The organism is Microbacterium sp. OR21, assembly GCF_047306785.1.
GTDB classification, from domain to species: Bacteria; Actinomycetota; Actinomycetes; order Actinomycetales; family Microbacteriaceae; genus Microbacterium; species Microbacterium esteraromaticum_E.
Genome location: NZ_JAZEXJ010000001.1, coordinates 784,792 through 841,903, shown reverse-complemented (window position 1 = coordinate 841,903; position 57,112 = coordinate 784,792). Strand labels below are relative to the sequence as shown.

The following is a 57,112-nucleotide window of genomic DNA, read 5'->3' as shown; positions in this document are numbered from 1 at the left end:
TGTCGTCACCCATCCAGCCTACGGCGTGCCGCCGACACCCGGATCAGCGCGACCCGTCCCGCACTCAGTCCTCGTAGGCCTCGATGATCGGGATCGTCGTCGTGGTGACCGGCACCGATGCCGACAGGCGCGTGCCGTCGTCGCGACGGGCATCCGCGATGCCGCGCAGCGTGGGCCTGCCAGGACGCACCGGCCCCTGCCCCGCGAGGCGCACGAGAGCCGGCTCACCCACCGCCGCGCGATGCGCGGCGCCGCGGACCGTGAACTCGACGGCGTCGCCCTCGCTGACCTCGAGGCGCAGCTGATCCCGGGTGATCGTCACCCGGAGGCGGCTGCCCCGCCACTGCAGCGGGTAGGCCAGCTCTGGCCAGTCGGCGGGCAGTCGGGGGTCGAAGCTCAGCTCGCCGTCGTGGTCGCGCATGCCGCCGAATCCGCTGACGAGCGCCGTCCAGATGCCGCCGGTGGAGGCGACGTGCACGCCGTCCGCGGAGTTGTGGTGCAGGTCGCCCAGGTCGACGTACAGAGCCTGCTCGAAGTACTCGCGGGCGAGGTCCTGGTAGCCGACCTCGGCCGCCATGATGGACTGCACGACCGCGGAGAGGGTCGAGTCGCCCGTGGTCAGCGGGTCGTAGTAGTCGAAGTCGGCCAGCTTCTCCTCATCCGTGAAGTGATTGCCCTGCAGGAACAGGGCCAGCACGACGTCGGCCTGCTTGAGCACCTGGAACCGGTATATCACCAGCGGGTGGTAGTGCAGCAGCAGCGGGCGCATCTCGGCGGGCGTGCCCTCGAGGTCCCACACCTCGCGCTCGAGGAAGAACGCATCCTGGGGGTGGATGCCCAGCGCCTCGCTGTAGGGGATGTGGATCGCCTCTGCGGCGCGCATCCAGGCGTCGCGTTCCCCCTCGTCGAGCCCCGTGCGCTCGACCAGAGCCGCGTACGCGGCGGGGGCGTTCACCGCCATCTCGCCCACGATGCGAGCGGCGAAGCGGAGGTTGTACCGCGCCATCACGTTCGTGAACAGGTTGTCGTTGACCACGGTGGTGTACTCGTCGGGCCCGGTCACACCGTGGATGTGGAACGTGGAGTCGCCGTTGGTGCCGCGCCAGAAGCCCAGCGTCGCCCACAGCCGCGCGGTCTCCACGGCGATGTCGGCGCCCTCTCTGCGCAGGAAGTCCAGGTCGCCGGTCGCGCGCACGTACTTGCCGAGCGCGAAGCTGACGTCGGCGTTGATGTGGTACTGCGCGGTGCCCGCGGCGTAGTAGGCCGAAGCCTCCTCGCCGTTGATGGTGCGCCACGGGAACAGCGCCCCTGCCTCGTTCAGCTGCGCTGCGCGACGGCGTGCGGCCGGCAGCATCATCACCCGCGCCCGCAGCGCGTTCTTCGCCCACTGCGGCGAGGTGTAGGTGAGGAACGGCAGCACGTAGATCTCGGTGTCCCAGAAGTAGTGCCCGCTGTACCCCGAGCCGGTCAGCCCCTTCGCCGCGACGCCGTTCCCGTCGGCGCGGGATGCCGCCTGGGCGAGCTGGAACAGGCACCAGCGCGTGGCTTGCTGCAGGTCGTCGTGACCGGCGATGCGCACGTCCGAGCGGTCCCAGAAGGCGGCGAGCCACTCGCGCTGAGCGGCGAACAGGGCATCCACCCCCTCCACGCCGACGCGATCGAGCGAGCGGCGGCACCGGTCGACGAGCTCGCGCGGCGGCACGCCCCGCGAGGTGTGGTAGCTGACGATCTTGCTCACCCGGATGGGCACGCCGGCCTTGGCCTGCACCCGGAAGACGTTCTTCGCGATGTCGGGATCGACGAGCGTGCGGGCGCTGTACTCGTTGTCGGTCTCGATGATGTGATCCGCGACGACCGCGACCGTCATGCCCGAGTCGGAGACGCGGTACGACAGCGCGGAGCGCAGGCCGTCCTGCCAGTACTCCACCGGCTGCAGCACCCGCTCGGTGATCTTGTCGGCCTTGCGCGGGTCGAATCCCGCCTTGCGCTCGGCCTTGCCTGCCATCGGGTCGCCGGCGTAGATGCCCGCGCCGTCCTGCCGGTTCAGCATCTGGCAGCTGATCGTGACCGGCGCGTCGGCGTTCTCGACGGTCAGTTCGAGCCGCAGCACGGCCAGGTGACGCTCCTCGAAGCTCACGATGCGCTCGTCGCGCATCCGCACGCGCTTGCCGGACGGCGTCACCCAGACGACGTTGCGCTCGAGCACGCCGGTGCGCATGTCGAGCGCTCGGGAGTACTCGTGCACCTCCATCTCGTCGAACGACAGCGGCTCGTCGTCGATGTACACGCGCATGACCTTGGCGTCGGGCGCGTTGACGATCGTCTGACCGACCTCGGCGAAGCCGTAGGCCTGCTCGGCGTGGCGGATCGGCCAGGTCTCGTGCAGTCCGTTGATGAACGTGCCGTGCTCGTGCGCGCCGCGCCCTTCGATGTGGTTTCCGCGCAGCCCGAGATAGCCGTTGCCGACCGTGAAGATGGTCTCGGAGACCCCTCCCTCGTCGTAGCGGGTCTCGATGAGACGCCAGGGGTCGACAGGGTGACGGTCGCGATCGATCATGCTCTCTCCGGGTGGACGTTCTGCGCGAGGGGCGAGGGGGCGGGTCAGCGCTTGTCGGCGTCTGTCAGAAGACGCGCAAGATCATCGACGATACCGGTCGCGCCCGCTTCCCGCAGAGCCTCCGGCCCGGCCCCGCGGTCGACTCCGATCACCGAGCCGTATCCGGCGGCCGCCGCCGATGCGACCCCCGACACGGCATCCTCCACCGCGACGGCCTCGGCCGGGTCGACACCGAGCATCCGGGCCCCCTCGAGGAACATGTCGGGCGCGGGCTTGGAGGCCAGGTGATCGCGCTCGGCGACGAGGCCGTCGACGACCGCCGTGAAGAAGTCGCGGATGCCGGCGGTGTCGAGCACCTCTCCGGCGTTCTTCGAGCTCGACACGACCCCCATCGGGACGCCTGCTTCGCGCAGGCTCTCGAGCAGCGCGAGCGAACCGGGGTACGGGGCGATGCCCTCGCTGCGCAGCACGGAGATGAAGGCATCGTTCTTGCGGTTGCCGACGCCGCACACGGTCTCCGCGTCGGGGCTGTCGGTGACCTCTCCCCACGGGATCTCGACATTGCGGCTGTGCAGCAGGCTGGCGACTCCGTCGTAGCGCTTCTTGCCGTCGACGTACGCGAAGTAGTCGGCGTCGGTGTACGCCTCATCGATGCCCCAGCGGGCGAACACCTCGTCGAAGACCTTCTGCCAGGCGCGCATGTGCACCTCGGCGGTCGGCGTCAGCACCCCGTCGAGGTCGAAGAGGACGCCGGGTGCGCGGTGCAGGTCGGGCAGTGCGTCGGACATGGAACCTCCTTGATCGGACGGGGAGCAGCGTCCAGCCTAGTGACGGTGGGTGAGAGCCTCAGATCACCGACAGGGTCTGCCGGGCGATCTCGAGTTCCTCGTCGGTGGGGACGACGAGGACCGCGACGGTGGAGTCGTCGGTCGAGATGCGACGGATGCCACGCCCCCGCGCCGCGTTGCGCTCCGGGTCGACGTGCACGCCGAGGAAACCCAGGGTCGCGAGTGCGTCGGCCCGCACGTCGACGGCGTTCTCGCCGACCCCGGCGGTGAACGCGATGGCATCCACCCCGCCCAGCTGGGCGATGTAGGCACCGACGTAGGCGCGCAGGCGGTGGATGTACACGTCGTACGCCAGCGTCGCCGCCTCCTCCCCCGCGGCGCGACCGGCGAGGATGTCGCGCATGTCGCTGCGGCCGGCGAGTCCGAGCAGCCCGCTGCGCTTGTTGAGCAGTTCGTCGAGCGCATCGATGCCGAGACCGGCCCGCCGGGACAGGTGGAACAGGGCGGCGGGATCGATGTCGCCCGAACGGGTGCCCATCACGAGGCCCTCCAGCGGGGTGAAGCCCATCGAGGTCTCCACCGATCGGCCGCCGTCGATGGCCGTGACGGAGGCGCCGTTGCCGAGGTGCAGCACGATCTGTCGCAGCCCGGCGAGGTCACGCCCGAGGAACGCGGCCGCCGACTCGGAGACGTACTTGTGGCTGGTGCCGTGGAAGCCGTACCGGCGGATGCGGTGCTCGTGCGCGGTGCGCGCATCGAGGGCGTAGGTGTACGCCGCGGGCGAAAGCGTCTGGTGGAACGCGGTGTCGAAGACGGCGACGTGCGGCACCTCGCGGAAAGACGCCTTCGCCGCGCGGATGCCCGCGAGGTTGGCGGGATTGTGCAGCGGGGCGAGCACGCCGAGATCCTCGATGTTGATCTCCACGAGCGGGGTGATCACGGTCGGCTCGAAGAAGCGGGCGCCGCCGTGCACCACACGATGACCCACTGCGACAGGCGGGTGCTCGTCGAGACCCGGCCCGTGCTCGGCGAACTGCGCGAGCATGACGGCGAACGCCTCATCGTGATCGGCGATCGGGCGCTCGTCGGTGTGGTGCACGTCGAGCACCGTCGGCACGGGCTCTCCCGGCTCAGCCGTCGTGCGCGCGGTGTGGGTGACGATACCCGTCTCCTGGCCGATGCGCTCGATGAGCCCGGATGCCAGCTCGAGCTCGCGCTCCGGATCGATGAGGCTGTACTTCAGCGACGACGAGCCGCTGTTGATGACGAGGACGACGCTCACGCCTGCTCTCCCTGTGCCTGGATCGCGGTGATCGCGACGGTGTTCACGATGTCGTCGACGAGAGCGCCCCGCGACAGATCGTTGATCGGCTTGTTGAGCCCCTGCAGCACCGGGCCGATCGCCACGGCGCCGGCCGAGCGCTGCACCGCCTTGTACGTGTTGTTGCCCGTGTTCAGATCGGGGAAGACGAACACGGTCGCGCGTCCCGCGACCGTGGACTCGGGCAGCTTCGCCTTCGCCACCGCCGCATCCGCGGCCGCGTCGTACTGGATCGGGCCCTCGACCGGCAGAAGCGGTTCACGCTCGCGCACCAGCGCCGTCGCCTCGCGCACCTTCTCGACGTCGGCCCCCGAGCCGGACTCCCCCGTCGAGTACGACAGCATGGCCACCCGCGGCTCGATGCCGAAGCGGCGCGCCGTCGCGGCCGAAGAGATGGCGATGTCGGCCAGCTGCGCGCTGGTGGGATCGGGGATCACGGCGCAGTCGCCGTAGACCAGCACGCGGTCGGCCAGCGCCATGAGGAACACGCTCGAGACGACCTCGACGCCCGGCTTCGTCTTGATGATCTCGAACGAGGGGCGGATCGTGTGCGCAGTCGTGTGTGCGGCTCCCGACACCATGCCATCGGCGAGGCCCAGGTGCACCATCATGGTCCCGAAGTACGACACGTCGGTCACCGTGTCGGCGGCCTGCTGCAGGGTGACGCCCTTGTGGGCGCGCAGCCGCGCGTACTCCGCCGCGAAGCGCTCGACCAGCTCGGGATCGGTCGGGCTGAGGATCTGGGCATCGTCGATGTCGAGCCCGAGCGAGACCGCACGGGAGCGGATCTCGTTCTCGTCGCCGAGGATGGTCAGATCCGCCACTCCGCGAGCGAGGAGGATGGCCGCGGCCCGCAGGATGCGGTCGTCGTCGCCCTCCGGGAGCACGATGCGCTTGCGCTGACTGCGCGCGCGCTCGATGAGGCCGTACTGGAACATCAGCGGCGTGACCACCGTCGACTCCGCCAGGCCCATCTCGATGGTCAGCTCCGAGACGTCGACATGCTGCTGGAACAGCGCCAGCGCGCTCTGGTACCGCTGGCCGGACTCGATGCTCATCCGCCCACGCGAGTTCATGATGCGCACGGCCGTGTCGTAGGTGCCCAGGTCGGTCGCGATGATCGGCACCGAGAGCTCGAACCCGTCGATCAGCTGCAGGATCGGGGCGGGCAGCTCGAACGGCCCGTTCAGCACGATGCCGGCGAGGTCGGGGAAGGTGCCGGACCTCGCGGCCAGCACGGTGGCCAGCAGCGTCTCGCTGCGGTCGGCGGCGATGACGACCACCGCGCCCTCCGTGAGGCGGGGCAGCACGTTCACCATCGACATGCCGGCGATCACGATGCTGTAGGCCTCGCGTTCGAGCAGCTCATCCGCGCCGCGCACCAGCCGGCCGCCGACGGCGTTCATGATCCCCCGCATGGACGGCGCGACCAGGGAGCGGTCTTCGGGGATCGCCCAGACGGGGGTGCGGCCGTCGTCGACGAGCTCGATGATCTCGGCGAGAGCATCGGGCTCGGCCCGGTTCACCACGACGGCGAACAGCTCCGCGCGCTCGGCGGCGAGCTCCGCCACCGCGAGCCGGGCGATCTGCTGCACCTGCACGGGCGTGCGAGCCGTGGTCGTGCCGAGCTGCTCGGCCTGGTTCTGACTGTCGCGCCCCGACAGCACGAGCAGCACCGGCACACCGAGGTTCGCCGCGATCCGGGCGTTGTAGCCGAGCTCGGCGGGGCTCGCCACGTCGGTGTAGTCGCTGCCGACGACGATCACGGCGTCGCACTGCGCCTCGACCACCTTGAAGCGGGCGACGATCGCGCCGAGTGCGGCCTCGGGGTCGCGGCGCACGTCGTCGTAGGTGACGCCGATGCAGTCGTCGTAGTCGAGATGCACGCCGTCGTGGGCGAGCAGCAGCTCGAGCACCACATCTCGCTCGTCGGCTGAGCGGGTGATGGGCCGGAAGACGCCCACCCGCGGCGAGACGCGCATCAGCGCGTCCAGCGCGCCGAGCGCGATCGTCGACTTGCCCGTGTGTCCTTCTGCAGACGTGATGTAGATGCTGCGTGCCACGTGACCAGCCTAGTGACCGGCCCCTGGCCCCGTCATCGGGCGGGGCAGGGGCCGGAGAGCGCGTCGACCACGGCTGCCGCGTCGTTCGCGAACCGGGCGTAGTGCTCGCGGTCGGAGTTGATCTGCACGAGGTTGATGGCGTGCGAGGGTTCCAGCTCCTTCCAGTCGGGTACCCGCCGCAGCCGCGTGAAGAACATCGCCGAGGAGGTGGCCGGATCCATCCGCTCGGCGACGGTGCCCCACCACTCCTGCTGCTGGAACAGTCCGATGCTGGTGGTGCGGCTTCCGTCGGGATTCGTGACGCCCGACGTCTCCCAGTCGCCGTGGTCGAGGTTGCGCAGCGAGCTCTCGCCCATCGCCGCCATCACCCCGACGATCTGCCCGTCGCGGGCGAAGCCCAGCTCGCGTGCGGTGCGCACGATGGTCGCGGCGTTCTCGAGCTGCTCGCCGCGCCATCCGCTGATGCCGAACGCCGGGTAGCTCTGCGGCTCATCGAGGCAGTACCCCTCGTCGCGCGGAGCGGTGATCAGCGCGAGGATCGCGAGCAGGCCGGATGCCAGCACCGCCACGCCCACGGTGATCGCCGCGACTCGGAGACCGCGACGACGGCTGCGGCGCCGCCACCCGCGACGACGACGGGAGGCGCTCATGGCCGCACGGGGGTGCCGGAACCGCGTGCCGGTCGCCGCGCGCCCAGCGCGGCGACGCCGCCACCGATGGCTCCGAACAGGTGCGCCTGCCAGGAGACGCCGGCGCCCGCGCCGAAGATGCCGGTGAGCACGGTGGTGCCGTACAGCACGATGACGATGACGGCGATCGCCGCGTAGGCCAGGCGAAGCGAGATCCGGCCGGGTGCGAAGACGCGCATCACGATGCAGCCGAAGTATCCGAACACCAGGACGGATGCGCCGACCGTGAGCGTGCCCGGGGCGTTGAGCAGCCACGTGCCCGCCCCGCCCACCACCGCGACGATGCCGGTGACCGCCCAGAAGCGCTTCGCGCCCTCCACCGCCACCAGGCAGCCGAGCACGAGAAGGGGTATGGAGTTGCTGATCAGGTGCGCCCAGTTCGCGTGCAGCAGCGGACCCAGCACGAGGCCGGGAAGTTTCGTGAGATCCCAGGAGCGCAGTCCCCACCCGGTGAATGATCCGGGCAGCAGGGCGTCGAGCAGCTGGATCGCCCACATCAGGGCGAGCAGCAGCACCGGCGCGAGGAAGCGTCCGGCTGACGAGGTGCGCGGGGCGCGGGCGGCGGGAGCGGTCACGGGGTCGATCCTCGCAGGGCATCCGGTGAGCGGGCCGAGCATCCCGCCCGGAAAGAGAAGACTCTCCGCGCACCCGACAGAGCCCGGTTGCCCTTGCTACGTTTCCGTCCTGGGGGAATTGGCCTGGATGCCGTCACGCGGAGAGCCGTCGACCACTCTACCCGAACGCGGACACCGGATCGAACCGGGCGATCCACCGCGCCGTGCGCGGGTTACGATCAAGACACGCACCGTCGCGCCCGAGGGGACCCGCATGCACGAGAACGCACCGTCGCTCACTGCCGAGCAGTTCGCTCAGCACACGTCCCGCATCGTCGCCTCGGTGTCGTCCGTCATCGACGGCAAGCCGGAGGCCGTGCGCAGCGCGCTCGTCTGCCTGCTGGCCGAGGGGCATCTGCTGATCGAAGACGTTCCCGGCGTCGGAAAGACGATGCTCGCCCGAGCCCTCGCCGCGAGCGTCGACGCCACGGTGCGGCGCATCCAGTTCACCCCCGACCTGCTGCCCGGCGATGTGACCGGGGTCGCGGTGTACGACCCGGTGGAGCGGGAGTTCGAGTTCAAGCGCGGCGCGATCTTCGCGCACATCGTCATCGCCGACGAGATCAACCGCGCTTCTCCGAAGACGCAGTCCGCGCTGCTCGAGGCGATGGAGGAGCATCAGGTCACGGTCGACGGATCCAGCCATCCGCTTCCCGAGCCGTTCCTCGTGGTCGCCACGCAGAACCCGCTGGAGATGGAGGGCACCTACCCGCTGCCCGAGGCGCAGCGCGACCGGTTCATGATGCGCATCTCGATGGGGTATCCGGATGCCGCGGCCGAGACGCTCATGCTGCGCCAGCGCGACACGGCGAATCCGCTGTCGGCGATCACGTCGGTCACGGAAGCGGCGACGGTGCGCGCGCTGATCTCGTGGGCGCGCCGCGTGCACGTCGCCGAGTCGCTGGAGGAGTATGCCGTCGCGCTGGCGCAGGCCACGCGGCAGGACCCCAGCCTGCACCTGGGCGCGAGCCCCCGGGCCACGCTGCAGCTGGTGCGCGCGGCCAAGGTGGTCGCCGCGCTCGACGGCCGCGACTACGTGGTGCCCGATGACCTCGCCGACCTCGTCATCCCCGTCTTCGCGCATCGCCTGCTCGCGGCCCGCGGCGTGCACCGCGCCGGCGCGCAGCCCGTGGAGGCCGCACTGCGTCAGATCGTCGCGCGGGTTCCCGTGCCGTTCGCCGCACGCGTCTGAGCACCATGCGCACGCGACCGCTGACAGCCCGGGGAGCCGCCTGCCTGATTCTCGGCGGGCTGCTGTGCGTGGCGGCCAATGTGCTCGCGGCGCGTCCGCTGTTGTACCTCGGTGTGCTGCTGCTGCTTCTGCCCCTCCTCTCGCTGCTCGTCGTGCGCGCGCCGCGACGTCGCGGCGAGGTGTCCCGGCAGATCTCGACCGACCTCATCTCGGTCGGCGAGACGTCGAAGGTCACGGTGCGATTCGAGCTGTACGCCCCCGGCATCCCGCGCGGACACTGGCGCGACACCCTTCCCGAGGCGGTGCGCGGTGACGCCGCGGGAGAGTATCCGGGCGAGACGAGGCTGCTGCACTACGACCTCGAGGGTGTGCGGCGCGGCACGGCGACGCTCGGCCCGCTGCTGCTGCGCACGGTCGACCCGTTCGGTCTGGCGCAGCGTGTGCAGGCGTTCGGCGAGACGCGCATGATCACCGTCGTGCCGCAGATCATCGCCCTGTCACCGCTGCCCACGAAGGTCGGCGCCGCCGGCGGTGCGGCGCAGACGCGATCGACGCGGCTCGGGCAGGGCGCCGACAACCTCATCCCGCGCGCCTACCTGTCGGGCGACTCACGGCGACGCATCCACTGGCGTGCCACGGCTCACCGCGGATCGCTGATGGTGCGGCAGGAGGAGGAGGAGGCCAGCCCCGACGCCGTCGTCGTGCTCGATCGTGCGGCGTCTCGCTGGGCACGTCCCTCCGACACCCCCGATCCGGCGTTCGAGGCGGCCGTATCGCTCTGCGCGTCGGCTGCGCTGCGCTTCGTGCAGGACGGGTACAGCGTCGACGTCTTCGACAGCGCCGGGTCGCTGCTCGGTGCGCTGCGGGGTCATGAGGACGACCGCGACGGCCTGATGGTCGCGCTGGCGACGGTCGCGCCGCGCGGCGAGCCACGCGATCTGCGCACCATCGTCGGCAGCACGCCCCCGGGCCCGCTGGTGCTGATCACCGGCGCGATCGACGAGGACGACGCGAGCCGTCTGAGCACGGCCGGCGCGTCGGCCCCCATGCTGATCGCCGCCGGCGCGAGCTCCGGCGCTCTCGCGATCGCCGCCGAGCACGGGTGGAGCGTCGCCGGGCTGGATGCGGCATCCGACCCCGCCGAGACCTGGGAGTCGGCGATGCCGCAGGCGAAGGCACCCCGTGGCTGAGCCGGTGAGCACAGCGCCGCGTCCCGGCATCGCCGGGACCGGCGCTCTCGCGCTCGTCGCGGCGCTGGTGGCGATGTGGCCCTACACCGGCGTGATAGCGCCGGGAGCGTGGACGTTCGTCGTCGTCGCGGTCATCGTCGTCGTCGCCTTGTCTGGCATGGCGGGCCGTGCCCTGTTCCGACGGGTGCGCGAGGGCATCCGTTCTCTGCTCACGCTGCTGGTGCAGCTGATCGCGCTGGCACTCACGCTGACCGGCCTGCTGGCGAGCGAGACCGCCGAGTTCGGCGTCATGCCCACGGCCGCCGGCATCGAGCTGACCGGACTTCGCCTGCAGAGGGCGGTGGAGGAGATCTCGAACGGCGTCGCCCCTATCGACGCGACGGTGTCGATGACGACGGCGATGGGGCTGGCCTTCACCCTGGTCGCTCTGCTCGTCGATCATCTGCTGGCGCAGCGCCTGGTCGTGCTCACGGTGCTGTTCACCTCGATCGTCGGCGCGGTGCCCATGCTCGTGACCTTCGGGTCGACGAACCTGGCGTGGTTCGTGCTGCAGGCCGTGCTGATCCTCGTCGTGCTGCGATTCGGCGCCAGGCACGACCGCGACGCGACGCGTCACTCGCCCTACGTCGCCGCGAGCGTGATCGGCGCGTCGGCGATCGCCGTCACTCTGTTCCTCACCCCCGCGCTTCCGCTGACGGCCCCCGGGGGCGGCAGCGGGACGCTGATGACGGTCAGCGCCGACCTCCGCCTGGGCGACGACCTGCGTCGCCCGAATGAGAGGGAGGCGCTGACGCTGGTCACCTCGGCGGCCGCGCCCCCGTACCTGCGCCTCGCCACGCTCTCGCGGTTCGACGGCGAGATCTGGCGCCCGGACCGCTCGGACCGCAACCCCGTGGAGGACGGCTTCGGCGCCCGCCCGTGGCGGGATCCGATCGACACGGTCGAGCAGGAGGTGTCGATCAAGGTGGTGGGCGTGTCGAGCTCACGGCTGCCGGTGCCGTACGCCGCCGAGGAGATCAGCGGGCTGCCGCGCGGCTGGCAGGCGATGCCGCTGAACCGCACCGTCATCAGCTCGACGCAGGATGCGGCCGGCGCCGACTACACCGTGCAGACGGCGACTCCGGCACCGAGCCTGGAGCAGATCCGCGCCACCTCGGCCGGAGGAGCCGAGATCGTCCCCGCGTCGGACGACAGCCTGCCCGACGTGATCGGCGATCTCGCCCGCGAGGTCACCGCCGACGCCCGGACGGACTACGATCGCCTGCTGGCTCTGCAGGACTGGTTCCGCTCGGAGTTCGCGTACTCCCTCGACGCGCCGGTCGAGGACGGCTTCGACGGCACGGGCGCGGATGCGGTGGCGAAGTTCCTCGACGTGCGCAGCGGATACTGCATCCACTTCGCCGGTGCCTTCGCGCTGATGGCCCAGTCGCTCGACATGCCCGTGCGGATCGTCGTCGGCTACCTGCCGGGCACCTCGACCGACCAGAAGCGCGGCGACTCCCGGGTGTACTCGGTCACCAGCGACAAGCTGCACTCCTGGCCCGAGGTGCACTTCCGAGGGATCGGCTGGGTGCCGTTCGAGCCGACCGCGACCCTGGGCACCCCCACCGACTTCGTCTCCGAGGCAGGATCGGGCGGCGGAGACGATCCCGACTCCCCGACGGCGTCACCGTCGCCGACCGCTGCGCCGTCGTCGTCGTCGACGTCCGGGCCGGACCGCAGCGACGAGGACCCAGGCGCGGGAGGAGGCGGAGAACTGCCCCGTCTGGACCCGACACCCGTCGTGCTCGTCGCCGCGGGCATCCTGTTCGTGATGCTGCTGCCGGGGCTGGGGCGCGCGCTGCGTCGGATGATGCGCATATCGCGCTCCCGACGCGGCGACGCCATGGCCGCCTGGCGGGAGGTCGCCGACACGATGGGCGATCTGCGGCTTCCGCTGCGATCGTCCGAGACCGCGCGCACCCGCGCGCAGGCGCTCGTCGCCTCGCGCGGCGTGGATGCCGAGGCCCTTCGGATGCTCGTCGACGCTGTCGAGCGGCGCAGCTATGCCGAGCGTGCGACAGACGGAGCAGACCTGAGCTCGGCGCTGACCCGGGTGATCGCGGATCTCGAGACCAGCGTCAGCCGGGGCCGGCGGGTGCTGGCGTGGCTGCTGCCGGCCTCGCTGCTGCGCCGTTGATCCTCACACCGTCGCCGCGTGGTCGGCGCACGGCACGGTGTCGCATTCGACGCACACGACGAACTGGCGCCGGCACGACGCGTCGGGGCAGTTCGCGGTGCGCCCGGTCGACGTTCCGCATCCGGTACACGTGCCGATCACGGCGGTGTGGTCGCTGAAGTCGACCGACCCGCGCTTGTCGAACACGTAGAGCGAGCCCTCCCACAGGCCGTCGTCGCCGTACTTCTCTCCGTAGCGCACGATGCCGCCGTCGAGCTGGTACACCTCGCCGAACCCGCGGGCCACCATCAGACTCGACAGCACCTCGCAGCGGATGCCGCCGGTGCAGTACGTGACGACGGGCTTGTCCTTCAGATCGTCGTAGACGCCCTCGTCGAGCAGCCGGACGAAGTCGCGGGTGGTGTCGGTGTCGGGCACCACAGCGCCGCGGAAGCGCCCGATCTCGGCCTCGAGCGCGTTGCGACCGTCGAAGAAGACGACCTCGTCGCCGCGCTCGGCGACGAGGCTGTGCAGCTGCTCGGGATCCAGCCGGACGCCTCCGCCGACCACGCCGTTCTCATCGACACGCAGCTCGTCGGGGGCGCCGAACGAGACGATCTCATCGCGCACCTTCACGCTCAGCTTCGGGAAGTCGACGCTGTACCCCTCTGCATCGATCGCGGTGCCCTCGCTCCACTTGACGTCCGCGTCTGCGAACGCGGGGTGGTCGCGGAAGCGGCGCAGCCACTTCTTCACCGCAGGCAGGTCGCCCCCGAGCGTGCCGTTGATGCCGTGCGGGGAGATGATGACGCGTCCGCGCAGCCGCAGCGCCTCGCCGAGGTCGCGCTGCCAGAGGCGGATCGCCTCCGGATCCGCGAGCGGCGCGAACGCATAGAACAGGACGATCTTCGGTGTGGGCACCGTGAGATTCTACGTCTCGCCGTCCGGTCGGCAGCGGTCTGCGGCATCGGATAGGATGGACAGGTTGTTTCCTGGTGACGTGTCCGAGCGGCCGAAGGAGCACGCTTGGAAAGCGTGTGTTGTGCAAGCAACCGCGGGTTCGAATCCCGCCGTCACCGCCAGATCATCGAGGGCCCGCACGAAGTGCGGGCCCTCGATGCGTCTCCGGCGGTTTCGCTCACTCGAAGCGCACGCCGTACATCACGGTCTCGGGGCTGGATTCGAGACGATGCATGCCCAGGCGCTCGTAGAACGCTCCGGCCGCGGCGTTCGTGGGGTTCATCCCGAGGTGCAGCCCGCGCACACCGCGCCTGCGCAGCTCGGCGAAGAGTGTCTCGATCAGACGGCGGCCGAGCCCCTGCCCCTGCGCCTCGGGCAGCAGGTCGATGTGCAGATGCGCCGGGTACGCATCCGCGTGCTTCTCGGTTCCGGGCGCCCGGCGGCTGGCGTATCCGATGGTGCCGTCCTGCCTGGTGGGCTCCGCCGCGCCGGAGAGCGGGTACTCGCCCTGCTTCGACGGCCACCACTCATCGCGGAACCACTGCTCGAAGGCATCCGTGTCGTCGGTCGCGACGATGTACCCGACCGTGCGCCCGTCCGTCGACTCCACCACCCATGAGAGGTCAGGATGGCGCACGACGTAGGGCGCGGCGAAGACGTCGCCGCACAGGCGCGGGTCGGCGAAGAGCGCAGTGGCGTCGCGCCCGGCATCCGCCGTCCTCACGCAGATGTCGTAGAGCGCGTCGCGATCGGCGTCACGATACGGGCGGATCTTCGTCACGGGGGCTCCTCGGTGCCGGCTCTGCGGTCTCGGTCCAGCCTAGTGAGGCCCAGGTCAGCACGAACGCTCCGACGATCAGCGCGGCGGAGGCTCCGACCAGCGCTCCGCCGAGCGTGTCGGTGATCCAGTGCACCGCGAGGATCGTGCGCGACAGAGCCATCGCGAGCACCCAGACGGCGCCGACGATCGCGACCCAGACCCGCGGGAAGACCAGCCACAGCACCATCGCGATGGTCGCCGCGTTGGAGGTGTGGCCCGAGGGGAACGACCCGAAGTCCGACGTCACGAGCATGTCGTCCGGGCGCGCTCTGGCGAAGATCTCCTTGAGCAGCTGCGTGAGTCCCGCGCTGACCGCGAAGGCGATGGCCGCGAAGACCGCCGATCGCCATCGCCGCAGCAGCACGAGCAGCAGAACCACCAGCAGCGGCACGACGAGGATCGCCACCCAGCCCCCGCCGATCCAGTTCAGCATGTAGGCGCCCGAGAGCATCCAGTCCTGACGCACCTGCGACATGAGATCGTTCCAGAACAGATCGAGCCCGTCGGTGGCGCCCTCGGGCAGCATCACCACGAACACCCCCACGAGGACGGCGAGCGTGAGCGTCACGCTTCCCGAGATCAGCAGCGCGCGTCTAGTCATCGTCCCATTCTGCCCGCGCCGTGGATATCCTCTGGCTATGAGCGACGAACAATCTGTGCTTCTCGGCCGCTCGTCAGCCGAGCTCATTCAGACGCATCCCGTCGAATCGGGGCGAGTCCGGCCGCATCGGGTGCTCGACGGCGACGGCTTCAAGATCCGGATGCTGACGATGGACACGGGCACGATCATGCGCGAGCACCGCGCTCCGGTGCCGATCCTCGTTCAGGTCATCGCGGGCGGCATCCGCTTCCGGGTCGCCGGAGCCGAGCACGCGCTCTCCCCCGGCGGCACGATCACCGTCGCCGCGGGGGTGCTGCACGAGCTGGAGGCCGACCACCCGTCGCACGTGCTTCTCGTGCTGCTCGGGTGACGGCCTCCTGCTCGAGTCTCAGCCCTTCGTCGCTCCCGCGAGAAGTCCGCGCACGAAGAACCGCTGCAGGGCGAAGAACACGATCAGCGGGACGATGATCGAGATGAACGTTCCGGCCGACTGCAGGAACCAGCGGTTGCCCCAGGTTCCCGACAGCGAGTTCAGCGCCTGGGTGATCGGCAGCGCCCCGGGCGAGGCGAAGATGGTCGCGACCAGCAGATCGTTCCACACCCAGAGGAACTGGAAGATGCCGAACGACGCGATCGCAGGCATCGCCAGCGGAAGGATGATGCGGAAGAACACCTGACCGTGGCCTGCACCGTCGACACGAGCCGCCTCGACGATGTCACCGGGGATCTCGGCGATGAAGTTGTGCAGCATGAACGTCGCCAGCGGAAGCGCGAAGATCGCGTGCGCGATCCACACCCGAGCGAAGCTGAACTCGACGTCGTTCAGGGTGAGCCCCGGGAAGATCAGCACGTCGTTGATCGTGAGCCCCTCCGAGAACAGGCTCAGCAGAGGCACGAGGGCCATCTGCAGCGGCACGATCTGCAGGGCGAACACGAACACGAACAGCATGTTGCGGCCCTTGAAGTCGATCCACGCGAACGCGTACGCGGCGAGCGCGGCGATCACGATGGGGAACACCGTGGCCGGGATCGTGATGGCGAGCGAGTTCACGAACGCCGTCGCGAGGGTCGTCGACGTGCCGCCGGCAGTGAGGGCCTCCGCGTAGTTCTCGAAGGTGAACTCCGGGTTGGCGAACGCGGTCCACCATCCGGTCGACTGCGTATCGGCGCCCGGACGGAATGACGTGACGAACAGACCGAAGGTGGGGATGGTCCAGAACACCGCGATGATCACGGCGGCGATCGTCGCGCCCTTCGAAGTCAGCTTCTTGTGCGCGATCGCCTCGTTGCGGCGGGTGTCGCGGGCGACCTGCCGCTTGGTGCGGGTGTCGCGGACGATGGCTTCTGTGGCGCTCATCAGCGGATCTCCCTCTGCTTGGTCAGCGATCGGGCGTTGTAGATGATCAGGGGCAGCACGAAGATGAACAGCACCACGGCGAGCGCCGACGAGTGGCCGTAGCTCTGGAAGCGCTGCTGCTGGTTGACCATCTCGAAGCCGAGGACGGTGGTGTTGTCGCGACCGCCGGTCATCACGGCGACGATGTCGTACACCTTGAGCGACATGATGGTGATCGTCGTGAGCACGACGATCAGCGACGAGCGGATGCCGGGGACCGTGACGTTCGTGAACCGCTGCCAGGCGTTGGTGCCATCGAGCTCCGCCGCCTCGAGCTGCTCGGAGGGGACAGCCTTGATCGCGGCCGAGAGGATCACCATCGCGAAGCCCGTCTGCGTCCAGATGAAGACGATGAGCAGCATGAACGTGTTGATCAGCGGCTCGACCGCCAGCCAGTTCACCGGATCGCCGCCGAACATCGTGACGATCGCGTTCAGCAGACCCAGCTGGTCGCCCTGACGGTAGTCGTACATGAACTTCCAGATGATGCCGGCGCCGACGAACGAGATCGCGACGGGCATGAACACCAGCACCTTCAGCACCTTCTCACCGCGGGCGCGGTCGATGAAGACGGCGTAGGCGAGGCCGAAGGCCACCGAGATGGTCGGGGCGAGCAGCGCCCAGATCAGGGTGTTGATCACCGACCAGGTGCCGACCGGGTTGGTGAACACCCAGATGTAGTTCTCCAGCCCGACGAACTGCTCGCCCGTCTTGTCGAAGAACGACTTGGCGAACGTCGCGATGGCCGGGTAGATGAGCCCCATCAGCAGCATGATCGCGGCAGGCGCCATGAAGAGGATCAGCTGGAAGAGATAGCCGGCGCCCTGTCGTGAACGGTAGTCGGCGAAGAAGAGCAGTGCTCCCGACAGCAGGGCGATCGCGACGACGTAGAGCACCGCGTTCGAGTACGGCCGCAGCAGCATCAGCGCGAGCACCGGGATGACCAGGCACGCGACGAGCCGCATGATGAAGTAGCCCCGCCCCGGGCGCGGTGCGAACTCGATCAGCACGAGCACGATGGCCACGACGATGCCGAAGGCGATCAGCACCGCAGGGATCTGCGCGAGCGGCGGCAGTCCCCCCAGCCACAGGAAGAAGTTGTTCAGCGAGACCGGGCCCAGCGCGATGCGCGCGGGGTCTTCGACCGGTGCCGAGATGATGAGCAGGAACAGCATCGCGGCGATGAGGACGAAGCCGGCGACGACCACGATCTGCGTGATCCGGCGCCCCTTGGCATCCACCCCGTGCGTCGTCTTCGGCAGTTCCGCCGTTTCCTTGTCCTCGTCTGTCAGCAATGACATGGGATCCCCTTCTGAGTACGGATGCGGGGTCGGGCATCGCTGCCCGACCCCGCCAACACCGGCGGATTTGCGCTCAGACTAGCGCTGCCGCCTAGTTCTCGTAACCTGCCTGGATGTCCTTCAGGACCTGGTCGGTCGCCTTGCCGTCGACCCAGTCGACCATGCCCTTCCAGAACGAGCCGGAGCCCACCGTGGACGGCATCAGGTCGGAGGCGTCGAATCGGAAGACGGTCGACTCATCCTGCAGGATGCCCATGGCCTCCTGCAGGAACTCGCTGCCGGCCAGGCTCGGGTCGGCGTTCTTGTTCGCCGAGATCACGCCACCCAGCTCGACGCGCGCGTCGGCGAACTCAGGCGATGCCATGAACTCGAGCACCTTGACGGTGGCCGCCTTGTCGTTGAAGCCGGCGACGAACTCGCCACCGCCCTCGACCTGCAGCTCGCCCTCGGTGTAACCCGGCATGATGAACGCGTACACGTCACCGTCGGGGGCGACCTCAGGGGTCTCTCCGTCGGCGTTCTTCACGTCGAGGAAGTTCGCCGAGAGGAACGAGGCCTGGTGGGTCAGCGCGCAGCTGCCGTCGGCGACCTTGGCCGCGACGTCGCCGAACGCGGTCGAGTTGATGCTCTTCACATCGCCGAATCCGGCGTTGACGTAGTCGGGGTTCAGGATGATCGATCCGACGGCGTCGAACGCGTCCTTGATCTCGGGGTCGGTGAACTTCACGTCACCCGACACCCAGTCGTCGTAGACGTCGGGGCCGGACTGGCGCAGGACCAGGTCCTCGATCCAGTCGGTGCCCGGCCAGCCGGACGCGTCACCCGACGCGAAGCCGACGCACCAGGGAGCCTCGCCCGACTTCTCGCGGATGGTGTCGGTGAGCGCGATCATCTCGTCCCAGGTCTTGGGAACCTCGACACCCCACTCCTTGAACTTGGCGGGCGAGTACCAGATGTAGCCCTTCAGGTTCGCGAGCATGGGTGCCGCGTAGAACGTGTCGTCGAACGTGCCGTACGCCTTCCAGTCCTTCGACCAGTTCTCGTCGACGGCCTTCGAGACGCTCTCCGGGGCCTCGGCGACCTTTCCGGTCTCGACGAGGGTCTTGAGAAGGCCCGGCTGCGGCACGATGGCGATGTCGGGGGCGTCGCCACCGGTCACCTTGGTGACGATGTTGCCCTCGAAGCTCTTGTCGCCGGTGTACTCGACCTTGATGCCGGTCTCCTCCTCGAATGCCGCGAAGCTCTCGTTGAGGTCGTCGGCCTCGGTGCCGGTGATGCCTCCGGAGATGCGGACGGTGGCGCCCTTGACGTCGCCGTCGCCGCCTCCCTCTCCGGGTGTGGCCTCCGCGCATCCGGTCAGGGCGATCGCCGTCGCTCCGACCAGGGCGAGGGGAGCAAGCAGGCGGTATCGCTGTGACAGAGCCATGTGTTTTCTCCTCTTCCAGGGTGTTCCGGGCCTCTTCGGGCGGAGGATCTCCGCAACGTTGAGGAACCGATTCCAGGACAACCTACTTGTCCCGGGCGCGCCGACACAATGCCTCGCGAAGACAAATCCACAACCGTTGTGCATACGTGATCACGTGCGTGGGAGCGCTCCCACAGCCTAACCTGTGGAACCGGTTCCCTTCCACGCGCGATCTGGATAATCTGACCGAGCCCGATCCGAGGAGCCCCGATGAGCACGATCGCCGATGTCGCCGCGAGAGCCGGCGTGTCCAAAGCGACGGCGAGCCGCGCACTGAGCGGCGGGGGCTACGTCTCAGTCGATACCAGGGAGCGAGTGCGAACTGCGGCGCGCGAGCTGCACTACGTCGCGCATTCCTCGGCGACCAGCCTCGCCACCGGCCGCTCGCTGTCGGTCGGGGTGATCATGCCCGCCCTCGACCGGTGGTTCTTCGCCGAGCTGCTCGCCGGGATCCAGGAGGGGCTGCTGGACGCCGGACAAGACCTGGTGCTCTACGGCACGCAGGAGGGTTCGGCCGAGCGCGCGCGGCTGTTCGCGGATGTCCTCCCCCGCCGCCGCCTGGACGGGATCATCGCCGTCGGAATCCAGCCCAGCACCGACGAGCTGTCGCGACTGGTGCGGGTGGGGTCGCCGCTGGTGAGCATCGGCGCCTATCGCGAGGACAACAGCTCCGTCTCGTTCGATGACGAGGCGGCCGCGCGCATCGCGACCGAGCATCTGATCGACCTCGGACATCGCGACATCGCGTTCCTCGGCGGGCGGGCGGATGCCGCGGCCCACGCCTACGGCGACGAGCAGCGTCTGCGCGGATACCGGGCGGCCATGACTGCGGCCTCGCTGCACGCGCAGATCCGGCACGCACCAGGCGACTCGACGACACCCGGCGGGTACGAAGCAGGGGTGCGGATGCTCGGCGATCGTCAGAACCGCCCCACCGCTTTCGTCGCAGTGTGCGACGAGGCGGCGATCGGCGGCATCATCGCCGCCAGACGCCTCGGGCTCTCGGTTCCGGCTGAGCTGAGCGTCGTCGGGATCGATGACCACACGCACGCGGAGATGTTCTCGCTGACGACGGTGCGGCAGCACCCGCGCCAGCAGGGGCATGCCGCCGTCGAGCTGCTGCGCCGGCGGATGGAGGCGACCGAGGCGCCGGCCGAGCAGCTGGCCGTCGCGTCCGAGCTGGTCGTCCGCTCATCGACCGCGGTGCCGCGCACCTGATCGCAGCGCTTCGTCCGGACCCGGGGTGACCGCCTGGGACGGCAGAAGGCCCCCGGTCGGAACCGGAGGCCTTCTGTACGCGATGAGGCGTGATTACTTGAGGGTGACCGTGGCGCCGGCGGCCTCCAGGGCCTCCTTCGCCTTCTCGGCGGTCTCCTTGTTGGCGCCCTCGAGGACGGCCTTCGGAGCACCGTCGACGACAGCCTTGGCCTCGCCGAGGCCCAGCGAGGTGAGCTCGCGGACGGTCTTGATGACCTGGATCTTCTTGTCGCCGGCAGCCTCGAGGATGACGTCGAACGAGTCCTTCTCCTCCTCGGCAGCGGCCTCGCCAGCGCCACCGGCAGCGCCGGCGACGGCGACGGGGGCGGCAGCGGTGACGTCGAACTTCTCCTCGAACGCCTTCACGAACTCGCTGAGCTCGACGAGGGTGAGGCCAGCGAACTGCTCCAGCAGCTCCTCAGTGGAAAGCTTCGCCATGATGTTTCTCCTAGATAAAGGTGTGGTTGGTGTGGGGGGATCGCCGGACGCTCACGCGGCCTCGGCGGTCTCCAGCTTTTCGCGAAGCGCGTCGATGGTGGCGGCAGCCTTGCCCATCGTCGCCTTCATCATGCCCGCTGCCTTCGCCAGCAGAACCTCACGGCTCTCGAGCGAGGCGTACTTGTTGACCTCGTCGGCGTCGAGGGCCTTACCCTCGAAAACGCCGCCCTTGATCACGAGAAGCGGGTTGGCCTTGGCGAAGTCACGCATAGCCTTGGCAGTGGCGACGAAGTCACCGTGCACGAACGCCACGGCCGAGGGGCCCTTGAGGTCCTCGTCGAGCGACGTGATCCCCGCGTTGTTCGCGGCGATCTTGGTCAGCGTGTTCTTCACCACGGCGTACTCCGCGTCCTGACGGATGTTGCCGCGCAGCTCCTTGAGCTGGGCAACCGTCAGACCGCGGTACTCGGTCAGCAGGACGGCGTTCGAGTTCTCGAAAGACTTCGTGAGCTCGGCAACCGTTGCATCCTTCTGCGCCATGGTCACTCCTTACGTGTACGGACGCCACGCGGATGCGGGACGTCGACCTCGACCCCCCACGACACGAGAGAAGCTCCGGCGCAAGCGCACGGAGCTTCGAGAAGTATTCGCACACCTGCGCGGGCCCCTGCTGAGCAGTGCTTCGATCGTCACGTTTGCACACGACGATGACCGGCGGTCTTCGGTTACGACAACTCTACGGCATCCGCCCCGCTCCCCCAAATCCCCCTATTTTCTTTCTCTCCCTCTCTCTTCTCCTCCCCTTCCTTTTCGTCGAGAGCACGGGACCTCGGCGAATGCACGGGTTGTGGGCGCGAATATCCCGCGCACTCGACGACGTCCCGTGCTCTCGACGCCGGAGGCCGTGCACTGCGTCTGGACCGAGAATCAGGGTGGGGTTATGTGAAAGTGCGAGAGGCGGGATGCCAGCGTCGCAGGCGTGCGGATGTCGGCCATCCCCCACCGGGCGAAGCGCCGACCGGTCGTGCCTCGGATCCAGTCTTCGCGATGCTTCTCGTCGAGGAGCACCTGCTCCACCGTGCGTCCGGATCGCAGCGCCTCGTCGAGGTACTTGCGCTCCCCGTCGAACTCCCCGAAGCTGTTGCATCCATCGAGACCGAAGTCGACGAAGTACGTGTTTCCCTTCGGCCCGCGAACCGGCACCTGCAGGTCCGGCGGCGGGAAGCCTAGCCGATGAAGCTGCAGCCTGCTCACGCTCTCACCCGGCAGCTGCGCACGTCCGTCCGCGAACTCCGAGACCCAGCGCGCCTGCCGGATCCCCCGCGCGCCCGTGCTGCTGTCGAGCCGATCCGCCAGGCGGGCTCTCCACGACGCAACGGCATCCTGATCCCACTCGCGGATCCGCTCCGCCATCAGACGCTCGGCCGCATCGGCCACGCAGACCGCGGCTTCCGGCGGGAGGGTGCGGATGAGGTCGAACACCGTCCGATCGAGACTCGTGCATCTGATGCCGTCGACCACGACCAGGTCATCAGCGCCGAGTGGCGCCACATGTCGCATCACGTCCGGAGCGCTCGAGATACGGCGCGGCGCATCAGTCGTCATGTGCACCCGCGCGAATCCGACGCGATAGAACGGCAGACCCCAGAGCACGCCGGCTGACGTGTGGGACATCGCTGCCCCGCCGTGACCGTCGCGCGCGACCGCCGTGATCCGAACGCGGTGCTGCTGCTCCGGAGTCAACGACTCATGAGCCTCGGCGTCGATGTACCAGCCGCGCCTGAGATGCAGCAGCACTCCGTCCGCGACGGCGCGAGCCATCTCACGGTCGGTCCAGCCGTCGACGAGCAGGTTGTCGCGAGAGCGGACGAGGTCGGGCAGCAGCACATCGGACTGCGCCCGACGGATGCGGGAGATGAGCGCGTCCTGTTCGAATGCCATGTCCGTCATCCTCAGCGTCGGGGCATCCGCGTCGTCGCACAGATCCCGGGATCTGTGCACAACTCGCCCCTGTGGATATCCCGCACGCTCGCCCGCGCACGTGCATCCTCATCCGGGCGCCCGCGTCGAGAGCACGGCATGTCGGCGAACGCACGGGTCATTCACGCGAACATCTCGTGCGCTCGGCGAGGTCCCGTGCTCTCGACGAGTAGGTGGGGGCGGCGTGGGAACCGGGGATGCGGGAGGTGAGGGTTAGGCTTTTCCGGTGACCCCCGAACTCCAGGCGCGCATCCTCGCGGACTCCCGCGACCGGGTCGCGTGGCTTCGGGCGCGGGCCCGCGGGATCACCGCGACCGACGTGGCAGGCCTCTCCGGCGAGGCGTCGATCACACGCGCGGCGGATGCCAAGCTCGGCGCAGGTCCTCGGTTCGGGGGCAACGCGTACACCGATCACGGGCGCCGGCGCGAACCGGAGATCGCGGCGTGGGTGGCGGCGACGCACGGCATCCTCCCCTCCTCCGCGCTGTTCCACGCCGAGGTCGAGAAACGCCATCTGGCGACACCGGACGGCATCTGCGTCGACGGAGAGGGCCGCGTGCTGCTCGCCGAGATCAAGACGACCAACAAGTCGTGGCGCTCGATCCCGCGCACCTACCTGCGACAGGTGTGGTGGCAGCAGCACGTGCTCGGCGCCGAACGCACGCTGTTCGTGTGGGAGGAGCACGACGACTTCAACCCGATCCACGACGAGCCGCGCTCGGTGTGGATAGACCGCGACGAGAAGGAGATCGGACAGCTGGTCGCTCTCGCGACACGCCTCATCGACGAGCTGTACCGCCGAACCACCGGCCAGGCGCCGCCGACCCGTGCACCGCTCGCGCCGAGTCGCCGCACGGCGCTGCGCGAGCGCGACATGTTCCGGGCGCTCGCGCTCTCCGAGTAGCCGCTCACATCGGCTCGAGCACGCGGGCGGCTTCTGCGGCCACCTCCGCGGCGATGGCGTCGAGCAGCGGCGAGCGCAGGTTCCACTGCTGCCAGTACAGCGGGACCCGGATGCGCGGTTCGCCCAGCTCGATGAGCCCGTCGCTGACATGCGGGGCGGGGATGAGCCCCCAGCCGAGCCCGAGGCGGACGGCCTCGGAGAAGTCATGCGATGCGGGCACGTAGTGCCGCGGCACCTGCCACGGCTCCACTCCCCTGGCGCGAAGCCAGCCCTGCTGCAGGGCATCGCGTCGGTCGAAGTCCACGAAGGGCGCCCGGCTCAGCGCTTCGGCTGTGACACCGTCCGCGAACCAGAGGGCGACGAACTCGGCGGTCGCCATCGCGCGGTACTCGAGCACCCCGAGCGGTGTGACGGCGCTGCCGCCGACCGGCTCGGCCTCGCTGGTCACGGCCGCCATCACCTCGCCCGATTCCAGCATCCGGGCGGTGTAGTCCTGATCGTCGCGGTGCAGGTCGACGTCGATCGGATGCTGTCGCGCGACGCGCGCGAGCGGGGCGAGGAACCACGTGGCCATCGAGTCGGCGTTGACGGCGAGCGGCACACGCACGCGCGGCGCATCGGTCTCGGCCGCGTCGCCGAGACCGAACGCCGCCACGGCGTCGTGCTCGAGCAGAGCGACCTGACGCGCCAGACGCACGAGCGCCTCTCCGGCCTCGGTGGGACGCACCGGACGCGATCGCACCACGACCGCCCGGCCGATCTGCTGCTCGAGAGACTTGATCCGCTGACTGACCGCCGACTGGGTGACGTGCAGCCTTCGTGCCGCGGCCTCGAAGCTTCCCTCGTCGATCACCGCCGCGACGGTGGCTGCCAACTCGGCGTCGATCTTCACATAAGCGATACTAATGCTCGACCAGTTCTGTTCGCTGGCCCTGATGATTGCCGAGCTCTAGCGTTGACGTGTGCTCACCTTCCTCTCCGGTCTCGGCCTCATGTACTCGCTGATCATCGCCGTGGGCGCGCAGAACGTCTTCGTGCTTCGCCAGGGCCTGCGTCGCGAGCATGTCCTTCCGGTTGTGCTGATCTGCGCGGTCTCCGACGCGGTGCTCGTGCTCATCGGCACGGCGGGCCTCGGTTTCCTCATCGCCGAACTGCCGTGGCTGATCATCGCGGCGCGCTGGCTCGGCGGGATCTCCCTGGTCGCGTACGGCATCCTGGCCGCACGCCGCGCGTGGAGAGCGGAGGGCGAGGCGCTCATGGCCGACGCACCCCCGGCATCCGGAGCCGAAACCGCTGTTCAGGGCGGCGCCGCAACCCTTACCCGCACCCGCTTGACGCCGGTGCTCGTCGCCACCCTCGCGTTCACGTTCCTCAACCCGAACGTCTACCTCGACACCGTGCTGCTCATCGGGTCGATCGCCGCGACGCACGGCGACGTCCGCTGGCTCTTCGCCGCCGGCGCGATCCTCGGCAGCATCACATGGTTCTTCGCCCTGGGCTTCGGGGCACGGCACCTCGGTCGCTGGCTGCGCACGCCGCGAGCCTGGCGCGTGCTCGACACGATCATCGCGGCGCTGCTGATCGTCATGGGCGTGCTGCTCGTGCTGCCCGTCTTCACCGGCTGACGTCGCCGCCGCCCACAGGGCTCAGGCGCCGTCGAGCGGGCGGAGGATGCGGGTGAGGAACCGCTGGGTGCGCTCCTCCCGGGGCGTTCCGAAGATCTGGGCGGGATGCCCCTGCTCGACCACCACTCCGCCGTCCATGAACAGCACGTGGTCGGCCGCCTCTCGGGCGAAGCTGAGCTCGTGCGTCACGACGACCATGCTCCACCCCTCATCGGCGAGCTCCTTGATCACCAGCAGCACCTCGCCGACGAGCTCAGGGTCGAGGGCGCTCGTGGGCTCGTCGAAGAGCAGCAGATCGGGCCGCAGCGCGAGCGCGCGCACGATGCCCACGCGCTGCTGCTGACCGCCCGAGAGCTCATGCGGTCGGGCATCCGCGCGATCACCCAGGCCGACCCGCTCGAGCAGCTCGCGAGCCTCGGCGACGACATCGGCCTTCGGTCGGCCCTGCACACGCCAGGGCCCCTCGATCACGTTCTCGAGCACCGTGAGATGTGGGAACAGGTTGTGATGCTGGAACACCATGGCCGAGCGATCGCGCAGCGCCAGGCGCTGCCGCGGCGTCACCCGGGCGGCGAAGTCGATCTCCGGTCCGCCGTCGACCACGATCGACCCGGCATCCGGCGTCTCGAGGCCGTTCAGCGACCTCAGCACCGTGGTCTTGCCCGATCCGCTCGGCCCGATGAGCACGACCACCTCGCCCCGGTGCAGGGTCAGGTCGATCCCCTGCAGCACCTCGTTGTCGCCGAAGCGCTTGTGCAGTCCTCTCGCCGTCAACAGCGGCAGGGATGAATCACTGGGCGACATGTCGATCGAGCCTCCTCTCCACCGCGTTCTGCCCGAACGACAGCACCAGACAGAACACCCAGTAGACGAGCGCGGCCGCCAGATACAGCACCATGAACTCGTAGGTGGTCGACGCGATCTGCTGGCTGACCTTGAACAGCTCGGTCACGAGGATCAGCGACGTGAGCGACGTGTCCTTCACCAGCGAGATGAACGTGTTCGACAGCGGCGGCACGGAGACGCGGGCGGCCTGCGGCAGGACGATGCGCGTCAGTGTGCGCGTGCGGTTCATGCCGACCGTGTACGCGGCCTCCCACTGCCCCTTGGGCACCGACAGGATGGCCGCTCGCACGACCTCGGCGCCGTAGCCGCCGACGTTCAGCGACAGGGCGATGATGGCGCTGGGCCACGGATCGATCGTGACCCCGATCGACGGCATCCCGTAGAAGATCACGAACAGCTGCACCAGCAGCGGTGTTCCGCGGATCACCGAGATGTAGAACCGTGCGGCGCTCGACACCACCGGGTTCACCGAGATGCGCATCAATGCGACCCCGACGGCGATGAGCAGACCGAGCGCGAAAGATACCAGCGCGAGCGGCACGGTGACGGTGAGCCCGGCGAGCGCGATCGGCCCCAGTGAGCTCAGGAACAGCTGCCAGGCATCCATCGATGGCGAGCCTACTCGGTCACGTCCTCACCGAAGTACTTGTCGCTGATCTCGGCGAGGGTGCCGTCTGCCCGCAGCTCGTCGAGGGCGCCGTCGACGGCCTTGACGAGCTCCGTCTTGTCCTTGGTGAACGCGAACGCCTGCTTGCCGGCCTCTTCGGTCTCGGCGGCGATCTTCAGACCGGTGGGGCCATCGGTGGTCTCGTAGTCGAGGTAGGTGAGCTTGTCGTTGATGGTGGCGTCGACGCGGCCCTGGCGCAGCAGCGCGACGGCCTGAGCCCATCCCTCGACCGCCTCGATCTTGGCGCCCGACTCCTTGGCGAGCTCGTTCCAGTTGCTGGTTAGCGACTGCGCGGCGGTCTTGCCCTCGAGATCGGCGAACGAGCTGATCGAATCGTCGTCGTCCTTCACCACGATCACGCCGGGCGAGACGGTGTACGGCGCGCTGAAGAGGTACTTCTCTTCGCGCTCGTCGTTGATCGTGACCTGGTTGGCGATGACGTCGAAGCGTCCGGCATCCAGACCGGCGAAGATCGCGTCCCACTGCGTCTCCTTGAACTCGACCTCCAGGTCGAGCTTCTCTGCCACGGCCTCGATGATCTCGACGTCGTAGCCGGTCAGGTCGCCGGTGCCGCCCTCGCCGTGGAAGCTGAACGGGCGGTAGGTTCCCTCGGTGGCCACGGTGAGCGTTCCGTCCTTCACCAGACCGAAGTCGGATCCGGCCCCGGCCTCCGCCGAACCGCTGGACGCGGGGGCGGTCGAGCCGCTGCACGCGGTGAGCGCTGCGGCTGCGATGACGAGTGCGGTGGCGGCGATGACGCGACGGGACATTCGAGGGCCCTCCTGGGGTGTGCGGTCTGCGGTGGTCTCACACTATGCGCCGAGGCTGGGAGACCGGGCGAGCATGACGCCGCGTGACGCGCAGAAGGCCCCCGCCGGGGAACCGGCGGGGGCCTTCGTGCAGTCGGTCAGACTCAGATGGCGTTGACGTCCAGCGGGATGCCGGGGCCGAACGTGGTCGACACGGCACCCTTCTGGATGTAACGGCCCTTCGAGCTCGACGGCTTGAGGCGGACGATCTCCTCGAGCGCTGCGCCGATGTTCTCGTTGAGCTGCTCAGCGGTGAACGAGGCCTTGCCGACGATGAAGTGCACGTTGGCGTGCTTGTCGACGCGGAACTCGATCTTTCCGCCCTTGATCTCCTCGACGGCCTTGGCCGGGTTGGGGGTCACGGTGCCGGTCTTGGGGTTCGGCATCAGGCCGCGCGGGCCGAGCACCTTACCCAGACGACCGACCTGGCCCATGAGCTCAGGGGTCGAGACGGCGGCGTCGAAGTCGGTCCAGCCGCCCGCGACCTTCTCGATGAGCTCGGTGCCGCCGACCTCGTCAGCGCCTGCGGCGATGGCGGCCTCAGCGGCCGGGCCGTTCGCGAACACGATGACGCGAGCGGTCTTGCCGGTGCCGTGCGGCAGCATGACGGTGCCGCGCACCATCTGGTCCGCCTTGCGCGGGTCGACGGAGAGCTTGAGCGCGACCTCGACGGTCGAGTCGAACTTCGCGGAGCCGGTCTCCTTCGCGAGGGCGACGGCCTCGGTCGGGGTGTAGAAGCGGTCTGCCTCGATCTTGGCGAGAGCAGCCTGGTATGCCTTGGACTTGGTAGCCATTGTTATCTCCCTCAGCCCTCGACCGTGATGCCCATCGAGCGCGCAGTGCCCTCGATGATCTTCGATGCGGCGTCGATGTCGTTCGCGTTCAGGTCAGCCTGCTTGGTCTCGGCGATCTGACGGACCTGGTCCTTGGTGATCTTGCCGACCTTGACGGTGTGCGGGGTGGCCGAGGCCTTCGCGACGCCGGCGGCCTTCTTGATCAGCTCGGCGGCGGGCGGGGTCTTCAGGACGAACGTGAAGCTTCGGTCCTCGTAGACGGTGATCTCCACGGGGATGACGTTGCCGCGCTGCGACTCGGTCGCGGCGTTGTACGCCTTGCAGAACTCCATGATGTTCACGCCGTGCTGGCCGAGCGCGGGGCCGATCGGCGGCGCCGGGTTGGCTGCACCGGCGTTGATCTGAAGCTTGATCAGGCCGGTCACCTTCTTCTTGGGTGCCATGATTTTCCTTTCATCGAGCGGATGCCTCGGGCATCCCTCTCCCGCTCCCCCGGCGTCTCCGGGGCGCGGTGCTGTTCGTGCTCGCGCACAAACCACAACAGTCTACCGCACGCAGAGCGCCCCGCCGGACCAGCCGGCGGGGCGCTCCTCAGACGCGTGGGCGTCAGATCATCTTGGTGACCTGCTCGAACGACAGCTCGACCGGGGTCTCGCGCTCGAAGAGCGAGACGAGAACGGTGAGCTTGCCGCTGGCGGCGTTGATCTCGCTGATCGTTCCGGGCAGACCCGCGAACGAGCCCTCCTTGATCGTGATGGTCTCGCCGACCTCGAAGTCGACCTCGGCGGCCATCGGGCGCGCGACGGCGACGCCGCCCTTGGCCGCGATCGACTTCGCGGTGGGGACGTCCTTCACCTCGACGAGCGACTTGAGCATGTTGAACGCCTCTTCGAAGCGCAGCGGCGTGGGGTTGTGGGCGTTGCCCACGAAGCCGGTCACACCGGGCGTGTGGCGCACGACCGACCAGGTGTCCTCGTTGAGCTCCATGCGCACCAGCACGTAGCCGGGAATGCGCACGCGGTTGACCATCTTGCGCTGGCCGTTCTTGATCTCGACGACGTCCTCCATCGGGACCTCGATCTGGTAGATGTCGTCCTCGACCTCGAGCGTCGACTTGCGCTGCTCGATGTTGGCCTTCACCTTCCGCTCGAAGCCGGCGTAGGAGTGGATGACGTACCACTTGCCGGGCAGCATCCGCAGGTCGGCGCGGAACGCCTCGTACGGGTCCTCCTCGACGGCGGACACGTCGTCAGCGGAGTCGCCGCTCACCTCGGGTCCGTCGTACGGGGCGACCTGGTCGGCCGCAGCCGCCTCGGCCTCGGCGGACTCCTCCGCCACAGCGTCGTTGAGGACCTCGGCGGCTGCTTCAGACTCAGCCGCTTCGTCCAGGTTCAGAGCGTCGTTCACGATCGCGTCCGCCTCCGGGTCTTCGATTTCGATGTCATCGGTGTCGTCGTACTCGACGTCGATCTCGCCGTCGCCCTCGATGTGCAGGGCGTTGTGCTCGGCCGCCGAAGACGACTGCTCCTGCTCGGCGAGCACGTTGCCCTCCTGGGACTCGTCCTCTTCGCTGGACTGCTCTGCGGCGGTCGCCCAGTCGGCGTCGTCGGAATACTTGTCAGACACTCTGCTTCTTTCCAATCGCTGCGACAGTCCGGCGAACCGGCTGTCGGAGTGGGTGCATCAGCTCAGCGGGACTCCGAAGACGTAGTGCGCTCCGGTCCCGAAGATCCAGTCGAGTCCGTAGACCAGACCCATGACGATCAGCACGAAGACGAAGACCACGGTGGTGAACTTGGCGAGTTCCTTGCGGGTCGGCGTGACGACCTTGCGCAGTTCGCTGATCACCTGGCGGAAGAACAGGGCGATGCGTCCGAAGAAGCCGAGCTTGCTGTCGCGCAGGGCGTAGGTGCCCGAGGCGGCGATGTCGCCGCGAACGTCGTCCTGGTCCATGCACGTACCTTTCGTGAGTCAGCATGCGCTGACGCGCAGGGCGGACAGGAATCGAACCTGCAACCTGCGGTTTTGGAGACCGCTGCTCTGCCAATTGAGCTACCGCCCTAGAGACCGGGAGGTCTCTGGGTCCGCTTCCCCGCCGTGACCCTGGGGCACGGTGAAGGATGCAGACAACTGCCCCTCAAGTGTACGGCATCCGCAACCGTCGGCCGAACCGCGCCCGACGCCCGCGTGAGTCGGGCGTCTTCGGGCAGACTGGACGGGCCGGCCGGAACCGGCGCTGATCGGGTGACGAGAGGGGCGCAGTGAGCGCGGATGTGCAGCAGTTCCAGGTGGATCTCCGCGGAGTCGTCGACCTTCTGAGCCGGCACATCTACTCCGGCCCGCGCGTGTACCTGCGCGAGCTGCTGCAGAACGCCCGGGATGCCATCGCCGCCCGTGCCGAGGTGGACGGCGGCGGCACGGGCATCCGGATCATCCCGCTCGGCGACGACGGCGAGTTCGTGCTGTGCGACGACGGAGTCGGCCTGACCGCGGCCGAGGTCGCCGACCTGCTCGCGACCGTGGGCCGCAGCTCGAAGCGCGACATCTTCGACATGCCCCGCAGCGACTACCTCGGCCAGTTCGGCATCGGGCTGCTCAGCTGCTTCATGGTCTCGGACCGCATCGTGATCCGCTCCCGCAGCGCCCGCGGCGGACCGGGAGTCGAGTGGACGGGCAGCTCGGACGGCACCTTCCAGGTCGTCGAGCTCGACGAGCGCCTCCCCGTCGGCACGAGCGTGCACCTCGCTCCGCGCTCCGAGCACGCCGATCTGCTGCGACCCGGCGCCGTCAGGCAGCTGGCTCAGGACTTCGGCGAGTTCCTGCCGGTGCCGGTCACCGTCGCGATGCCGGGGGGAGAGGTCGAGATCACGCGCTCCGCGCCGTTCCTGGGCGAGGGCGACGCGGATGCAGCGCTCGCCTACGGGCGCGAGCTGATCGGGGCGACTCCGATGGACGTCATCGAGATCTCCGAACCCGCCACCGGCACGCGAGGTCTGGCGTACGTGCTGCCGTTCGCGCCGCCGCCGAACGTGCGCCAGGCGACGCGCACCTATCTCGGCCGGATGCTGCTCGACGAGCGCTCATCCGAGGTGCTGCCGGAGTGGGCCTTCTTCGTGCGCGCCGTGGTCGATTCGACCGGCCTCTCCCCCACCGCGAGCCGGGAGTCCCTCGTCGAGGACGCGGCTCTCGAGCACGTGCGCGAGCAGCTCGGTGCGGGCATCCGCCGCTGGGTGCTCGAGCTCGGACTCACCGCACCGCACCTGCTGACGCAGTTCGTCGCCGTGCACGAGCTGGGCCTGAAGTCGCTGGTGCGGCACGACGACGATCTGGCCCGCTTCATCACCCGCTGGCTCACCGTCGAGACGACGCACGGCAGCATCCGGATCGGCGATCTGGTCGACCGACACCGGCACGTCCGCTACGCGCGCACCGTCGACGAGTTCCGGCAGGTGGCCGGCATCATCCCGGCCTCGGAGGTGCTGGTCAACGGCGGCTACCTGTACGACGCCGACCTCATCGCCGCCCTGCCCACGCTCTTCCCGGATGTCACGGTCGAGCAGATCGATGTGACGGGCGAGCTCGACCGTCTCGACCCGCCTCCGCTCGACGACCGCGAGGCCGCGATCGCGCTGGAGGAGCGCGCAGGCGCGGTGCTGGCTGACTCCGGGTGCGCGGTGATCGTCCGAGCGATCGACCGGACGGAGCTCACCGGACTGTACGTCGCCGATCCGCGCGTGCTGCGCGCGATCGCTCGCGGGCGCACCAAGGGGATCGCGGGCGGCCTGTGGGGCGGCGTGCTCTCGAGCATCGATGCCGGTGCCGGCGCTGCCGGCGACGACGACCCGCGTGCCCGGCTCTGCCTGAACTGGTCGAACCGCGTCGTGCGCACTCTCGCCGGCGTGGGTGACGAGGCGGTGTTCTCGCGCACCGTCCAGCTGCTGTACATCCAGGCTCTGCTCGCCGGTCATCATCCGCTCGCCGACGCCGACCGCGCGCTGATGACCACCGCGCTGACCGATCTGGTCGCCCTGTCGGCCGGGGTGCACGACGACTTCCCCTTCGATTCCCTCACCGAGGAGCCCTGATGACCGATCGGACGCGCTTCGAGCAGCTGCTCGACGAGATCGACCGCACGCCCTGGGGCCCGGCCGAGCAGGCTCTCACCGCCGAGGCGGTGGCGCTGGCGCAGGAGCTCGGCGACGAGCAGCTCGAGTACCAGGCGCGCATGCGGCAGACCGCCTCGGCGAACATGGGCGGGCTGACCGACGTCATGCTGAACTCATTCGCCTGGTGCCTGGCGCACCACGACGCCGATCCGCAGCGCTTCCCCCTCGACATCGACAACGGCGCCGCCGACCTGATGTGGCAGTTCAAGTGGATGGCGGCGACGCTGCGCGCCTCACCTGCCTTCTCGAGCGAGCAGATCGCCGCCGTGCTGGACGACATGGAGGAGCACTACCGGCGGGCGGGCATCGGCCTGAGCGGCGTGCTGACCGCGCGCTTCGAAGACGCCTGGGCGTCGGGCCGGCTCGACGAGGCCGAGCGGCTTCGCGCGCGACTGGAGACCACTCCCCGCGACGACTACAGCCACTGCGACGCGTGCGGACGCAGCCAGGCCGCGGGCTTCTTCGCGGTCACCGATCGCGATGAGCGGGCCATCGGGCTGGTCGAGGAGATGCTCGACGGCGGCTTCTCGTGCGGCGAAGAGCCCGAGCACGCCCTCTCGCGCGTGCTGCTGCCGTATCTGCGCAGCGGCCGCCTCGACGACGCCCGCGCGGCGCACCTGCGCAGCTACCGGCTCGCCAAGGACAACCCCGACAACCTCGGCATCATCGCGAACAACATCGTCTTCGCCGCGGTCACCGGGAACGAGGCCAGGGCGCTGTCGCTGGTCGAGCGTCATCTGCCGTGGCTGGCGCACGATCCCCTGAACGTCGACGGACACTTCGCCGTCCTCTCGGCGATCGCCCTCGCGCTGGATCGGGTCGCCGCGGTCGGGCACGGCGACGCGGCGGTGCGCGGAGCGGACGCTCCCGCTCTCGAGCCGTTCTTCGGATCCAGGGATGGCGAGTGGACGGCATCCGATCTCGCCTCCGCCGCGTTCGCCGCCGCCGAGCGCATCGGCGCGCAGTTCGACGCGCGCGACGGCTCGGACTGGCATGCGCGACGCCTTGCGGGGATGCGGACGCTGGCCGCGCAGCGCTGGGATGTGCCGGTGAGATCCGACGCGTTCGCCGTCGAGGCGCCGTCGTCCGACCCTCAGGATGCCGACGGCTGGTACGACCGCGCGGTGGCGCTGGCGAGCTACGGGTCCGAGCGCGATGCGCTGGCCGCCGCGGCGCGTGTCGGCGACCTGCCCGATGCCGCACGGCGCGCCCGCCTGCTCGGTCTGCGCATCGGCGCGCACGCATCGCTGGAGGACTGGACCGAGGCGGAGGCGCTGCTGCCTGCGCGCGGCCAGGCACTGCGAGATGCCGGGTGGCACGAGCAGGCGGATCTCGAGGCGCGTCGCGGGCTCGCGCTCTACGGCCGCGCCGACGTGGGCGACCACGCGGGCCTCGAGCAGGAGTGGGCCGACTCCGCCGGTCTGCCGGCCTGGTCGCGCGGCGACATCGCCCTGACACTCGCCGCGCTGCGGCTGCGCGGCGATGACCCCGCCGGTGCCGCAGAGCTCACCGAGCACGCCGCCGTGTGCTTCGCCGAGGCAGGAGAGCCGCGGCTCGTGGTGGCGAGCAGCATGCTGAGAGCGATGGCGTGCACGGCGCTGGGCGAGATCGGTCAGGCGCACGACCTGCTGGAGTCCCTGCTGGACGACGACGATCTGAACCCGGGGCAGCGAGCGCGTCTGCTCGAGGTGCGCGCCCGACTGCACGGCGGGGCCGGGCGGCTCGAGCAGGGTGCCGCCGATGCCGACGCCGCAGTGGGCATCCTGACCCAGCTGGGAGCGACAGCCGCGCTCGCCGACGTTCAGATCCTCGCCGGTGCCCTCTGGGAGGATGCCGGGGTTCCCGACCGGGCCGTGCCGCGCTACCGCGCCGGCATCCGCCTGATCGACGGGCGCGGCGCCGACCCCAGCGGCGCGCAGTTCCGGCTCGGCAGGGCGATGCTCGCGGCCGGTCACGCGGCCGAGGCTGCGGAGCTGCTGGCCGACGTGCTGCAGCGTGAGGAGCAGAGCGGGGCGTCTGCCGCGTCGCGGGCGATGACGGCGACGGTGCTCGCTCGCGCCCTGGCGCTGGCTGAGGAGTACGGACAGGCCATGGGTGCGTACGGCTACGCGGCCGGGCTGCACGCCGAGGCCGACGAGCCGGCGGAGCGGGCCCTGGTGCTCACCGAGCAGGCGAAGATCCTCGCGCGCTTCGGCGAGAACTCCGATGCCCGCGACCTGCTCGAGCAGGCGGCCGAGCTGGTTCGACACACCGACGCCGTCGGGGCGATCGTCGAAGTGCTGCACAACCTCGGCCAGGCGTACGGGGGCGACAGGGACGAGCGGGCGTTCGCCCTGTTCGACGAGGTGGCCGCCCTCGCAGTGGAGCACGAGGCCGACTGGCTGATCGCCGACGTCACCGACTCGCGCGGTCGGGCGCTGGTGGAGTTCGACCGGATCGACGAGGCCGTCGCGGCGCTGCTGACCGCGGCCGACGGCTTCGCCGACGCCGGGGATGCCGCGTCCGCAGGTGGGTCCGAGCTCTTCGCCGCTCGAACCCTCACCGATGCGGGCCGGCTCGACGACGCCGTGGCGCTGTACCGCAGCGTGCTCGATCGCGCCGCGGGAATGCCTGCGATGCGGCAGGTCGCGGCGCTCGAGCTCGGCGACGTGCTGGAGAAGCTGGGGCGCACCGGTGACGCCGCCGAGGTGCGGGCCCTGCTGGACGAATAGTCCGACGCTCAGAAGAGCTGGCGCCAGTTCGCCTTCGCGAGGTCGAGCAGCTCATCGCCGCGGCCCGACATGACGGTGCGGATCGCGTACAGGGCGAAGCCCTTCACCTGCTCCGCGCTGACGGACGGCGGCATCGAGAGCTCCTGCCTCTCGGTGACGACGTCCAGCAGAGCGGGTCCGTCGTGGGCGAGCACCTCGGCCACCGCATCCAGCAGATCCTCCGACCGCTCGACGCGCCGTGCGAAGATGCCGAGAGCCGTCGCGACCGCGGCGAAGTCGGGGTTGTCCAGGTCGGTGCCGTAGGTGACGAACCCGGCAGCCTTCATCTCGAGCTCGACGAAGTTCAGTGACGAGTTGTTCACCACGATCACCTTCACCGGCAGCCGGTTCTGCGTGATGGTGATCAGCTCGCCGAGCATCATCGCCAGTCCCCCGTCGCCGGCCAACGCGATCACCTGCTGATCGGGCCGCGCGGTCTGCGCACCGATCGCGTGCATGATCGCGTTCGCCATCGACCCGTGAGTGAACGACCCGATCAGGCGCCGCCGCTCGGTCATCGAGAAGTAGCGCGCCGCCCAGACGGTCGGGGATCCGACATCCGCGGTGAAGATCGCATCCGACGCCGCAGCCTCATCGATCAACCGGGCGAGGTACTGCGGGTGGATCGGCGCCCTGCCGCGAGCCGGCACGGCGAGCTCGTCGAGCTTCGCTCGGGTCTTGCGGTAGTGGGCCACGGCGTCGTCGAGGTGCGATCTGTCGCTCTTCTCGGCGAGCCGAGGGAGCAGCGCGTCGACCGTGGCCCTCACGTCGCCGACGAGGCCGAGGTCGAGCGGGTGCCGCCGACCGAGCTGCGAGCCGCGGATGTCGACCTGGATGGTCGTCGCGTTCTCGGGATAGAACTGCGTATACGGGAAGTCGGAGCCCAGGATGAGCAGAACCTCGGCCGCCTCCATCGCACGGAACCCGGATGCGAAGCCGAGCAGACCGGTCATCCCGACGTCGAAGGGGTTGTCGTACTCGATGTGCTCCTTGCCACGCAGCGCGTGCACGATCGGGGCGGCGAGCCGGTCGGCCAGTGCGACGACCTCGTCGTGCGCACCCTCGACCCCGGCGCCGGCGAGGATGGTGACCTTGCGCGTGCCGTTGAGCAGCGCCGCCGCCTGCTCGAGCTCGGCGGGACTGGGCGTGATCACGGGACTCGTGCGAGGGATGACGACGGCGCGGTCGTCGGCGATCTCGGCGAGGGCCACGTCGCCGGGCATGACGAGCACCGCGACTCCGCGCTGCTCGATCGCGGCGCGCATGGCGATCTCCATCAGTCGCGGCATCTGCGAAGGATCGGCGACGTACTCGACGTACACGCTCGACTCGCGGAACAGCTCCTGCGGGTGCGTCTCCTGGAAGTACCCGGTGCCGATCTCGACCGTGGGGATGTGGGCCGCGATCGCGAGGACGGGCACGCGCGAGCGGTTCGCGTCGTAGAGTCCGTTGATCAGGTGCAGGTTGCCCGGCCCACAGGAGCCTGCCACGACCGCCAGCTCACCGGTGAGGGCCGCGTCGGCGGCGGCGGCGAACGCCGCCGACTCCTCGTGACGCACATGCATCCAGCGGATGCTGCCGTCTTTGCGGAGCGCGTCGGTGAAGCCGTTCAGCGAATCGCCCGGGATCCCGTAGACCCGGTCGATCCCGTTGACTCGAAGCGTGCGGACCATGTTCTCGGCGACGGTCGTCATGCTTCGACACTACGCCCGCCGGCCCGGTCAGTACTCCGATACGCCGTATCGCTCGGGCTCGCCGGTGCGCCGGAACGCCCGGCCGGTCAGCGACGACGGCGAGATGCGCACGTAGTTGTACTTGAGAGTGGGGACCCAGGGCTGCAGCCCCAGGCCGTCTGCCGCTTCGCGCTCAGCGAGGGTGTCGAGCACGTGCGCGCTGCCGCGCACGATGACGCTCCAGGCGTCGGCATCCGTGTGCTCATCGACCTCGAAGAGCACCTCGTCGTTGACGGTCAGCTCGACGAGCTTGCTGCCCTCGGCCGTGCGGAAGACGATCGAGGTGCCGTCGACGACGTAGTTGATCGGGAAGATGTCGATCACGTCGCCCACGCGGGTCACCAGGCGCCCCAGCTCGGAGCCGCGCAGCCGCTGCCAGCATTCCTCTTCGCTCAGCCGGACGACCGGATCCTCGGTGGTCATGACGCGCTCCTTCCGCCTGCTCCGAGACTATCGCCGAAGACGACGACGCGGTATGGGCAGAGACCGCCCGTACCGCGTCCGAGCCGATCGGCTCGAGGTGCTCACGCCGTGCGGATGAGCTTCTTGTTCACGAACTCGTCGGCCGCCAGCAGGCCCAGCTCCCGAGAGGTGCCGCTGCGCTTCACGCCGCCGAAGGGCAGCTCGGGGCTGTCGGCGAGCGCGATGTTCACGTACACCATGCCCGCCTCGATGCGATTCGCGACACGATCGGCCTGCTCGGGGTCGGTGGTGAACACGTACGAGCCCAGACCGAAGGAGGTGTCGTTGGCGAGCTCGACGGCCGCATCCTCGTCGGCGACGCGGTACACGACCGCGGCCGGGCCGAACAGCTCCTCGCGGTACACGTCCATCTCGGGCGTCACGTCGGCGAGCACGGTCGGTGCGAAGAACGCGCCCTCGCGGGTGCCTCCGGTGAGCACGGTCGCGCCCTGGGCGACGGCCGTGTCGACCTGCTGCTGCAGGCGCTCCGCGGCGGTCAGAGAAGACAGCGGACCGAGTACGGTGTCCTCCTGCGTCGGGTCCTCGGCCTTCACGGCGGCGAGCGCGGCCGTGAACTTCGAGGTGAACTCCTCGTACAGGTCGTCGACGATCACGAACCGCTTCGCGCCGTTGCACGACTGCCCGTTGTTGTCCAGGCGCGCGTCGACGGCGAGCTGCACCACCGAGTCGAGGTCGTCGGTCGAGAGCACGATGAACGGGTCGGAGCCGCCGAGCTCGAGCGCGACCTTCTTCAGGTTGCGGCCTGCGATCTCGGCGACAGCCGCACCGGCTCGCTCGGAGCCGGTCACCGAGACGCCGTGCACGCGCGGGTCGGCGATGATGGTCGCAGCCTGCTCATTGGTCGCGTACACGTTCACGTACGCACCGTCGGGCAGACCCGCATCACGGTAGATGGCTTCGATCGCCGCCGCCGATTCCGGGCACTGCGGGGCGTGCTTGAGGATGATCGTGTTCCCGATCGCGAGGTTGGGAGCTGCGAAGCGGGCCACCTGGTACGCCGGGAAGTTCCACGGCATGATGCCCAGCAGCGCACCCAGTGGCGCCCGACGCACCACGGCCGTGCCGTCGCCGACGATCTGCAGCGGCTGGTCGGCCGTGATCACGTCGATGTTGTCGGCGTAGTACTCGACGATGTCGGCGGCGAACTCCACCTCGCCGATCGCCGCGGCGATCGGCTTGCCCATCTCGCGCACGATGATCGCACCGAGCTCGTCCTTGCGCTCGCGGTGCAGCTCGGCGATGCGGCGGATCACCGCGGCGCGGTCGGCGGGCGTCGTGGCGCCCCAGACCTTCGCGGCCGCGGCCGCGCGCGCGATCGCGTCTTCGATCTGGGCGTCGGTGGCGGTCTCGTAGCTGGCGACGGTCTCACCGGTGGCGGGATTGACGACGGCGTAGTCGGTCATGTCGGTTCCTCTCGTGAAGTGCGGATGCGGTGATGGGCCCCGTCGCACCGCTCGGGGGCCCATCATCATGGTCAGCTGTTCGGGATCAGGGTGTACTTGGTCGACAGGTACTCGTGGATGCCCTCGGCGCCGCCCTCACGGCCGACACCGGACTGCTTGACGCCGCCGAAGGGCGCCGCCGCATTCGAGACGACGCCGACGTTCAAGCCCATCATGCCCGTCTCCAGGGCGTCGATCATCCGGTGGCCGCGGCCGAGGTCCTCGGTGAACACGTACGAGACCAGCCCGTACTCGGTGTCGTTCGCGAGCCGCACGGCCTCGGCCTCGTCGGCGAAGGTCGCGATGGCGAGCACCGGCCCGAAGATCTCCTCGCGCAGGATGGCGCTGCCGGCGGCGACATCGGTGAGCACGGTGGGCTCGTAGAACGTGCCGGTCCCTTCGACGGCCTTGCCGCCGGCGAGCACGCGCGCGCCGCGATCGACGGCGTCCCCGACCAGCTCCTGCGCCTTGGCGACGGCGTCCTCGTCGATCAGCGGGCCGATGGCCACACCGTCCTCGGTGCCGCGTCCGATCTTCATCGCCTGCACGCGCTCGGCGACCCGGCGGGCGAACTCGTCGGCGACGTCCTGGTGCACGATGAAGCGGTTGGCCGCGGTGCAGGCCTGGCCGATGTTGCGGAACTTCGCCGCCATCGCGCCGTCGACGGCCTTATCGAGGTCGGCGTCCTCGAAGACGACGAACGGAGCGTTGCCGCCCAGCTCCATCGACACGCGCAGGATGCCGTCGGCCGCCTGCGCGATGAGCTTGCGGCCCACCTCGGTCGACCCGGTGAACGACAGCTTGCGAAGCCGGGGGTCGGCGATGATCGGGCCGGACAGCGCGCCGGAGCGCGAGGTCTGCACGACGTTGACCACGCCGGCGGGCAGGCCCGCCTCTTCCAGCAGCTTCGTGAAGAAGATGGTGGTCAGCGGGGTCAGAGCCGGTGGCTTGATGACGACGGTGCAGCCGGCGGCGAGCGCGGGCGCGATCTTGCGGGTCGCCATCGCGAACGGGAAGTTCCACGGGGTGACGAAGAACGACGGTCCGACCGGGCGCTGCGAGACGATCATCTGTCCGGTGCCCTCGGGGTTGCTGCCGTAGCGGCCGGAGATGCGCACGGCCTCCTCGCTGAACCAACGCAGGAACTCACCGCCGTAGACGACCTCGCCGCGGGCCTCCGCGAGCGGCTTGCCCATCTCGAGCGTCATCAGCAGCGCGAGGTCCTCCTTGTGCTGCTGCACGAGGTCGAAGGCGCGGCGCAGGATGTCGCTGCGGGTGCGCGGCGCGGTCGCCGCCCAATCGTCCTGCGCGGCGACGGCCGCGTCGAGAGCCCGGATGCCGTCGGCCGGCGTCGCATCGGCGATCGACGCAATCACCTCGTTCGTCGCGGGGTCGCGCACATCGAAGGTGCGCCCCTCCTCGGCATCCGTCCACTGACCGCCGATGAAGAGGCCGCCGGGGACGCGGGAGAGGAGCTCCTGCTCGTTCGATGCGAGTGTCATGTTCGTCTCGATTCTGTCGAAGATGGATGGTCAGCGGCGACGCGCGCTGGGCGGGGCGTCCACACCCAGCGTCTCACCGCGGAAGAAGGCGGGGGCGAAGATCCTCTGCACGAGCATCAGAACCGCGCCGAAGACGAGCAGGCCGACGCCGATGAAGAACACGATGCCGATGCCGCCCTCGCCGTTCGCGTCGGCGCCGAGGGCGATCGAGCCGTAGTCGGGGGCGAGGCTGTCGATCGCGGTGATCACGAAGAGCACGAGCAGGATGATCCCGCCGACGAGGGGGCTGGCGAACTTGAAGAAGAAGTCCTTGCCCGAGTCGAACCACTGGCGGCGGAAGTACCACACGCACGACAGCGCGGTGATGCCGTAGTAGAAGCAGATCATCATGCCCAGCGCCAGGATGGTGTCCCACAGCGCGTCCTCGCTGAGGAAGCGCATCACGGCGTAGAAACCGCCGGCGACGAACGCGGAGGCGATCGTCGCGTAGCCCGGGGTGAAGAATCGCGGGTTCACGCGCGCGAACTTCTTGGGCATCGCACCGTAGTGGCCCATCGCGAGCAGGGTCCTGGCGGGCGAGATGAAGGTCGACTGCAGCGACGACGCCGACGAGGTGAGCACGGCGAGCGAGAGCAGGAAGGCGAGACCGCCCATCACCGGACCGGACAGCGCGAAGAACACGTTGCCGCCGATGTCCTCGTTCGTCAGGCCCAGGCCCTCATCGCCGATGCCGGAGTACATCAGGCTGCTGATGGTCAGCAGCAGATAGATCGCGATGATCGAGATCACCGTGAGCATGGCGGCTCGTCCCGGGGTGCGCTCGGGGTCCTTCGCCTCCTCGTTCATGGTGAGGGTGACGTCCCACCCCCAGAACATGAAGACCGAGGCCGACAGGCCCATCACGATCATCGACACGCCGCCCTGGATCTCGAACGGGTTGAACCAGGCGAGTTCGGGCATGTTCGCCTCGAAGGCGCCGCCCTGCACGGTCTCGACGATGGCCATCACGGCGAACAGCACGAGGATCGCGACCTGGAACGCGACGAGGCCGTACTGCAGCTTCTGCGAGGTCGACACGTCACGGTACGACACCCACGTGGCGAGCGCGACGAAGATCAGGCACACCGCGACGTTCACGAACGGATTGCGGGTGATGGCTGCGATGGACTCGTCGCCCGAGATCTGCGCGATCAGCAGGAAGAGGAAGTCCACGGCGATGCCGGCGAGGTTCGAGAGCACGAGGATCGTCGCGACGATCAGTCCCCACCCGGCCATCCATCCGACGTACGGGCCGAACGCGCGGGTGGCCCAGGTGAAACTCGTGCCCGAGTCGGGCATCGCCTTGTTGAGCTCGCGGTAACCGAAGGCGACCAGCAGCATGGGGATGAAGCCGAGCAGCAGGATCGCGGGCACCTGGAACCCGACGGCGCCCACTGCTCCGCCGATCCCGGCGGTGTAGGTGTAAGCCGGGGCGATGCACGAGATGCCCATCACGAGCGCGCCGAGAACGCCGACCGTTCCGACGCTGAGACCCTTGCGTGAGATTCCGGTCGTTACCCCGGATTCGGGCACCATCGCCCGATCGGTGCTGGACATCAGCGTTCTCCTGCTTCTGCGCCCGCACGGGTGCGCGGGACGACGATCATGGGTACGGGGAGCTCGTGCAACATCTTCGCCGCTGTCGAGCCGAGGAAGAGACGGCGGGGCTGGGCGAGCCGGCTGGACCCGACCATGACGACCTCGCCCGGATGCCAGGGCAGGTGCGCGACGGCGTCTTCGACGCTGTCGCCCGCCGCGCGCTCGACCTCGGCGGTGACGCCCTCGGGAAGGGCGGCGCGCACCTGGGCGAGCACGTCCTCGCCGTGCGCGTTCTGCACGAGGCTGATGGCCCCGGTGTCGAGCCCGGCCGGCACGTCGAACGGCACGAGCGAGACGAGGCGCAGCGTGCCGCGGGCGGCGGTGGCGAGGCCCACGCCGGCCTCGAGCAGCGCGTCGGCTCCGGCACGCGTGCCGACCGCGACGGTGACCCGCGAGATCGGCATGTCGGCGTCGGCGTTGCGGCGCGAGCCGGCGGGCGCGAGGGCGACGGGGATCGTCGAGGAGTGCATCAGCTCGGACGCCACGGAGCCGAGTCGGTGGCGGCCGAGCGTGGTGCCGTTCGCGGCGCCGACGACGACGAGGCGAGCGTCGAACTCCTCGCCGGCGGCGATGATCCCCTCGGCGAAGGACTCGTTGAAGCGCACGTGACCGATGCAGCGCACGTCTGCCGGCGCCTGAGCGGCGGCGGCTCGCAGCCACTCCTCGGCCTGCGCGCGCACGTGCTCCTCGAACGCGCGCTCCGGCGGCACGACGGCCGAGCTGCGGGTGCCCTCGGGCGGCAGGACGATAACGAGATCGAGCTGCGCGTCGAGGCTGCGTGCCAGGCGCGCGCCGAGGGCGAGGGCGTCGGCCCCGGCATCGGTAGCGGTGTACCCGACGACGATCGACCCGCTCATGCTCCGGCGACCTCGGCGCCGGCCTTCTCGACGATCTGCGCGGCGGCGAGGCGGCCCATGCGGATCGCGCCGTCGACGTGCTGATACCCGGCGCCGGCCATGTCGCTGCAGGCGAAGTGGATCGGCCCGACGGCGGCGCGCAGGTCGGCGCCGTAGCGGTGCAGGCCGCCCATGTCGAAGCTCGCCGCGTACGCGCCGCGGGTCCACTCCTCGGAGCCCCAGTCGCTCTCGTAGTACACGACGGGGTTCTTCGCCTCGGGACCGTAGTAGTGCGACAGCGACTCGAGGATGCGCTCCTTGCGCTCCTCGGCGCTGAGCGTGAACAGGTCGTCGGCGTTCTGGTCGCTGACGAAGCCGACCAGGGTGCCGCGCTCGTCGCCGTGGTTGGTGTTGTCGTACGCCTCGTGCGAGAGCTCGTAGGGGCTGAACGCGGTGCCGCTCAGGCCCTGCTCGCGCCAGAACGGGCGGTCGTACACCGCGTGCACCTTGATCACGAAGCCCATCGAGAGGTGCTGGTGCAGCTGGTGCTGCCGGCGCGGCAGCGGCGGCACGAACGAGATGCGGTCGTAGAGCACGGGGGCGTGCGCCAGGATGGCGTGCTTCGCGCGGACGGTCACACCGTCGGCGTGCGCCACGACTCCGTCCTCGGACCACTCGAGAGTGCGCACCGGCTGGCCCAGCATGACGTCGTCGCCGAGGCGCTCGGCGAGCAGCACGGGCACCTGCTGCAGACCGCCCACGACCCGCTTGTCGAGGATGAAGTCGGCGTCGACGAGGTTCGAGTAGGAGCCGGCGGATGCCGCCATGAGCAGCGACTGCAGCAGCGAGAAGGCGTGCGTGGGCTTGGTGAGCATGGCGGAGCCGGTGGCGAAGGCCAGGTTGCGCACTGCCTCGTCGTCGTCTGTCTGCTGTCGCAGCCAGGCGTCCCACGTGACCGAGTCCCACTCCGCGGCGTTCGGGTGCTCCCACGGGCGATCTGGGTCGATCTCGGCGACCATCGCGTCGAGTCGCTCGGTGATCTCGGCGATCGTCGCCTCGGTCTCGGGCGAGACGGGGAACATCTCCCCCGTGAAGCGGTGCAGCTGCCCGTCAGGGCCGACGTACACGCTGTCGCCGTCGCGGTAGCGGTCGAAGGTCTCAAGGCCCAGCTCGGCGATCGTCTCCTTCAGCGCATCCTGATCCGGCGAGACCCACTGGCCACCGATCTCGAGCATGGCCCCGTCGATCGTGTCGGTCCAGAGCCGACCGCCGACGCGATCGCGTGCCTCGAGGACCACGACCGACAGACCGGCCTTGCGCAGCTCGTTCGCTGCGGTGGTGCCGGCGGCTCCGGCGCCGACGATGACGACATCGCGACTGATCTCTCGCTGTGCCATGGGTGATCTCCTTTGATGCGGAATGTTCGTCGGGTATGTGTCGGCCGCGACCCCTGATCCCCCGACCAGGGTCGCGGCCGACCGTCTCAGGCGCGCTCGAGCGCGGCGGCGAGGACGTCGATGCCCTCGTTCAGCAGGTCGTCGCCGATCGACAGAGGCGGCAGGAAGCGGATGACGTTGCCGAACGTTCCGCAGGTGAGGATGATGACACCCTCGGCCACGCAGGCCTTCGCCACGGCCCCGGTCAGCGCGGCGTCCGGGGCGCCGGTCTCGGCGTCGACGAACTCGACGGCGATCATGGCGCCGTGTCCGCGGATGTCGCCCAGCCGCGGGTCGTTCTCGCGGATCGCGCGAAGGCGCTCGGTGAGCACCGTGCCGATCTGCTGGGCGCGCTCGACCAGTCCGTCGTTCTCGAATGCGTCGATGGCGGCGAGCGCGGCGGCGCAGGCGATCGGGTTGCCGCCGTACGTGCCGCCGAGGCCGCCCGCGTGGGCGGCGTCCATGATCTCGGCGCGACCGGTGACGCCGGCGAGCGGCAGGCCGGCGGCGATTCCCTTGGCGGTGGTGATCAGGTCGGGCTCGATGCGGAAGATCTCGCTGGCGAACATCGCGCCGGTGCGGGCGAAGCCGGTCTGCACCTCGTCGGCGATGAAGACGACGCCGTTCTCGCGGCACCAGGCCACGACCGCGTCGAGGAACCCGTCGGCCGGGACGATGAACCCGCCCTCACCCTGGATCGGCTCGATGATCACGGCGGCCAGGCTGTCGGCGCCGATCTGCTTCTCGATGAGAGTGATGGCGCGCTTGGCCGCCTCGGCGCCGGTCAGGCCGTCACGGTACGGGTACGAGCCCGGCACGCGGTAGATCTCGGGGGCGAACGGACCGAAGCCGGCCTTGTAGGGCATCGCCTTCGCGGTCAGCGCCATGGTGAGGTTGGTGCGGCCGTGGTAACCGTGGTCGAAGGCGACCACCGCCTGTCGGCCGGTGTGCTTGCGGGCGATCTTGATGGCGTTCTCGACGGCCTCTGCACCGGAGTTGAACAGGGCGGTCTTCTTCGCGAAGTCGCCCGGCGTGAGACGGTTGAGCGCCTCGGCGACGTCGACGTACGACTCGTACGGCGAGACCATGAAGCAGGTGTGGGTGAACTGCGCGGCCTGGGCTGCGACGGCGGCGGCGACCTTGGGATGCGCGTTGCCGACGCTGGTCACGGCGATGCCGGAGCCGAGGTCGATGAGCGAGTTGCCGTCGGCGTCGACGACGACGCCGCCACCGGCAGCCACGACCGAGACGGGCATGGAGTGCGCGACGCCGGATGCGACGGCGTCGGCCTTGCGGGCCAGGATCGCTGCCGAGCGCGGCCCGGGCAGCTCTGTGACGATGCGACGGACCTGCTCGAGGGTGGGTCCGCCTGCGGGAATCGTGGAGGTCTCGTCGGTGAGGGTCATGAGGCGAGGCTACGACTGGGTCACGGCGGCATGCATTCGCCGGCGCGTACACTTGTGAGGAATCGTTCGCCCGGTTGTACATTCACCCTGAGGAGGCGCCGTGGAGCCGGCCCCCGCCCCGACGCTGCGCACTCTTCTCGGGCACCCCGAGCTGCGGTTGAGCCTGGTGACGGCGGAGGATGCGCTCCCCGAGGGGGCCCTCGAGCTGCCGGTGCGCTGGGTGCACAGCTCCGACCTGGTCGACCCGACTCCGTTCCTCGCCGACGATCTGCTGCTGCTCACGACCGGCAGTCAGTTCGCGGAGCGCGACGAGGCGGGTGTCACCGCCTACGTCGCGCGGCTCGTGCGCCGCGGAGTGCGGGCCCTGGGGTTCGGATCCGGCGTGCACCGCCTCGGGCCGCCCGACGAGCTCGTGGCCGCCTGTGTCGACGCGGGACTCGCGCTGTTCGATGTGCCCTACGACATCCCGTTCCTCGCCGTCGCCCGCGCGCACGCCGAAGCGATGGCCGCCCACGCCTACGCCCGGCGCACCTGGGCGCTGGAGGTGCAGCGCGCCCTCGCCGTTGCGGCGCTGCGACCCCGCGGGCTGGAGGCGACCCTCGCAGAGCTCGCCCGACGCCTCGGGTGCTGGGTGGGGCTGTTCGACTCGAGCGGGGCGATCGCGCAGGAGCATCCGGAACCCCTCCCGCACGGCGGGGAGGCTGTCGCGGATGCCGTGGCGGAGCTGCTCGCCCGTGGAACCACCGCGAGCCGATCACTCGACGGCCCCGACCGCACGGTCACGCTGTTCACCTTCGGCCGCAGCGGTCAGCTCAAGGGCGTGATCGGGGTGGACCTCAGCCCCATCGACGCGGAGGCACGGGCGGTCATCACGACCGCCATCGCCATGGCGGGTCTCTCCCTCGAGCAGAGCGAGCAGCTGGCTCGAGGTCGACGGCGGATGCACACTCAGCTGCTCGCCTCGCTGCGCGCCGACGATCCCGCTCTGGCCCGTCGCACTCTCGGCGCGCTGCCGCCTGCGCCGATGCTGGTCGCGGTCGCCGTCGGAGCCCCGGTCGACGCCGTGGTGGGCTGGTTCGAACGCCAGCGCGCCGTCGGCGGCACGGTGTCGTTCGTCGCCGAGGACGCCGATGGGCTGACGATCTGCCTGGGCGCGTCCTCGCGCGCCCTTCTCGATCAGGTGTCGGAGAGGTTCGGCATCCGGTTGGGGGTGTCCGAGCCCGCCGAGTACCGGGAGTTCGCACACGCTCACGCGCAGGCGATGTCCGCCCTGCAGCGCTCGGGCGGTGACGGGGTGATCGAGTATCACGACGTGGGCTCGGGCGGGGTGCTGGACGCCCTCGTCTCGAGCGAGACGCGCACTCTGGCCCGCACCCGCCTCGCACCGCTGCGCGCACACGACGCGACCGCCGGGTCCGAGCTCGAGCGCACTCTGCGGGTCTGGCTCGAGCACGACGCGCACAGCGAGCAGACCGCCGCGGCTCTGGGCATCCACCGGCACACCCTGCGCACGCGGATCGCGCAGGCTGCCGCGGTGCTCGGCAGCGACCTCACCTCGTTCCCCGCACGCGCGGAGCTGTGGGCGACGCTTCGGGCGGCCGGCTGAGGCCCACGCGGTGAGGGTCGGCGTACGCTCCGCGCGGAGATGCGCACCTGCCGCGGACCGGTCATAAGCATCCGTCCGCGCGAAGCCCACATTCCCGCGCCAGGCGCACGCGGGGTCCGACACGATCAGCGCCCGGGCTCCTCCGCTGCCGCCCGGCCACGGGCGATGAGCACCCGCACGCAACCCCACGCCATCGCCGCGACGCCCAGCACCACCAGCACGACGCCGATCAGCCATACGGCCTCGTCCCACATCACATAGCCGAAAGGCACCGCGCTCAGGAGCCGCGCCACGCCCTCGGGGAACTCGACGATGCTGCCGCCGTCTCCGAACAGCCACAGCCCGATGCCGAGGGTCGTCGCCCCGAGCCCGACGAACACGAAGGCGGTCGCCGCATCACGGCGCCCCGGCTCGACCTTCTCGAGGTGCGAACCCTCTGCCGCGATCCTCGGAGCACGCAACGAGATCACCGGCATCACGATGATCAACAGCACCGCGAGCGGAACGCACATCCCGACGACGTACCCGGCACCGGGCACGAGGGCGAGTTGGGCGCCGAGTCCCTCGCTCCACCAGTAGTGGAAATCGTCGTTGGCGGCCGTGGCATCGTCGATCGCCTGTCGCACGCCCGGGAACGCGACGGCGATCGCCTGCACGACCCCGACCGGCACGGCGACGAACAGCGGGGCGACGAAGCACGAGGTCACCATCCGCAGCAGCACGGTGGCGACCTGCGAGAGCCGCTTCCAGGCGATCTCGAGCATGCACCACCCCGCGTAGATGCCGGGTGCGGCGATCGAGAGCGTGCCCCAGGGGCGGTCGCCGCCGGCGTCGGTCAGCGTGTCGAACACGCCCCACACACCGCCGGCGATCGCGATGATCAGCACGACCAGGTTCGCGCCGCCGAGCATCGCCCGCAGATCGGTGCGGAACGGATGCGGGTCGTCCATCGGCTCCTCCGAAACCCGGTCCGGCTCGATCGATGCCCTGCGCGCGCTCATGCGTCCCCTCCCTGACGTCACGCACGCCAGACTAGCGACCGTCGTCGCCGCGCTCAGCGCGGGGCGTGCGCCTCGAGGAACTCGTACACATCCGTCGTGTCGACGCCGGGGAACGATCCGGTCGGCAGCGTCGCGAGCAGGGTGCGCGGGGTGCGCACATTCGGCCAGGCCTGGTCGCGCCAGCGCTGCTCGAGTTCGGCGGGAGCGCGCCGGCAGCACGCCTCGACGGAGTGCTTCGACACCCCGCGGTTGGGCGTGTCACGGCCGACGAACCACCTCGTGTCGTCGAAGCGCACGCCCACACTCACCGAATGCAGGCCCTCGCTGGACGGCTCGACGCGGGCCGTGCACCAGTATGTGCCGTTGCCCGTGTCGGTGTACTGGTAATACGGGTTGAAGCGGTCGTCGACGTCGAAGACCTCGCGGCTCGTCCAGCGACGGCAGCACATCTGCCCCTCGATCGAGCCGAGGCGGTCGGTCGGGAAGTTCACGTCGTCGTTCTCGTACGCCTTGGTGATGGTGCCCGACTCGTGCACCTTGAGGAAGTGCACCGGGATGCCCAGGTGCCGCGTCGCCAGATTGGTGAAGCGATGCGCGGCGGTCTCGTACGACACCGAGTACGCGTCACGCAGATCTTCGATCGAGATGGCGCGGCGCTCCTTGGCGTCCTGCAGCACCGGCACGACGTGGGATTCGGGCACGAGCAGTGCGCCGGTGAGGTAGTTCGTCTCGACCCGCTGGCGCAGGAACTCGGCGTAGCTGCGCGGCTCGGAGTGCCCGAGGATGCGGCTCGACAGAGCCTGCAGCACGGCCGTGCGGGCATCGCCCTTGGCGGGAATGCTGCTCGAGAGATACAGCCGGCCGTGCGCGAGGTCGGCGACGCTGCGGGTCGACTGCGGCAGGTCGGGCGCGTAGTGCAGCGTGAACCCCAGGTGCGCGGCGATCTCGGACGCGGTGCGCTGCGTGAGCGGCCCCCCGGGGTGATCGACGGCGTCGAGGATCCCGCGGGCCTGCGCCTCGAGGTCGGCGAAGTAATTGTCCTGCCTGCGCATCAGATGGCGCAGCTCGAGGTTGGCGCGGCGCGCCTCCTCGGGCGTCGCGGCGCGCTCATCGCGCAGCCGCTCGATCTCGCCGTGCAGCGCGAGCATCGCATCGATCGCGTCATCCGACAGGGACTTCCCGATCCGGAACGCCGGGATGCCGAGCGCACGGAACGTCTGGCCCTTCATGGCGCGCTCGAGGGCGATCTCCTTCGTGGCTCGCTCGTCGAGCGGCTCGCCCTCGAGCAGCCCGTCGAGACTGGTGCCGAGCACCTTGGCGATCGTCTGCAGCAGGGTCAGCTTCGGCTCGCGCTTGCCGGTCTCGAACATCGACACCTGGCTGGGCGCGCGGTCGATGCGTCCGGCGAGCTCTTCGAGGGTCATCCCCTGAGCCGTGCGCAGCTGGCGGATGCGCCGGCCGATGGTGAGCGCGTCGGAGTCGTCGTGAGCCTGATCCGGGGTCATGCGAGGAAGTCTGTCACAAAAACAGAAATTCGTCCCAACTTCTCCCCCGGATCTGTCAACCGCGTCGCTGTTCTTCACACACAGTGGTGTCACGGCCCGGTTCCGCGGGCCGACCACACATCTCACGGAGGAGACAGATCATGAGCATCACCACGGCCACCGCTCCCACGCGCACCCTCGACGCCGCCGTCTCCGCCGGACTCGGCCCGACGCTGCACATCACCGGACCGCAGCTCGACCGTCAGGACGAGATCCTGACCACCGGGGCCCTCGCGTTCCTCACCGAGCTGCACCACCGCTTCGGCGGGCGTCGCCACGACCGCCTTGCCGATCGCATGCGTCGTCGGTTCGAGATCGGCAACGGCCACGACCCGCGCTTCCGCGAGGACACCGCCCACATCCGAGACGACGCCGACTGGCGCGTCGCAGGGGCCGGCCCCGGCCTCGAGGACCGCCGCGTCGAGATCACGGGCCCCACCGACCCGAAGATGACCATCAACGCCCTGAACTCCGGCGCCAGGGTGTGGCTCGCAGACCTGGAGGACGCGACCAGCCCGACCTGGCGCAACATCATCGGCGGCCAGCTGTCGCTGCGCGACGCGATCCGCGGCGAGCTCACACACACCTCCGCCGATGGCAGGCAGTACCGCGTGACCGCCGAGCAGACCCCCACGATCGTGATGCGCCCGCGCGGCTGGCACCTGAGCGAGAAGCACATCGACTTCACAGACCGCACGGGGCGCCGGCTCGCAGCATCCGGATCGCTGATCGACTTCGGGCTGTACTTCTTCCACAACGCGAAGGCGCTCATCGACGCCGGCCGTGGACCGTACTTCTACCTGCCCAAGCTCGAGTCCAGCGAAGAGGCCCGGCTGTGGAACGACGTCTTCTCGTTCAGCGAGGAGTACCTCGGCCTGCGCCACGGCACCATCCGCGCGACGGTGCTGATCGAGACCCTCCCCGCCGCCTTCGAGATGGACGAGATCCTCTACGAGCTGCGCGACCACTGCGCGGGCCTCAACGCCGGCCGCTGGGACTACATCTTCTCGATCATCAAGAACTACCGCGGCCGCGGCGCGCGCTTCGTGCTGCCTGACCGCAGCGAGGTCACGATGACCGTGCCGTTCATGCGGGCGTACACCGAGCTGCTGGTGCAGACCTGCCACAAGCGCGGAGCGCACGCGATCGGCGGAATGAGCGCGTTCATCCCCAACCGCAACGACGCCGAGACGACCGAGCGGGCGCTCGAGAAGGTCGCCGCCGACAAGCGCCGCGAGGCCGGCGACGGCTTCGACGGAACGTGGGTGGCTCACCCCGACCTGATCCCCGCCGCTCAGGCCGAGTTCGACGCGGTGCTCGGCGATCGGCCGAACCAGCTCGACCGCCGGCGCGACGACGTCGAGGTGACGGCATCGCAGCTGCTCGACCTGCGCATCGGCCGGCCGGTGACCGAGACCGGCGTGCGCGAGAACGTGTCGGTGGCCATCCGCTACCTCGAGGCATGGCTGCGCGGCCAGGGCGCCGTAGCGATCGACGGCCTCATGGAAGACGCGGCCACCGCAGAGATCAGCCGCTCGCAGGTATGGCAGTGGATCCACCAGGACCGCCGCACCGAGGAGGGCACCGCGATCACGGTCGAGCACGTCGAGGGCCTGATCCACCAGGTGCTCGCTGAGGCCCCGCGCGGCGACGGCGACCGCTTCGACGACGCCGCCGCGATCTTCCGCGAGGTCGCCCTGCAGCCCGAGTTCCCGGCCTTCTTCACCCTGCCGGCGTACTCGCGCTACCTGACCGACTGACCGACTCCCCACCGACCATTCCCCCCGACACGAAGGATCCGCCATGACCCGCTACCAGGACGACATCGACGCCATCCAGCAGCTCAAGGCCGCGCAGGGCGCCGGCTGGAGTGCCATCGACCCCGAATCGGCCGCGCGCATGCGTGCGCAGAACCGATTCCGCACGGGACTCGAGATCGCGCAGTACACCGCCGACATCATGCGCCGCGACATGCAGGAGTACGACGCCGACTCCTCCCTCTACACCCAGTCGCTCGGCGTCTGGCACGGCTTCATCGGCCAGCAGAAGATGATCTCGATCAAGAAGCATCTGAAGTCGACGAAGAAGCGCTACCTCTACCTGTCGGGGTGGATGGTCGCCGCGCTGCGCTCGGAGTTCGGGCCCCTCCCCGACCAGTCGATGCACGAGAAGACGGCGGTTCCCGCGCTGATCGAGGAGCTGTACACGTTCCTGCGCCAGGCGGATGCCCGTGAGCTCGACCTCCTGTTCACCCAGCTCGACGAGGCCCGCGCAGCCGGGGATGACACGGCGGCGGAGTTCATCCAGTCGCAGATCGACGGCTTCGAGACCCACGTCGTGCCGATCATCGCCGACATCGACGCGGGCTTCGGCAACCCCGAGGCCACCTACCTGCTCGCGAAGAAGATGATCGAGGCGGGCGCCTGCGCCATCCAGATCGAGAACCAGGTGTCGGACGAGAAGCAGTGCGGTCATCAGGACGGCAAGGTCACCGTGCCGCACGAGGACTTCCTCGCGAAGATCAACGCGGTGCGCTACGCCTTCCTCGAGCTGGGGATCGACAACGGCATCATCGTGGCGCGCACCGACTCGCTGGGAGCCGGCCTCACGCAGAAGATCGCCGTCTCGCACCGCCCCGGCGATCTGGGCGACCAGTACAACTCGTTCCTCGACGTGGACGAGATCGCAGCGTCCGACCTCGGCGACGGTGACGTCGTGATCAAGCGCGACGGCAGGCTGCTGCGGCCGAAGCGCCTGGCGAGCAACCTGTACCAGTTCCGCCCCGGCACCGGCGCCGACCGCGTCGTGCTCGACTGCATCACCTCGCTGCAGCACGGTGCCGACCTGCTCTGGATCGAGACCGAGAAGCCGCACATCGAGCAGATCGCCGGCATGGTCGACCGCATCCGCGAGGTGATCCCGAACGCGAAGCTCGTCTACAACAACAGCCCGTCGTTCAACTGGACGCTGAACTTCCGTCAGCAGGCGTACGACCTGCTGGTCGAGCGCGGCGAGGACGTCTCGGCGTACGATCGCGACCGGCTCATGGGCGTCGAGTACGACGACACCGAGCTCGCCGCACTCGCCGACGAGAAGATCCGCACCTTCCAGCGCGACGGCTCGGCGCGGGCGGGCATCTTCCACCACCTGATCACGCTGCCGACCTACCACACGGCCGCGCTGTCGACCGATGACCTCGCCAAGGGCTACTTCGGCGACGAGGGCATGCTGGCGTACGTCGCGGGCGTGCAGCGCCGCGAGATCCGCGGCGGGATCGCCACCGTCAAGCACCAGAACATGGCAGGCTCCGACCTCGGCGACAACCACAAGGAGTACTTCGCCGGCGAGGCGGCCCTCAAGGCGGGCGGCCAGCACAACACGATGAACCAGTTCAGCTGACCGACCTTCGGCGGGGAGGGGTCGGATGCCGCAGCATCCGACCCCTCCCCTCGTATCCGAGAGGAGAACCTCATGACCTCCACCGCAGACCTGTACGACGCCCGCGGCGAGGAGCTGCAGTCGCTGCCGCTGCAGCTGCGCTCCTTCGGCGGCGCGACCGCGTTCGAGGGGCCGATCCGCACCGTGCGGTGCTTTCAGGACAACCAGCTCGTCAAGCAGGTGCTCGCGACCGCCGGCGACGGTGCGGTGCTCGTCGTCGACGGCGCCGGATCCCTCGGCTCGGCGCTCATGGGCGACATGATCGCGCAGAGCGCGGTCGAGAACGGCTGGGCGGGCGTCGTGATCCACGGTTGCGTGCGCGACAGCGCCGCGCTCGCCACGATGCCGCTCGGGGTGAAGGCGCTCGGCACGAACCCGCGCAAGAGCCGCAAGGACGGCGTCGGCGAGGTGGACGTGGTGCTCTCGTTCGGCGAGGTGCGTTTCCGCCCCGGCGCCCTGCTGTTCGCCGATGAGGACGGCATCCTCGTCGAGCGCTGATCCGCTGCCGAGCCGACGCAGCGGAATTTCCCGGGTTCTTTCCGGATGCCGCGGTTTCCTCGTCTCTGGCCATCGTCTCGGACTGCTCGGGACTCGGCCCCGCGAGTACCATCGGAATCGTGACCGCACGCGCTCCTCTCTCCCGCAAACTGTCCGCCATCGCCGAGTCCGCCACGCTGAAGGTGGATGCCAAGGCCAAGGCCCTGAAGGCCGAGGGCAAGCCCGTCATCTCGTACGCCGCCGGAGAGCCCGACTTCGCGACTCCGCAGTTCATCGTGGATGCCGCAGCCGAGGCCCTCGCGAACCCGGCGAACTACCGCTACACGCCGGCTGCCGGACTGCCCGAGCTGCGTGAGGCGATCGTCGCGAAGACGCGGCGCGACTCGGGTCTCGAGGTCGCGCCCAGCCAGGTGATCGTCACCAACGGCGGCAAGCAGGCCGTGTACCAGGCCTTCCAGGCCGTGGTGAACCCCGGCGATGAGGTGCTGCTGCCCGCGCCGTACTGGACGACCTACCCGGAGGCGATCCAGCTCGCCGACGGCGTTCCGGTCGAGGTCTTCGCCGGCGCCGAGCAGGAGTACAAGGTCACCGTGGAGCAGCTGGAGGCCGCGCGCACCGAGCGCACCACGGTGCTCGTGTTCGTCTCGCCGTCGAACCCGACCGGCTCGGTGTACACCGCCGACGAGACGAAGACGATCGCCCAGTGGGCTCTCGAGCACGGCATCTGGGTCATCAGCGACGAGATCTATCAGAACCTCACGTACGAGGGCGTCACGGCGACGTCGATCGTCGAGGCGCTCCCCGAGATCGCCGGGCAGACCATCCTCGTCAACGGCGTCGCGAAGACGTACGCGATGACCGGCTGGCGGGTGGGCTGGATGGTCGGCCCGGCCGATGCGATCAAGGTCGCCGGCAACCTGCAGTCGCACCTGTCGAGCAACGTGAACAACGTCGCGCAGCGCGGTGCGATCGCGGCCCTCACCGGTCCGCAGGACGAGGCGGAGCGGATGCGCGAGGCCTTCGACCGCCGGCGGCGCCTGATCGTGTCGGAGCTGTCGAAGATCGACGGACTCGTGGTGCCCAACCCACTGGGCGCGTTCTACGTCTACCCCGACGTGCAGGGCCTTCTCGGCCGCACGTGGGGAGGTGTCACGCCGACCACCTCGCTCGAGCTCGCCGACCTCATCCTCGAGCAGGCCGAGGTCGCGGTCGTCCCCGGCGAGGCCTTCGGACCCTCGGGCTACATCCGCATGTCGTACGCCCTGGGCGACGACCAGCTACTCGAGGGCGTGCAGCGCCTGCAGCGCCTGTTCGCCTCCTGACCGCAGCTCACCCCTGGTGGCCGATCAGCCACGGCACGCCGTAGCGATCGGTCAGCGTGCCGTCGTGGTCGCCCCAGGGGCGCTTCTGCAGCGGATCAATGACCGTGCCTCCCTCGGCGAGCGCGTCGAACCAGCGCGCCAGCACCTCGGGTTCGGCCGTGCCGAGCAGTGAGAAGAACATGCCGCTCATCTGCACGGTGTCGTCGCCCGTCGCAGCATCCGCTCCGGCGAGCTCGACGGGGCCGTTCAGCAGCATCCCGTGCGCGATCGCGTCGCCGGGACCGTCGGTGCGGCCGGCCTGCTCGTAGGTGAACATCTTCAGCTCACCGCCGAAGATCATCTCGTAGTGTCGCAGCGCCTCTGCCGCGACGCCGGCGAACAGCAGGTAGGGAATCAGTCCGCTCATCCCGCGATGCTACGCCCCATCCACCGACATTCCTCATCCCCGACACGACGACGGCCGCCGCCCGGGAGGGGCGACGGCCGTCGGAGGGATGCCGATCAGGCGACCGGGATCAGCACGTACAGCAGCCAGGTGATCAGGAACCCGGCGACGCCGAGCACCGTGGTCAGCGGCGTCCAGGTGCGCAGACCGTCCTTGACCGAGAGGCCGAGGTAGCGGGTGACGACCCAGAAGCCCGAGTCGTTCACGTGGCTGAGGCCGAGGGCGCCGTATCCGATGGCGATCGCCACGAGAGCGGTGTGCACGGTGTCGAGTCCCAGGGCGGTGACCGTGGGCAGCAGCAGGCCGGCCGTCGTGACGATCGCCACGGTCGCCGAGCCCTGCGCGGCGCGCATGATCTGCGAGATGAGGAACGCGGCGAGGATGAGCGGCATCCCGGTCGAGGCGAGCGTGTTGGCGACAGCGCCGCCGATGCCCGTCTCGGTGAGGATGCGGCCGAAGGCGCCACCGGCACCGGTGACGAGGATGATGACGGCCGCCGAGGGCAGCGCCGACTCCATGACCTCGCCGAGGTGCGCGGCCGACCAGCCGCGACGGATGCCGAGGAAGTACATTGCCGCGGCGATGGCGACCATGAGCGCGAAGATCGGCTGACCGATCATGGTGAGCAGGCCGTTCCAGAACGAGCCCTTCTCGAACGCGGGCGCGACGGCGGTGCCGAGCATGATGAGCACGAGCGGCAGCAGGATGAGTCCAAGCACGGTGCCGGCGCCCGGCGCCTTCTCGCCCTCGCCGAGTCCGGCCTTGACGGTCGAGCGCTCGGTGCCGAAGCCGTCGAACATCTCCTTGGTCGCGGCGATCATCGCGTACTCGCGACGGTTCAGCCACTTGCCGACCAGGTAGGCGAGCACGGCGAGGGGCACCGAGACGCCCAGTGCCAGGATGGTGACCCAGCCGATGTCGGCGCCGAGGATTGCCGAGCCGCCCACGATGCCGGGGTGCGGGGGCACCGCGACGTGCACGGCGAGCATGATGCCGGCGACCGGCAGGCCGAACTTCACCGGGTTCAGACCGGCGACCTTCGAGAACGCGAAGATGATCGGGATGAGGATGATGAATCCCGCGTCGAAGAACACCGGGATCGCCAGGATGCCGGCGGCCACGACGAGCGCGATGCCGACCCGCTTCGGGCCGAGCCAGCTGGTGAACCGGCCGGCGAGCGACTCGGCGCCGCCGGAGAGCTCGATGATCTTGCCCAGCATCGAGCCGAGCGCGACGAGCACGGCGACCGAGCCGAGGGTGCCGCCGACACCGGCGATGATCGCCTGGATGACGCCGAGCCTCTCGGGGATGTCGCCGTCGGCGGGGATCGTCGTCAGCGGCAGACCGGCCGCGAGGCCGACGATGATCGACACCAGGATGAGGGCGTAGAACGCCTGCATCTTGAACCGGATGATGAGCAGGAGCAGCAGG

The 57,112-nt window shown here is 69.5% G+C and carries 50 protein-coding genes, 2 tRNA genes and 1 other RNA gene (2 of these 53 running past the window's edge); 15 read left to right on the top strand and 38 right to left on the bottom strand.

All coding sequences use genetic code 11. The features are described from left to right. The 8 genes from V2S04_RS04115 to ffs all read right to left on the bottom strand — a co-directional run. Positions 1-9, bottom strand: the start of a protein-coding gene (locus tag V2S04_RS04115) for a DNA polymerase III subunit gamma and tau (RefSeq protein ID WP_413637193.1). The gene continues 2,562 nt to the left of window position 1, outside the view; only the first 9 of its 2,571 coding nucleotides appear in the window; its start codon is at positions 7-9; the stop codon falls past the left edge of the window. 55 nt (positions 10-64) lie between these two features. Beyond that, positions 65-2,557 (bottom strand): glycoside hydrolase family 65 protein, encoded by a 2,493-nt coding sequence (locus tag V2S04_RS04110; RefSeq protein WP_413637192.1) that lies wholly within the window; start codon positions 2,555-2,557, stop codon positions 65-67. Positions 2,558-2,601: 44 nt separating this feature from the next. Beyond that, positions 2,602-3,345 carry an HAD family hydrolase gene (locus V2S04_RS04105; protein WP_413637191.1) on the bottom strand — a complete coding sequence of 248 codons (744 nt, stop codon included), beginning with the start codon at positions 3,343-3,345 and terminating at the stop codon, positions 2,602-2,604. A 58-nt stretch (positions 3,346-3,403) separates the two neighbouring features. Continuing rightward, positions 3,404-4,627, bottom strand: coding sequence for an acetate/propionate family kinase (locus V2S04_RS04100; protein ID WP_413637190.1), 1,224 nt, complete (start codon positions 4,625-4,627; stop codon positions 3,404-3,406). After that, a complete protein-coding gene (gene pta / locus V2S04_RS04095; RefSeq protein ID WP_413637189.1) occupies positions 4,624-6,729 on the bottom strand; it encodes a phosphate acetyltransferase in 2,106 nt (701 codons plus the stop codon). Before pta ends, V2S04_RS04100 begins: the two co-directional genes overlap by 4 nt. Positions 6,730-6,761: 32 nt before the next feature. After that, positions 6,762-7,379, bottom strand: coding sequence for a hypothetical protein (locus V2S04_RS04090; protein WP_413637188.1), 618 nt, complete (start codon positions 7,377-7,379; stop codon positions 6,762-6,764). Further along, complete coding sequence (locus tag V2S04_RS04085; RefSeq protein WP_413637187.1) at positions 7,376-7,993, bottom strand: rhomboid family intramembrane serine protease; 618 nt, start codon at positions 7,991-7,993, stop codon at positions 7,376-7,378. Before V2S04_RS04085 ends, V2S04_RS04090 begins: the two co-directional genes overlap by 4 nt. 53 nt (positions 7,994-8,046) lie before the next feature. Further along, positions 8,047-8,143: signal recognition particle sRNA small type (gene ffs, locus V2S04_RS04080), an RNA gene on the bottom strand. A 103-nt stretch (positions 8,144-8,246) separates the two neighbouring features. Between ffs and V2S04_RS04075 the strand changes: the two genes are divergently transcribed. From V2S04_RS04075 to V2S04_RS04065, 3 genes are read left to right on the top strand one after another with little or no spacing between them, the layout of a single operon-like run. Continuing rightward, the gene (locus V2S04_RS04075) at positions 8,247-9,224 is read left to right on the top strand and encodes an AAA family ATPase (protein WP_413637186.1); all 978 of its coding nucleotides are present in this window, start codon (positions 8,247-8,249) and stop codon (positions 9,222-9,224) included. A gap of 5 nt (positions 9,225-9,229) precedes the next feature. Beyond that, positions 9,230-10,414 (top strand): DUF58 domain-containing protein, encoded by a 1,185-nt coding sequence (locus V2S04_RS04070; protein ID WP_413637185.1) that lies wholly within the window; start codon positions 9,230-9,232, stop codon positions 10,412-10,414. Positions 10,415-10,418: 4 nt separating this feature from the next. Further along, the gene (locus V2S04_RS04065; protein ID WP_413637184.1) at positions 10,419-12,593 is read left to right on the top strand and encodes a DUF3488 and DUF4129 domain-containing transglutaminase family protein; all 2,175 of its coding nucleotides are present in this window, start codon (positions 10,419-10,421) and stop codon (positions 12,591-12,593) included. Positions 12,594-12,596: 3 nt separating this feature from the next. On the opposite strand, the gene V2S04_RS04060 is transcribed toward V2S04_RS04065, so the two are convergent. Then, positions 12,597-13,493, bottom strand: a complete 897-nt coding sequence (locus tag V2S04_RS04060) for a rhodanese-related sulfurtransferase (RefSeq protein WP_413637183.1) — start codon at positions 13,491-13,493, stop codon at positions 12,597-12,599. 73 nt (positions 13,494-13,566) lie between these two features. Here V2S04_RS04060 and V2S04_RS04055 point away from each other — a divergent pair. Continuing rightward, a tRNA-Ser gene (locus V2S04_RS04055) sits at positions 13,567-13,654 on the top strand. A 56-nt stretch (positions 13,655-13,710) separates the two neighbouring features. Here the strand turns inward: V2S04_RS04055 and V2S04_RS04050 are convergent. Both V2S04_RS04050 and V2S04_RS04045 read right to left on the bottom strand, forming a co-directional pair. Continuing rightward, positions 13,711-14,313: a GNAT family N-acetyltransferase gene (locus tag V2S04_RS04050; RefSeq protein ID WP_413637182.1), complete on the bottom strand. Its 603-nt coding sequence runs from the start codon at positions 14,311-14,313 to the stop codon at positions 13,711-13,713. Continuing rightward, positions 14,288-14,953, bottom strand: coding sequence for a phosphatase PAP2 family protein (locus V2S04_RS04045; protein WP_413637181.1), 666 nt, complete (start codon positions 14,951-14,953; stop codon positions 14,288-14,290). Before V2S04_RS04045 ends, V2S04_RS04050 begins: the two co-directional genes overlap by 26 nt. A 37-nt stretch (positions 14,954-14,990) precedes the next feature. Here V2S04_RS04045 and V2S04_RS04040 point away from each other — a divergent pair, with 37 nt between their 5' ends. Beyond that, complete coding sequence (locus V2S04_RS04040) at positions 14,991-15,323, top strand: AraC family ligand binding domain-containing protein (protein WP_413637180.1); 333 nt, start codon at positions 14,991-14,993, stop codon at positions 15,321-15,323. 18 nt (positions 15,324-15,341) lie between these two features. Here V2S04_RS04040 and V2S04_RS04035 read toward each other — a convergent pair whose 3' ends face one another. The 3 genes from V2S04_RS04035 to V2S04_RS04025 form a co-directional block, all read right to left on the bottom strand. Beyond that, complete coding sequence (locus tag V2S04_RS04035; protein ID WP_099194567.1) at positions 15,342-16,310, bottom strand: carbohydrate ABC transporter permease; 969 nt, start codon at positions 16,308-16,310, stop codon at positions 15,342-15,344. Then, positions 16,310-17,650: a carbohydrate ABC transporter permease gene (locus V2S04_RS04030; RefSeq protein WP_413637179.1), complete on the bottom strand. Its 1,341-nt coding sequence runs from the start codon at positions 17,648-17,650 to the stop codon at positions 16,310-16,312. Before V2S04_RS04030 ends, V2S04_RS04035 begins: the two co-directional genes overlap by 1 nt. 91 nt (positions 17,651-17,741) lie before the next feature. Beyond that, positions 17,742-19,076: an ABC transporter substrate-binding protein gene (locus V2S04_RS04025; RefSeq protein WP_413637178.1), complete on the bottom strand. Its 1,335-nt coding sequence runs from the start codon at positions 19,074-19,076 to the stop codon at positions 17,742-17,744. 249 nt (positions 19,077-19,325) lie between these two features. Between V2S04_RS04025 and V2S04_RS04020 the strand changes: the two genes are divergently transcribed. Continuing rightward, entirely contained in the window at positions 19,326-20,333 is a 1,008-nt protein-coding gene (locus V2S04_RS04020; RefSeq protein WP_413637177.1) for a LacI family DNA-binding transcriptional regulator, read from the top strand. A gap of 93 nt (positions 20,334-20,426) precedes the next feature. On the opposite strand, the gene rplL is transcribed toward V2S04_RS04020, so the two are convergent. The 3 genes from rplL to V2S04_RS04005 form a co-directional block, all read right to left on the bottom strand. Next, entirely contained in the window at positions 20,427-20,810 is a 384-nt protein-coding gene (gene rplL / locus V2S04_RS04015; RefSeq protein WP_099196994.1) for a 50S ribosomal protein L7/L12, read from the bottom strand. Positions 20,811-20,861: 51 nt separating this feature from the next. Next, entirely contained in the window at positions 20,862-21,350 is a 489-nt protein-coding gene (gene rplJ, locus V2S04_RS04010; protein WP_413637176.1) for a 50S ribosomal protein L10, read from the bottom strand. Between the two features lie 387 nt (positions 21,351-21,737). Beyond that, positions 21,738-22,751 (bottom strand): hypothetical protein, encoded by a 1,014-nt coding sequence (locus V2S04_RS04005; protein ID WP_413637175.1) that lies wholly within the window; start codon positions 22,749-22,751, stop codon positions 21,738-21,740. Positions 22,752-23,016: 265 nt separating this feature from the next. Between V2S04_RS04005 and V2S04_RS04000 the strand changes: the two genes are divergently transcribed. After that, complete coding sequence (locus V2S04_RS04000; RefSeq protein WP_413637174.1) at positions 23,017-23,694, top strand: YqaJ viral recombinase family protein; 678 nt, start codon at positions 23,017-23,019, stop codon at positions 23,692-23,694. A 4-nt stretch (positions 23,695-23,698) separates the two neighbouring features. On the opposite strand, the gene V2S04_RS03995 is transcribed toward V2S04_RS04000, so the two are convergent. Beyond that, complete coding sequence (locus V2S04_RS03995; protein WP_413637173.1) at positions 23,699-24,586, bottom strand: LysR family transcriptional regulator ArgP; 888 nt, start codon at positions 24,584-24,586, stop codon at positions 23,699-23,701. A gap of 70 nt (positions 24,587-24,656) precedes the next feature. On the opposite strand from V2S04_RS03995, the gene V2S04_RS03990 reads away from it, so the two are divergent. Further along, positions 24,657-25,319: a LysE/ArgO family amino acid transporter gene (locus V2S04_RS03990; protein ID WP_413637172.1), complete on the top strand. Its 663-nt coding sequence runs from the start codon at positions 24,657-24,659 to the stop codon at positions 25,317-25,319. 21 nt (positions 25,320-25,340) lie between these two features. On the opposite strand, the gene V2S04_RS03985 is transcribed toward V2S04_RS03990, so the two are convergent. The 8 genes from V2S04_RS03985 to V2S04_RS03950 all read right to left on the bottom strand — a co-directional run bounded on the left by V2S04_RS03985 (position 25,341) and on the right by V2S04_RS03950 (position 30,497). Further along, positions 25,341-26,123, bottom strand: coding sequence for an amino acid ABC transporter ATP-binding protein (locus V2S04_RS03985; protein ID WP_413637171.1), 783 nt, complete (start codon positions 26,121-26,123; stop codon positions 25,341-25,343). After that, the gene (locus tag V2S04_RS03980) at positions 26,110-26,772 is read right to left on the bottom strand and encodes an amino acid ABC transporter permease (RefSeq protein ID WP_413637170.1); all 663 of its coding nucleotides are present in this window, start codon (positions 26,770-26,772) and stop codon (positions 26,110-26,112) included. Before V2S04_RS03980 ends, V2S04_RS03985 begins: the two co-directional genes overlap by 14 nt. A gap of 11 nt (positions 26,773-26,783) precedes the next feature. Beyond that, positions 26,784-27,602, bottom strand: coding sequence for an amino acid ABC transporter substrate-binding protein (locus V2S04_RS03975; RefSeq protein WP_413637169.1), 819 nt, complete (start codon positions 27,600-27,602; stop codon positions 26,784-26,786). Positions 27,603-27,745: 143 nt separating this feature from the next. Next, a complete protein-coding gene (gene rplA / locus V2S04_RS03970; RefSeq protein WP_099195391.1) occupies positions 27,746-28,435 on the bottom strand; it encodes a 50S ribosomal protein L1 in 690 nt (229 codons plus the stop codon). 11 nt (positions 28,436-28,446) lie between these two features. After that, the gene (gene rplK / locus V2S04_RS03965) at positions 28,447-28,878 is read right to left on the bottom strand and encodes a 50S ribosomal protein L11 (protein WP_099195392.1); all 432 of its coding nucleotides are present in this window, start codon (positions 28,876-28,878) and stop codon (positions 28,447-28,449) included. Between the two features lie 163 nt (positions 28,879-29,041). Continuing rightward, positions 29,042-30,061 carry a transcription termination/antitermination protein NusG gene (nusG, locus tag V2S04_RS03960; RefSeq protein WP_413637168.1) on the bottom strand — a complete coding sequence of 340 codons (1,020 nt, stop codon included), beginning with the start codon at positions 30,059-30,061 and terminating at the stop codon, positions 29,042-29,044. A 57-nt stretch (positions 30,062-30,118) separates the two neighbouring features. Further along, entirely contained in the window at positions 30,119-30,388 is a 270-nt protein-coding gene (gene secE, locus V2S04_RS03955) for a preprotein translocase subunit SecE (protein ID WP_099195394.1), read from the bottom strand. A 36-nt stretch (positions 30,389-30,424) separates the two neighbouring features. Then, a tRNA-Trp gene (locus tag V2S04_RS03950) sits at positions 30,425-30,497 on the bottom strand. 199 nt (positions 30,498-30,696) lie between these two features. Here V2S04_RS03950 and V2S04_RS03945 point away from each other — a divergent pair. Together V2S04_RS03945 and V2S04_RS03940 are read left to right on the top strand one after the other, a co-directional pair. Next, the gene (locus V2S04_RS03945) at positions 30,697-32,520 is read left to right on the top strand and encodes an HSP90 family protein (protein WP_413637167.1); all 1,824 of its coding nucleotides are present in this window, start codon (positions 30,697-30,699) and stop codon (positions 32,518-32,520) included. Then, positions 32,520-35,312, top strand: a complete 2,793-nt coding sequence (locus V2S04_RS03940; protein ID WP_413637166.1) for a hypothetical protein — start codon at positions 32,520-32,522, stop codon at positions 35,310-35,312. Before V2S04_RS03945 ends, V2S04_RS03940 begins: the two co-directional genes overlap by 1 nt. An 8-nt stretch (positions 35,313-35,320) precedes the next feature. Here V2S04_RS03940 and poxB read toward each other — a convergent pair whose 3' ends face one another. The 8 genes from poxB to gabT all read right to left on the bottom strand — a co-directional run bounded on the left by poxB (position 35,321) and on the right by gabT (position 45,827). Further along, positions 35,321-37,045: a ubiquinone-dependent pyruvate dehydrogenase gene (gene poxB, locus V2S04_RS03935; RefSeq protein ID WP_413637165.1), complete on the bottom strand. Its 1,725-nt coding sequence runs from the start codon at positions 37,043-37,045 to the stop codon at positions 35,321-35,323. A 27-nt stretch (positions 37,046-37,072) separates the two neighbouring features. Next, positions 37,073-37,507: a pyridoxamine 5'-phosphate oxidase family protein gene (locus V2S04_RS03930; protein ID WP_413637164.1), complete on the bottom strand. Its 435-nt coding sequence runs from the start codon at positions 37,505-37,507 to the stop codon at positions 37,073-37,075. A 101-nt stretch (positions 37,508-37,608) separates the two neighbouring features. Continuing rightward, on the bottom strand, positions 37,609-38,970 hold the full coding sequence (locus V2S04_RS03925) for an NAD-dependent succinate-semialdehyde dehydrogenase (RefSeq protein WP_413637163.1): 1,362 nt from the start codon (positions 38,968-38,970) through the stop codon (positions 37,609-37,611). 71 nt (positions 38,971-39,041) lie between these two features. Next, the gene (locus V2S04_RS03920; protein ID WP_413637162.1) at positions 39,042-40,511 is read right to left on the bottom strand and encodes an NAD-dependent succinate-semialdehyde dehydrogenase; all 1,470 of its coding nucleotides are present in this window, start codon (positions 40,509-40,511) and stop codon (positions 39,042-39,044) included. A 30-nt stretch (positions 40,512-40,541) separates the two neighbouring features. Next, a complete protein-coding gene (locus V2S04_RS03915; RefSeq protein WP_413637161.1) occupies positions 40,542-42,107 on the bottom strand; it encodes an APC family permease in 1,566 nt (521 codons plus the stop codon). Continuing rightward, entirely contained in the window at positions 42,107-43,006 is a 900-nt protein-coding gene (locus tag V2S04_RS03910) for a universal stress protein (protein ID WP_413637160.1), read from the bottom strand. Before V2S04_RS03910 ends, V2S04_RS03915 begins: the two co-directional genes overlap by 1 nt. Continuing rightward, entirely contained in the window at positions 43,003-44,382 is a 1,380-nt protein-coding gene (locus tag V2S04_RS03905; protein WP_413637159.1) for a flavin monoamine oxidase family protein, read from the bottom strand. Before V2S04_RS03905 ends, V2S04_RS03910 begins: the two co-directional genes overlap by 4 nt. Positions 44,383-44,468: 86 nt before the next feature. Further along, entirely contained in the window at positions 44,469-45,827 is a 1,359-nt protein-coding gene (gabT, locus tag V2S04_RS03900) for a 4-aminobutyrate--2-oxoglutarate transaminase (protein ID WP_413637158.1), read from the bottom strand. A 100-nt stretch (positions 45,828-45,927) separates the two neighbouring features. Between gabT and V2S04_RS03895 the strand changes: the two genes are divergently transcribed. Further along, the gene (locus tag V2S04_RS03895; RefSeq protein WP_413637157.1) at positions 45,928-47,433 is read left to right on the top strand and encodes a PucR family transcriptional regulator ligand-binding domain-containing protein; all 1,506 of its coding nucleotides are present in this window, start codon (positions 45,928-45,930) and stop codon (positions 47,431-47,433) included. 125 nt (positions 47,434-47,558) lie between these two features. Here V2S04_RS03895 and V2S04_RS03890 read toward each other — a convergent pair whose 3' ends face one another. Together V2S04_RS03890 and V2S04_RS03885 are read right to left on the bottom strand one after the other, a co-directional pair. Beyond that, positions 47,559-48,434, bottom strand: a complete 876-nt coding sequence (locus tag V2S04_RS03890) for a hypothetical protein (protein ID WP_413637156.1) — start codon at positions 48,432-48,434, stop codon at positions 47,559-47,561. Positions 48,435-48,487: 53 nt separating this feature from the next. After that, a complete protein-coding gene (locus V2S04_RS03885) occupies positions 48,488-49,939 on the bottom strand; it encodes a helix-turn-helix domain-containing protein (protein WP_413637155.1) in 1,452 nt (483 codons plus the stop codon). Between the two features lie 140 nt (positions 49,940-50,079). On the opposite strand from V2S04_RS03885, the gene aceB reads away from it, so the two are divergent. The 4 genes from aceB (at position 50,080) to V2S04_RS03865 (ending at position 55,236) form a co-directional block, all read left to right on the top strand. Next, entirely contained in the window at positions 50,080-51,738 is a 1,659-nt protein-coding gene (gene aceB, locus V2S04_RS03880) for a malate synthase A (RefSeq protein ID WP_413637154.1), read from the top strand. 43 nt (positions 51,739-51,781) lie between these two features. After that, positions 51,782-53,377, top strand: coding sequence for an isocitrate lyase (locus V2S04_RS03875; RefSeq protein ID WP_413637153.1), 1,596 nt, complete (start codon positions 51,782-51,784; stop codon positions 53,375-53,377). 72 nt (positions 53,378-53,449) lie between these two features. Continuing rightward, entirely contained in the window at positions 53,450-53,914 is a 465-nt protein-coding gene (gene rraA / locus V2S04_RS03870; RefSeq protein WP_363503219.1) for a ribonuclease E activity regulator RraA, read from the top strand. A 119-nt stretch (positions 53,915-54,033) separates the two neighbouring features. Next, positions 54,034-55,236, top strand: a complete 1,203-nt coding sequence (locus V2S04_RS03865) for a pyridoxal phosphate-dependent aminotransferase (RefSeq protein ID WP_413637152.1) — start codon at positions 54,034-54,036, stop codon at positions 55,234-55,236. Positions 55,237-55,243: 7 nt separating this feature from the next. Here the strand turns inward: V2S04_RS03865 and V2S04_RS03860 are convergent, their stop codons facing one another. Continuing rightward, on the bottom strand, positions 55,244-55,642 hold the full coding sequence (locus tag V2S04_RS03860) for a VOC family protein (protein WP_413637151.1): 399 nt from the start codon (positions 55,640-55,642) through the stop codon (positions 55,244-55,246). 95 nt (positions 55,643-55,737) lie between these two features. Next, on the bottom strand, positions 55,738-57,112 hold the 3' portion of the coding sequence (locus V2S04_RS03855; protein ID WP_413637150.1) for a GntP family transporter. It continues 47 nt past the right edge of the window; the window shows 1,375 of its 1,422 coding nt (coding positions 48-1,422); the start codon falls outside the window, past its right edge; its stop codon occupies positions 55,738-55,740.

What these genes read in the sequence shown, in the direction of transcription:
- rplK (WP_099195392.1), bottom strand. Translation starts at nt 28,878, where the DNA reads ATGGCACCCAAGAAGAAGGTGACCGGCCTGATCAAGCTTCAGATCAAC.
- V2S04_RS03915 (WP_413637161.1), bottom strand. Translation starts at nt 42,107, where the DNA reads ATGTCCAGCACCGATCGGGCGATGGTGCCCGAATCCGGGGTAACGACC.
- V2S04_RS04030 (WP_413637179.1), bottom strand. Translation starts at nt 17,650, where the DNA reads ATGTCATTGCTGACAGACGAGGACAAGGAAACGGCGGAACTGCCGAAG.
- V2S04_RS03985 (WP_413637171.1), bottom strand. Translation starts at nt 26,123, where the DNA reads ATGTCGCCCAGTGATTCATCCCTGCCGCTGTTGACGGCGAGAGGACTG.
- V2S04_RS04090 (WP_413637188.1), bottom strand. Translation starts at nt 7,379, where the DNA reads ATGAGCGCCTCCCGTCGTCGTCGCGGGTGGCGGCGCCGCAGCCGTCGT.
- V2S04_RS03975 (WP_413637169.1), bottom strand. Translation starts at nt 27,602, where the DNA reads ATGTCCCGTCGCGTCATCGCCGCCACCGCACTCGTCATCGCAGCCGCA.
- poxB (WP_413637165.1), bottom strand. Translation starts at nt 37,045, where the DNA reads ATGACGACCGTCGCCGAGAACATGGTCCGCACGCTTCGAGTCAACGGG.
- aceB (WP_413637154.1), top strand. Translation starts at nt 50,080, where the DNA reads ATGAGCATCACCACGGCCACCGCTCCCACGCGCACCCTCGACGCCGCC.
- V2S04_RS03875 (WP_413637153.1), top strand. Translation starts at nt 51,782, where the DNA reads ATGACCCGCTACCAGGACGACATCGACGCCATCCAGCAGCTCAAGGCC.
- rplA (WP_099195391.1), bottom strand. Translation starts at nt 28,435, where the DNA reads ATGGCTACCAAGTCCAAGGCATACCAGGCTGCTCTCGCCAAGATCGAG.
- rraA (WP_363503219.1), top strand. Translation starts at nt 53,450, where the DNA reads ATGACCTCCACCGCAGACCTGTACGACGCCCGCGGCGAGGAGCTGCAG.
- V2S04_RS03910 (WP_413637160.1), bottom strand. Translation starts at nt 43,006, where the DNA reads ATGAGCGGGTCGATCGTCGTCGGGTACACCGCTACCGATGCCGGGGCC.
- V2S04_RS04105 (WP_413637191.1), bottom strand. Translation starts at nt 3,345, where the DNA reads ATGTCCGACGCACTGCCCGACCTGCACCGCGCACCCGGCGTCCTCTTC.
- V2S04_RS04045 (WP_413637181.1), bottom strand. Translation starts at nt 14,953, where the DNA reads ATGACTAGACGCGCGCTGCTGATCTCGGGAAGCGTGACGCTCACGCTC.
- V2S04_RS03885 (WP_413637155.1), bottom strand. Translation starts at nt 49,939, where the DNA reads ATGACCCCGGATCAGGCTCACGACGACTCCGACGCGCTCACCATCGGC.
- gabT (WP_413637158.1), bottom strand. Translation starts at nt 45,827, where the DNA reads ATGACCCTCACCGACGAGACCTCCACGATTCCCGCAGGCGGACCCACC.
- V2S04_RS04005 (WP_413637175.1), bottom strand. Translation starts at nt 22,751, where the DNA reads ATGGCATTCGAACAGGACGCGCTCATCTCCCGCATCCGTCGGGCGCAG.
- V2S04_RS04040 (WP_413637180.1), top strand. Translation starts at nt 14,991, where the DNA reads ATGAGCGACGAACAATCTGTGCTTCTCGGCCGCTCGTCAGCCGAGCTC.
- rplL (WP_099196994.1), bottom strand. Translation starts at nt 20,810, where the DNA reads ATGGCGAAGCTTTCCACTGAGGAGCTGCTGGAGCAGTTCGCTGGCCTC.
- V2S04_RS03940 (WP_413637166.1), top strand. Translation starts at nt 32,520, where the DNA reads ATGACCGATCGGACGCGCTTCGAGCAGCTGCTCGACGAGATCGACCGC.
- V2S04_RS04025 (WP_413637178.1), bottom strand. Translation starts at nt 19,076, where the DNA reads ATGGCTCTGTCACAGCGATACCGCCTGCTTGCTCCCCTCGCCCTGGTC.
- V2S04_RS03930 (WP_413637164.1), bottom strand. Translation starts at nt 37,507, where the DNA reads ATGACCACCGAGGATCCGGTCGTCCGGCTGAGCGAAGAGGAATGCTGG.
- rplJ (WP_413637176.1), bottom strand. Translation starts at nt 21,350, where the DNA reads ATGGCGCAGAAGGATGCAACGGTTGCCGAGCTCACGAAGTCTTTCGAG.
- V2S04_RS03860 (WP_413637151.1), bottom strand. Translation starts at nt 55,642, where the DNA reads ATGAGCGGACTGATTCCCTACCTGCTGTTCGCCGGCGTCGCGGCAGAG.
- secE (WP_099195394.1), bottom strand. Translation starts at nt 30,388, where the DNA reads ATGGACCAGGACGACGTTCGCGGCGACATCGCCGCCTCGGGCACCTAC.
- V2S04_RS03905 (WP_413637159.1), bottom strand. Translation starts at nt 44,382, where the DNA reads ATGGCACAGCGAGAGATCAGTCGCGATGTCGTCATCGTCGGCGCCGGA.
- V2S04_RS03890 (WP_413637156.1), bottom strand. Translation starts at nt 48,434, where the DNA reads ATGAGCGCGCGCAGGGCATCGATCGAGCCGGACCGGGTTTCGGAGGAG.
- V2S04_RS04035 (WP_099194567.1), bottom strand. Translation starts at nt 16,310, where the DNA reads ATGAGCGCCACAGAAGCCATCGTCCGCGACACCCGCACCAAGCGGCAG.
- V2S04_RS04110 (WP_413637192.1), bottom strand. Translation starts at nt 2,557, where the DNA reads ATGATCGATCGCGACCGTCACCCTGTCGACCCCTGGCGTCTCATCGAG.
- V2S04_RS04070 (WP_413637185.1), top strand. Translation starts at nt 9,230, where the DNA reads ATGCGCACGCGACCGCTGACAGCCCGGGGAGCCGCCTGCCTGATTCTC.
- V2S04_RS03920 (WP_413637162.1), bottom strand. Translation starts at nt 40,511, where the DNA reads ATGACACTCGCATCGAACGAGCAGGAGCTCCTCTCCCGCGTCCCCGGC.
- V2S04_RS04075 (WP_413637186.1), top strand. Translation starts at nt 8,247, where the DNA reads ATGCACGAGAACGCACCGTCGCTCACTGCCGAGCAGTTCGCTCAGCAC.
- V2S04_RS04020 (WP_413637177.1), top strand. Translation starts at nt 19,326, where the DNA reads ATGAGCACGATCGCCGATGTCGCCGCGAGAGCCGGCGTGTCCAAAGCG.
- V2S04_RS03980 (WP_413637170.1), bottom strand. Translation starts at nt 26,772, where the DNA reads ATGGATGCCTGGCAGCTGTTCCTGAGCTCACTGGGGCCGATCGCGCTC.
- V2S04_RS03925 (WP_413637163.1), bottom strand. Translation starts at nt 38,970, where the DNA reads ATGACCGACTACGCCGTCGTCAATCCCGCCACCGGTGAGACCGTCGCC.